Source organism: Streptomyces sp. 8L (assembly GCF_020176795.1).
GTDB lineage: Bacteria > Actinomycetota > Actinomycetes > Streptomycetales > Streptomycetaceae > Streptomyces.
Map to the genome: position 1 here is coordinate 1 of NZ_JAIUKE010000040.1, position 45,483 is coordinate 45,483.

Genomic DNA, 45,483 nt, shown 5'->3' on the forward strand with positions numbered 1-45,483 from the left:
GCTCCCCCGGAGCCATCGCGAGCCCCCGCGAGCCCTTCGCAGCCGCCTGGCGCGGTCCCCGCGGAGTGCCGAGCTGGAAATACGGCGGAAAAACTCGGTGGTCCCCGACTACTGACAGATCAAGAAACGCCGGGTACCGTCACCTCCAGTTCACCCAGGTGGACGAGACCTCTCTTCCACTCGATCGTGGAAGATCCATTCCTTTACTCGGATCGTCCGGCACGTTCCTGCCGGTGAAGGGACATGTTTGCCATGGCTACTGTCACGTTCGACAAGGCGACCCGCATATACCCGGGTGGCACCAAGCCCGCCGTTGACCAGCTCAACATCGACATCGCGGACGGCGAGTTCCTCGTCCTCGTCGGTCCCTCCGGCTGTGGCAAGTCGACCTCGCTCCGCATGCTCGCGGGCCTTGAGGACGTCAACGACGGCGCGATCCGCATCGGTGAGCGCGACGTCACGCACCTCCCGCCGAAGGACCGGGACATCGCCATGGTGTTCCAGAACTACGCGCTCTACCCGCACATGTCCGTCGCCGACAACATGGGCTTCGCCCTGAAGATCGCCGGCGTGAACAAGACCGAGATCCGGGCGAAGGTCGAGGAAGCCGCGAAGATCCTCGACCTCTCCGAGTACCTGGACCGCAAGCCGAAGGCGCTCTCCGGCGGTCAGCGGCAGCGTGTCGCGATGGGCCGCGCGATCGTCCGTGAGCCGCAGGTCTTCCTCATGGACGAGCCGCTGTCGAACCTCGACGCCAAGCTGCGCGTCTCCACCCGTACGCAGATCGCGTCGCTCCAGCGCCGTCTCGGCATCACCACGGTCTACGTCACGCACGACCAGGTCGAGGCCATGACCATGGGCGACCGCGTCGCGGTCCTCAAGGACGGTCTGCTCCAGCAGGTCGACTCGCCGCGCAACATGTACGACCGCCCGGCCAACCTCTTCGTCGCCGGCTTCATCGGCTCCCCCGCGATGAACCTCATCGAGGTCCCCATCACGGACGGCGGCGTGAAGTTCGGCAACAGCGTCGTCCCGGTGAACCGCGACGCGCTGAAGGCCGCGGCCGACAAGGGCGACAAGACCGTGACCGTGGGCGTCCGCCCCGAGCACTTCGACATCAGCACCGGCGCGGACTCCGACGCGAAGACGCTGAGCAAGGACACGGCCCCCGGCCTTGAAGTCACCGTCAACGTGGTCGAGGAGACCGGCGCCGACGCCTTCATCTTCGGCACGATCGAGGTCGGCGGCGAGCGCCGCGACCTGGTCATCCGCGGCAACAGCCGCGCGGTGCCGGAGAAGGGCGCGACCCTCAACGTCGTGCCGCGCGCGGGCGAGTCCCACGTCTTCTCCACCTCGACGGGCGAGCGCCTCAGCGACTGACGCGCAGCGCGGCGCGAGACCGGCCGCGCGACGGCGAGACCCTCGCGGAATCGCTCCGACCGCGTCCGACACGGGCGGGATCGCCTCCGGCAGGAGCGGGATCGCGTCCGACAGGAGCCGGATCGCCTCCGACAGCAGTGGCCGTGTGGCCCCGTACCTCTTCGCGGGTACGGGGCCACACGTGTGTCCGCGCCGTGGGAGGGGCACCGGCGGTGCCGGGGGGCTACGGGTTCCGCGTGACGTACGCCGGTACGGGCCGCCCGCGAACGGCCCCCGTCAACACGGGATTCGAAAAAACCCTTCGAACCATCCCTCACGCGGGTGACTAAATGTCGCCATATCACTACCGGCCGCTACGCTCGCCCTCGTGACCCACTCAGCGCGGCGTATCGGCCGAACTCTCGCATTCGTACTGCCCGTCGTCCTGGTGCTGTCCGGGACCCTCGCGGTGGCCCGTGTCCCCTGGGCGACGACGCCCGGGACGCAGGCCCTGACGGCCTCCTCGGAGACCGCGTCGGCTCCTGCCAAGTCCCGTACGCCCCAGGACATCCTCCGGGACAAGCTCCTCGTGGAGCTTCAGGAGAAGGACCCGGGCATCGCCCTCACGCACCTCCAGCGCGAGGTCGAGGCGCGCCCCTCGCTCGCCAAGCACTGCATGTCGATCGCGCGGGCCCTCGGCCGCGCCGCGGTCCAGCACTACGGCCCCACGCGCGCGCAGTCGTTCTCACGGCCCGTGTGCGACACGTCGTTCGCGTACGGCGTCTCGCAGCAGGCGGCCGGCAGCTGATCCGTACGGGCCCGGCAGAAACCCCTGCCCCCGGGTCCCCCGGCCTCCCGCATCCTCGGCGGTGTTCGCCGCGCCGTCCCGCATAGGGTGCACGCCATGCATACGTTTCCGACGCAGGCGGTCGTACTGGCGGGCGGCCAGGGGTCCCGGCTGCGCCCGTACACCGACGACCGCCCGAAGCCGATGGTCGAGATCCCCGGGACGGGGACCCCGATCATCGGCCATCAGCTGTCCTGGCTCGCCGCGGAGGGCGTGACGGACGCCGTCGTGTCCTGCGGCCATCTCGCCGAGGTCCTCCAGGAGTGGCTGGAGTCGGCGGCGGCGCAACTGCCGTTGCGGGTCACGACGGTGGTGGAGTCGGAGCCCCTGGGGCGTGGCGGCGGCCTCAAGCACGCTGCGGCGCATCTGCCCGACGCCCACAAGCCCTGGTACGCGACGAACGGCGACATCTGGACGCGGTTCTCGCTGCGCGAGATGGCGGCGTTCCACGGGGAGCGCGACGCGACGGCGACACTCGCCCTGGCCCGGCCCCGCATCCCCTGGGGAGCCGTGGAGACCGACGAGTTCGGGCACGTCCTCGACTTCATCGAGGCGCCGCCCTCGCCCTATCTGATCAACGCCGGTGTGTACGTGTTCTCCTCGGACTTCACCGCACTGCTGCCGGACCGCGGCGACCACGAACGCACCACCTTCCCCCGCCTGGCCCGTGAACGGCGCCTGGCGGGCTTCCCGTTGCCGCAGGGCGCGTACTGGCGCGCCATCGACACCGCGAAGGACCTGACCCAGGCGGCGAAGGAACTCGCGGCGGGAACCACACTGCCGCCCGCGTAGCGCACGGACCGCCCGCACCGCCCGGCTTGCGTGGTTCACACAAGCCGCATCGTCCGCGCAGAAGGGGCGTCGAGCCGGCCGCTGGTGCCGTCCCGACGCCCCTTCGGCGTCCCACTTCCGCCCGACGACGCAGCCCACGCCCCCCGACGCCGCCCGTCGGCCGAGCAGACGCCGCCGGTCGCCGCCCGTCAGCCGAGCAGGCCGCCGATGGGGTTTCCGCCGCCGGAGGACGAGCCGCCCGACGCGTCGCCGCCCTCGCCGCTGCCCGACGACTCCTGGCCGCCTGAGGACGAGGAACCGGCGCTCGCTGAACCGCTCGTGGACGGTGCGACGTTCTGGCCGCCCGTCGCGGGCGGCGCCTGCTGGTGCGTCGCACCCGACGTGGCCTGCGTACCGCCGCCGCTTCCGCTGTGTGTGGGTACGCCGCCCAGCGTGGCGCCCGTACCGGTGCCGCCGCCCGTCTCGGTGGTGGCGCCCGGGGTGCCGGGGGCGGAGTGGCCGGACGCGGCCGGGCCCCCGGAGTGGCCGGCGGACGGCTCCTGGCTGTGCGTGGCTCCCTTGCCGTGCCCGCTCGTGCCGGGGGTCCCCGAGGCACTGGCGCGGTTCGCGGAGTTCTGCGGCATCGGCTCGCCGGGGAGCTGGTTCACGGGATCGTGGTTGGGGCCGGGAACGGTGACCACGCCCGACGAGCGGACCGCGCCGCCGAGCACCGAACCCACCAGCAGGGTCAGGCCGATGACCACGCTCGCGACCACCGTGCCCCGCCGCAGCACGTAGCGGCGCAGGTCCAGCAGGCTGGAGCGCGGGCCGAGCCTGCGCCACGCGTCGCCTGCCAGCTTGCCGTCCACGGAGTAGACGGGCGCTCCCGCGATGATCAGCGGGGACCAGGCGGCCAGGTAGATGAAGTCGGGTGCGTCGTACGCGGGGACGGTCTTCCAGCTGACCGTGACCAGCAGGGCCGCCGACAGCAGCGCGCCGAGCGAGGCGGCGACACGCTGCCAGAGCCCGAGCGCGGTCAGCACCCCGGCGACGATCTGGAGGAACGCCACGCTCAGGCCGGAGCCGACCGGGTGGGAGAGCGCGAACTCGCGCAGCGGTTCCGCGAGTGCCCACGGGTGCAGCGAGGTCAGCCACTTGACCATGGAGCCGCGCTCGCCGCCGTCGAAGTAGACGGGGTCGCACAGCTTGCCCATGCCCGCGTACACGGAGATGAGGCCGAGGAAGACGCGCAGCGGGAGCAGCACCACACCGAGGTTCATCCGGCGGCCGGGGAAGTACGCGTGGCGCACCGCCGTCTCGCTCCCGGCGGTCCGCACACGCCGCCGGGAGCCGGTGTCGGTCAGCTCCTCGTCGGGCGTGAGGTCGTACGCGCCGGTCTCGTCGTCGTCCCCGGGCACGCCGTCCTGGCTGTACAGGTCGTCGGAGCCATGGAGCTCGTCGCGGTCGTCGCGCTCGTGGAGGCCGTCGCGGCCGTACCGGCGGCCGCCGTCCCGGTCGTACGGGCTGCCGTGACCGTCTCCCTGGCCACCGGGCGCGACGGGCGCCGCCGGGGCGTCGTACGCGCCGACGGCCTGCCGCATGGGAGGAAGCAGCGGCCCGTTGCCCCGGCCGCGGCCCCCGGCCACCGGGGTCTGCACGGTGTTGTCGCCGTCGACCTGGACGCGCGGGATGACCTGCGTGGCACCCGCGTCGTACGAGCGGGTGTCGTACGGCCGGGTGTCGTACGAGCGCGGGCCCTCGAACCCGCCGCCCACGACCGGGGCACCGCCGCGCGCGGTGGTCGCGCCGGAGTTGCGTACGGCCCGGAGCAGACCGCTCGCGGCGGGGTCGCCCGGCTCCGATCTGCCGCTCCACACGACGGGCGCCCTGCGACGCCCGGCGCCCGTGCCGCGCGGCGCGTTCGCGTCGCGGACCGCCGGGATGCGCGCGGTGTCGCCGACTCCCGCTCCGACCGGTGCGCCGCGCTGCGCGGCCGCACGGCGCGGAGCCGGGCGGCTGGGCGTCGCGAGCTTCACGCGGAAGCTCGCGTGATTCACGATGACCTGCGCGGGATCGCTGTCCACCTTGAGCATGCTCAGGGGCGGTTGATCGTCGAACCCGGACCGGGGCGTTCTGGTGTCCACACTCATCTAACCGAGTGACCTGTGTTTAGGACACTGCCTTGACATGCGGGAAATGTCCGAGACCCGTCAAGATCATTCCCTCGCCGCCGCGTTCAGCCGCCGCATCCAGCCCCGCGTTCGGCCCCGCATCCAGCCCCGCGTTCAGCCACCGCGTTCAGCCGCTGAGTTTCAGCGGCCCCGTCGACCTCCCCCGGCCGTACGGGCCTCCCGCGGCGTCAGCGGTCCCGGCCACAGGGTCCGCACAGCGATGGACGGAGCGGCTGATCGGTTGCCTGCCTCCTCCGGTTCTCACGTAATTCTCACATCGTGTGCGTGCGCTCGTGAGGGCGCTCTCAGAATCACGGCATAGAAATCACGTGAGACGGAGGGGCGTTCGGGCCGGTCCGGGGGACCCCGGAGCGATGCCGGACGGGGTCGGGCGGCGCCGGGGACGAGACCGGGCGCTGCCCGGGCAGGGCCGGGCCGCTGCCCGAGTGCCGCCCGGACACCGCCGGGCCGGCCGGGCGGCGCCGACGCCCGCCCGACGCCGAGGCGGACAGTGACACCGCCGCCGACGCCTTCCCAGGTCGAACCATGTGCCGAACCGTGCTTTGTGAAGGATGTGCGCACCATGCCTGCCAGCCGTACCGGAATGCGGGCCGCCGCCCGTACCGCCCGCCGCGCCCTCGGCCGGGTGAGAGCGCGGGCCGCGGGCCGGCCCGTTCCGGCGGCCCCGGCGCCCAAGGGCCAACGGCTCGTACCCTCGCCCGTGTTCGTGATGTCGTCGGTACGGTCGGGCTCGACGCTGCTGCGGGTGATCCTCAACAGCCACCCGCAGATCCGCGCGCCGCACGAGATGCACCTGCGGACCCTGGAGGTCCGGCAGACCAAGGACTACACCCAGAAGGCGATGCGGCAGCTCGGCCTCGACAGCGAGGAGCTCGAACACCTGCTGTGGGACCGGGTCCTCCACCGCGAGCTGGCCCACAGCGGCAAGGAACTGATCGTCGACAAGACGCCGGGCAACGCGCTGATCTGGCCCAGGCTGCACGAGGCCTGGCCGGACGCCCGTTACCTGTTCCTGCTGCGCCACCCGGCCTCGATGGTCAGCTCACTGATGAACGGACGGCCCGGCCGGCAGCCGGCACAGACCGTCGCCGAGGTGAAGCGGTACGTGGACGCGGTCGACGAGGCACGGGGCCGGCTGCCGGGACTCACCGTGCGCTACGAGGAGTTGACCGAACACCCGATCGACGTCACCCGCGAGATCTGCGCCTTTCTCGGGGTGGAGTGGAACGAGGGCATGCTGGAGTACGGAAAACAGGAGCACGGCCCGTTCCAGGCCTACATCGGCGACTGGAGCGACACCATCAAATCGGGCAAGATCCAACGAGCGCGTGAACTGCCCGGGCCCGACGAGGTGCCGGATTCCTTGAGGGAGGTCACGCGCCGCTGGGGATACGAATGTTGAGCAGTCCGAACGAACCGACCACCGACGGGCCCCGTACGACCAACGGAACCCGCACCACCGACGAGACCCGCACGACCCCCGGTCCGGCAGCCGCGAAGACGCCCGGCCAGGACCCCGATCCCGCGCCCGGTTCCGCGCCCGGCCCCGACCGCGATCCCGCGCCCGATACCGCCTCCGGCGAGGCGCCCTCTGAGGTGAAGGTCTCGGTGGTGGTCGCCGTCTACAACCCCGGGGCGGCGATCGACGAGCTGATCGCGTCCCTGCTGCGGCAGACGATGCCCGCGGGCGCGTGGGAGGCGGTCTTCGTCGACGACGGCTCGACGGACGGCTCGGGCGCGCGTCTCGACGCGCTGGCCGCGGAGCATCCCGGGTACATCAGGGTCGAGCACATCCCCAACTCCGGCTGGCCGTCCAGGCCCCGCAACATCGGCATCGGCCTCGCACGCGGCACGTACGTGCAATTCGCGGACCACGACGACTGGTTCGGCGACGAGGCCCTGCAACGCCTCTACGCGTACGCGGAGGAGAACGGCGCGGACGTGGTCGTCGGCAAGATGGCGGGGCGCGGCCGGAACGTGCCGCGCGAGCTGTTCCGCAAGAACCGCCCGGACGCGACGCTCGCCAAGGACCCGCTGATCGACAGCCTCACCCCGCACAAGATGTTCCGGCGGCGGTTCCTGCTCGACGAGGGCCTGCGCTTTCCCGAGGGCAAGCGGCGCCTTGAGGACCATGTGTTCGTCACGGCCGCGTACTTCGCGGCGAACCGCGTCTCCGTCCTGTCCGACTACGTCTGCTACATCCATGTGGCGCTGACGAACGCGTCGAACGCGGGGTTCCAGCGCTTCGACCCCGCGGGCTACTTCGGCAACCTGCGCGAGGCGCTCGACATCGTGGACGCGCACACGGAGCCCGGCGCCTTCAGGGACCGGCTGCACCGCAGGTGGCTGCGGGTGGAGATGCTCTCCAGGCTCACGTCGGCCCGCCATCTGGCCGCGCCCGACGAGTGGCGCAGGTCCTTCTTCCACGAGGTGCGGGCGGTCCTGACCGAGCGCTTCGCGCCGGGCGTCGCCGCCGGCCTGCCCGCGGCACAGCGCGCGCTGGCGGCACTGGTGGAGGCCGACCGCTTCGACGCCGTACGGGACCTCGCGCTCTGGGAGTCGGGGGTGCGCGCGAAGGCGACGGCCCGGATCACCGGTGCCCAGGAGATCACGGTGGAGGGCGAGTTGACGGCGCCGGGCGGCGCGCCGCTGACGTTCCGGACGGTGGAGGGCAAGGACGTCCTCACCCCGCCCGTGGGTGATCTCCCGCCGGCGGTGCTGGATGTCACCGCGCGGGTCCGGTCCGCCCGGATGGACCTCGTCGCGCGGCGGCACGGGGGCAGCGGCGAGGAGTTCTTCGTACCGGGCGAGATGACCGTCACCCGCGTCCCGGTGTCGGACGACACCTTCCGCCTGCACCACCGCACCGTCGCGAAACTGGCCCCGGACACTCTCAACTCCGGCCGCAACGCGGGCCAATGGGAGCTCAAGGCGCGCATCAACAGCTGCGGCTGGACGCAGGACACAGGGCTGCCGGTGTTCCTGAGCATCGCGAGCGACGGCGCCCCGCCCCTGCTCAAGAAGGGCACGGCCACCCCCTTCATGGCCCGCGTCAAGCGCCGCGCGCGCCGCCTGGCGGGCGGCGGCGGCAGGCGGTAGCGGCCCCCGCCCCGGCCCCCCCCGCCCCCCCCGGCCGGGCCCTCCGGCCGGCCGACGCACGGCCCTCCGGCCGGCCGGTGCACGGGGGCACCGCGGACAAAGCGCTCCCCGCGGTATGGACCAAGCCCTGTTCCTTGGCTACGCTCCGCTCAAGTCGCCGTCCGATCACGGCACTTGGGCACCAGCTGTTCCACCCCCACAGTCCGGGACACAGAAGGGCCATCCCCCATGAGACGCTCCACACTGATCCGTACGGGCCTCAGTACGCTCCTGCTCGCGGGCACCTGGGCCGCCGCCGGAGCCGTACCCGCGGCCCAGGCCGCGCCGGCACCCGCCGCCGGCGCGAAGGCCACCGCCAAGGCTCCGGCCTCCGCCGGCCTGATCTCCGCGATGCAGAAGGACCTCGGCCTGACGAAGAGCCAGGCCACGGCCCGGCTCGCCGCCGACAAGAAGGCCACGGCGGTCCAGAGCAAGGCGCGCGGCGCCGCGGGAACCTCGTACGCCGGCGCCTGGATCGCCAAGCCGGGCGGCACGCTCACCGTCGCGATCACCAGCGAGAAGAAGGCCGCCGCCGTGCGCGCGACGGGCGCGTCCGTGAAGCTCGTCCAGCACACCGCGCGGCAGCTCGACGCGGTCAAGGACCGCATCGACAAGCTCTCGGCGCCCGCCGGGGTCAGCAGCTGGCGGGTCGATCCCGCGACGAACCGCGTCGTGGTGGACGTCGTCGCGTCCCAGAAGAATGACAACGATGTCCAGTCGTTCGTCTCGCGGGCTCTGAAGACGGGCCCCGTCACCGTGGAGAACGTCGCCGCGAGGCCCGCCACGAAGGCCGCGGGCACGGTCGGCGGCGACCCCTGGTACACGGGCAACGTCCGCTGCTCGATCGGCTTCTCGGTCAACGGCGGGTTCGTCAGCGCGGGCCACTGCGGCCAGCCCGGCGCCTCGGTCTCCGGCTGGGACGGCTCGTACATCGGCAACATCCAGGGGTCGACGTTCCCGGGGAACGACTACTCCTGGGTGAACGTGGGCAGCGGCTGGTGGACGGTGCCGGTGGTCCTCGGCTGGGGCACCGTCTCCGACCAGCTGGTCCGCGGTTCGGCCGCGGCACCGGTCGGCGCCGCGATATGCCGTTCCGGCTCCACCTCGCACTGGCACTGCGGCAACGTCCAGGCCACGAATGTCACGGTCAACTACGCGCAGGGCGCGGTCTATTCGATGACCCAGACGAGCGTCTGCGTCGAAGCCGGGGACTCGGGCGGCTCGTACATCAGCGGCGACCAGGCCCAGGGCGTCACCTCGGGCGGCTCGGGCGACTGCACCAGCGGCGGCGAGTCCTTCTTCCAGCCGATCAACCCGATCCTGAGCCACTACGGCCTGACGCTCCAGACGTCGGCCTGAGGCAACGGTACGACACGGGGGCGGTGCGGCGGCACCGCCCCCGCGGTCCGGGAAACGGCCCCGCGGTCCGGGGACACCTGCCCCCCGTGGTCCCGGGACACCGCCCCGCAGCACCGTGAGACCTGCCCCGCCGCAGGGGCGGCATCAACTCCCGCGCCCCGGAGCAGCGCCGTCACCGGCCCCCGGATCGAAGCCCCCGCGACGGCCCTCGGTCGGGGACGTACGCGCCCGTCACACGGTCCGGGCGGCCCCGCCACGCCTCCGTGAGGCGCGCAACCGTGACCAGCGCCGCGAACAGTATCCCCAGCCAGGAGACCCAGCTGCCCTGTGCCGCGAGCGCCCCGGCACCGTGGGAGAGCGCGTGGTTGAACACCCGCGCCTCCCAGAACAGCCCGGCGAGCGGGGCGGCACCGGCGAGGGTGAGCACCGTGCCGAGGACCGCGTTCACCGGACTCCACCGGCCGATACGCGCGTTCACGGCCTGGAGGACGACGCCGAGCACGGCGAGGCACAGGAAGTACGGCACCCAGCCGTGCCACAGCGCCGGCGCGATCACGGGCACGGGCCGGCCCGCCGCGTCACCGACCGGCGAGATCCACCGCTCGGCCACCAGGAGCGCGATCACGAGCGCGGTCTTGGCGCCCGTGCCGATCACATCGCTCCAGCCGGGCACGGTCCTGCGCACCTCGATCAGCGGGAGCTGGTCCGGCGTCCACGCGTCGCCCGCGCCGGCGCCCTCGCGCACTCCGGCGACCGTCCTGTCCACGGCGGCGAACAGGGCGGTGACACCCACGGCGAGGTACATCGCCACGGTCAGTGTGGTGCCGAGCGGACGGAAGACGGTCACCCACACGTCCTCCCCGTGGGCCACGTCGACGAGGGCGAGCACCACGTACACGACCGGCAGCACGGTCAGGCACAGCCCGCGCAGCGCCCGGACGTAGTCGGGGAAGGACTCGGGTCCCACGAGCGCCAGGGAACGATGCGCGTAGCGCGCGGCCAGCCGCGCGGGTGCGCCCAGCTCGGCCAGCGCGGCGTACTCGGCCTCTTCCGGCGTCGCCCCGCGCTCCGCCCGCGCGTCGGCGTCGTCGCCGATCTCGGCGCGCAACTCCCGCTCGATGTCGGCCCGTTGCCTCTCCGAAACGCGTCGCGTCACGGCGGCGACGTAGCGGTCGGTCAGGGTCTGCGTGCCACTCACGGCTTCCGCCCTTCGATCGGTTCCGGATCGAGCCGCTCCAGGGCCGCGTCGATCTCCTGCCACTCGCGCCGCAGCAGCCGCGCCAGCCGGACGCCGTCCTCGCTGGTGCGGTAGATCTTGCGCGGCCTGGCCTGACCGGTGTCCCACTCGCTCGTCAGCAGCCCCTGGCCCTCCAGCCGCCGCAGCAGCGGATACAGGGTGTTGGCCGCCACGGGCACGCCCGCCCCCGCGAGCACGTCGAGCAGCCCGTAGCCGTGCCCGGGCTCCCGCAGCGCGAGCAGGCTCGCCAGCACCACGGAGCCGCGCCGCAGCTCCTGCCGGTGCGTGTCGAGCATCCCGGATTCGTCGTCCATGCGTCACACGATACTGTGCGCCGCACACTATCGTCCATGCTCCGTGGTGGCGTCGTCGCCATACGTCGTCATACGCCGCCGGGCCGCCCGGCCGGAGCCGGACGGCACGGGGTGTGCTGCGCAGCCGCGTGGTGTTGTGCGAGCTACGCGCCGCCGGTGTCGCCCCCGGTCGGCCGGGGATCGCGCGGCGCCTCCGGAGGCATCGGCCCCCCGTCGTGCTTCCCTCCGTCCGAAGCGGCCTCGGCCGGATACGGGAAAGGAACACCGCGCCAGCCCGCCGCGTCGGGGACGCGGGTCTCAAAGGTCTCTGCTCTCATCCGGACCGTCATACGAATGAACTCCCCTGCTCCTGAGTCTGGTTACGGTGCCGGCCGAGTTCGGCGCCGCAGTCGGCGGCCACAGCCGCGTCCCCGATACGGAGCGCCTCGCGTCGCTGCTCGAAGAGCGCTGCGCACACGTCACAACCGGGAAAGGGAGCCACGTCGCCGGACGTCGTCTCTGCCACGACCGCAACGCTAGGAATCCGTACGGACCGCTCGCCACGCATGTGCGCGTGCTTGCGCGCGGTCATCCGGTCGCCGCACACGCCGTGCGGGGACGTGCGGGTGTGGGCGCGAGGGCGCGAGGGCGCGCCAGGCGGGGTGCCCGGATCAGCCGTGGTCCAGCGCTTCGATCGCGGAGGTGATCAGCGCGCGGGCCCCGGCGCCATAGACGGCGATGTCTGCGAGTGCGGCGAACGTCCGCGCGTAGAGGCTGATTTCGCTGGGCTGTTGCAGGGTGACCTCGGCCGTCACCAGTTCGACCACGACCCGCTCGTCGTCGAAGATCCAGAAGCCCTCGACCGGCCACACGGTCCGCGTCACGTGCGCAGGGACTACGCCGAGGCTGACGCGCGGATTGGCCATCACACCGAGGAGATGCCCGAGTTGGGCCGCCATTGTCTCGGCGGGAGCAACGCGCGCTCGCAGCGCGGACTCCTCCAGGACAAGGGCAAACGTACGGTCACCGTGGTGCAGCACACTCTGCCGCTCGATACGGGCGGCGACGGCCGCGTCGGTGTCGTCGGGAAGGCCCTGGAATGCGACGATGGCCCCCATCAGTGCCCGCGCGTACGGCGCTGTCTGCACGAGTCCGGGCACCACGCCGGGTTCGTAGACCCGGAAGCGCCGCGTTCTCTCGTACAGCGGGACGGCCGCACGCTGCACCTGCCGAAGCCCCGCGGAACTCTGTCGCCGCCACTCGACATACATGCCCTCTATGCCGCGTGCGGTCGCCGTCAGATCAGGGATCTGGTCCTCGGCGCCGCACACAGATGCCCAGACCCTGATGTCCTGGTCCGACGGCGACGCGCGGCCGTGCTCCAGCCGGGAGCACTTCGACTCGTGCCAACCCGCCCGCCGTGCCAGCTCACGCGCCGTCAGGCCCGCGTCCAGCCTCAGCTCCCGCAGGCGACGGCCAAGGGCCTGTCGAGCCTGCTGAACGCTGGAAACCGAGGAGCACACGGGCCGACGAGCCTGTCAGACGATCTCGTACTCGGCGTGTGGAACCGCACGCTCCCACACCGACTCGAACGCCGTCGCGCAGAGTTTCACGACCTCCGCTTCGGTGGTGAACTCGTCGTGTTTCTGCGCGAATTCACCGTCTCCCGCAAAGTGCAAAAACTGCACGAGGCGGTTGTCGAACAGCCAGAAGTCGTTCCCGGGGAGCGCGAGATCCGATGCCCGTCTCCGAGGCAGCCAACGCACCTGCTCGCCCCCGGCGATGTTCCCGGGCGTGAAGTAGTGCTCGTATCGGATGTAGTCGGTCACGGGCTCGGAGACGATACGGGCGCGCCGCACTGCGACACCCCGCCCGGTCGTCTCCTTCATGAGTGCGACCCACGGCCGCATGTCCGGGTCCTGGACGGGATCGATGCGCTCGCCCCGCTGCCAGGCCGCGAACCCGGGGTCGGAGGTCATGTAGCCGTCCCGCATCTCCAGATGCAGTGCCGAGACCTTCGCCTCACGGAACAACCGCCCGAAGTCAGGCTCCGCCATGACGCACCTCCGGGAAGAACTGCATCATGCGCTTCGGGAACTCGATCACCGTCTCGTGCGCCGGGATGTTGAGCTGTTCCAGCCTGGCGGCGTCGATCACCTTCCAGCCTTGCAACAGATAGTTATCACTGGCGTCGTCGTAGTAGACGGTTGGCGAACCGCCGTTCTTGCTCTCCGGGTCCTTCCCCAGCCTGTGTAAAGCCACAGCCACTCCTCCATCGAGTTCATCGCGTGCACCGAACTCATCGAGGCCGATGCCCGCGTCGCTGTGATCAAGCTTGCTGGGAGAGGTCCCCCGCCCGCCACGAACATGCGTGAACTTGCACGCCGGAGCGTATGGTTCGCGCTCGGCGCGTATTGACGCGGGGTCAGGCCGCCCTGCGCCGCGCCGTCTCGTAGAGGACGATCCCCGTCGCCACGCCCGCGTTGAGGGACTCGGCGCCGCCCGGCATGGGGATGCGGACCCTGAGGTCGCAGGTCTCGCCGACCAGGCGCGAGAGGCCCTTGCCCTCGCTGCCCATCACGATCGCGAGGGGGCCGTCGAGCGCCGCCACGTCCGTGATGTCCACGTCGCCGTCCGCCGCGAGGCCGATGACCGTGAGGCCGGCCTTCTTGTACGCCTCCAGCGTGCGCGTCAGGTTCGTGCAGCGCGCTACGGGGGTCCGTGCCGCCGTGCCGGCGGAGGACTTCCACGCGCCCGCGTTCATGCCGGCCGCGCGGCGCTCGGGGACGACCACGCCGTGGCCACCGAACGCCGAGACGGAGCGCACGATCGCGCCCAGGTTCCGCGGGTCCGTGACGCCGTCGAGCGCGACGATCAGGGGCTCCTCGCCGTCGTCGAGGGCCGCCGCGACGAGGTCGTCGGGGTGCGCGTACTCGTACGCGGGGATCTGGAGGACCAGGCCCTGGTGGTTCAGCCCGCCGGTGAGCCGGTCCAGCTCGGGCTTGGGCGCCTCCATCAGGTGGATGCCGCCGCGGTCGGCCGCCAGCTTCAGGGCGTCGCGCACCCGGTCGTCGTTGTCGATGAACTGCTGCACGTACAGCTGCGTGGCGGGCACACCGTCCCGCAGCGCCTCGAAGACCGGGTTGCGGCCGACGACCATGTCGGTCGTGCCCTTGCCGCCGCGGCGCGCCCGCTGGGGGCGGCCCGCCTGCTGCCTGGCCTTCGCGTTGGCGATGCGGTTCTTCACATGGCCCTTGCGTGCGGACGCGGGCGGCGTCGGGCCCTTGCCTTCGAGGCCGCGGCGCCGATTGCCGCCGCTGCCGACCTGCGCGCCCTTCTTGCCTGACGCGCGTCGGTTCCTGGGCTGGCTGTTCCCGGCCATGGTGGTGTGCCTACCTGATTCGTGGAGTTGATGGGTTCCCGTGCGCGCACGGTTCACGTACGCGCACCGACGTGGTGCCCGTGCACCGACGTGGTGCCCGTACCAGAGTACGGAACCTCGCGGCGTCACGCCGAACCCCGTACGAAACCCCTGGCGGGCGCCGCCTCAGCGCGTGCCGAGGGTCCAGCGTGGGCCGGACGGGCTGTCCTCGATGACCAGCCCCGACTGCTGGAGCTGGTCCCTGATCGCGTCCGCCGTCGCCCAGTCCTTGCGGGCCCGCGCCGCCTCGCGCTGATCGAGCACCAGGCGTACGAGCGTGTCGACGGCGCCGTGCAGGTCCGCCCCCTGCTCCCGCTCGCCGGCCCACCGCTCGTCCAGCGGGTCAAGCCCGAGGACGCCGAGCATGGCCCGTACCTCGGCGAGCCGGGCGACGGCGGCCTCCTTGTCGTCGGCGGCCAGCGCGGAGTTGCCCTGCCTGACCGTGGTGTGGACGATGGCGAGCGCCCCGGGCACGCCCAGGTCCTCGTCCATCGCCGCCGCGAACGCGGGCGGCACCTCGGCCGCCGGTTCGACCGCTCCCCCGGCCTTCTCGACCACGCGCTGGATGAACCCCTCGATGCGCGCGAACGCCGACTCCGCCTCGCGGAGGGCCTCCTCGCTGTACTCGATCATCGAACGGTAGTGGGGCGAGCCCAGGTAGTAGCGCAGCACGATCGGGCGCCAGCGCCTGACCATCTCCGAGACAAGGACGCTGTTGCCGAGCGACTTCGACATCTTCTCGCCGCTCATCGTGACCCAGGCGTTGTGCAGCCAGTACTGGGCGAAGCCGTCGCCGTACGCCTTGGACTGCGCGATCTCGTTCTCGTGGTGCGGGAAGATCAGGTCGAGGCCGCCGCCGTGGATGTCGAAGACGGGCCCCAGGTACTTGTGGGCCATCGCCGAGCACTCCAGGTGCCAGCCGGGCCTGCCGGGGCCCCAGGGCGTCTCCCAGCTGGGCTCGCCCGGCTTGACGGCCTTCCACAGCGCGAAGTCGCGGGGGTCACGCTTCCCGGTCTCGCCCTCGCCCGAGGGCTGGCGCAGGTCGTCCAGGTCCTGGTTGGACAGCCCCAGATAGCCGGGGAAGGACCGCACGTCGAAGTACACGTTGCCGTCCGCGGCGTACGCGTGGCCGTTGTCGATCAGCGCGCGCATCATCTCGGCCATCTCCGGGATGTGCCCGGTCGCCCGCGGCTCGTAGGTGGGCGGAAGGCAGCCCAGAGCGTCGTAGCCCGCGTTGAACGCGCGCTCGTTCTCGTAGCCGATCGCCCACCAGGGGCGGCCCTGCTCCGCCGACTTCTTGATGATCTTGTCGTCGATGTCCGTGACATTGCGTACGAACGTCACGTCGAAGCCGCGGTACTCGAACCAGCGGCGCAGGATGTCGAAGTTGAGGCCCGACCTGATGTGCCCGATGTGCGGGGCGGCCTGCACGGTGGCGCCGCACAGGTAGATCGAGACGCAGCCCGGAATGAGCGGGGAGAAGTCACGGATCTGCCGGGCGCCGGTGTCGTACAGCCGAATAGTCACGGGTTCAGAGTAGTGCGCGCACGACCGTGCCCGTGCGCGATGATGCCACGGACTTGAGGTCCGTGACCGTCCCCGACGCCGTCCCGGCGGCCGGCGGCGTATCGCGGCGGTACCGGGATGCGTCAGGGGCGGGCGGCAGCCGCGCGGAGCGTGCCGCCGCCCTTCACGACGCTCGTACGTTCCCCGGCTCGCCCCCGCACGGCCGCGCCGTCCCGCCGCCGGACTCACGGCCCGCAGCACGGCCCGACCTCACGCCGCGCGGACGACCAGTGCCGTCGCGATCGCGGCGAGGCCCTCGCCCCGGCCGGTGAAGCCGAGCGCGTCCGAGGTGGCCGCCGAGACCGACACCGGCGCGCCCGCTGCCTCGCTGAGGACCTTCTGCGCCTCGTCCCTGCGCTTGCCGATCTTCGGGCGGGGGCCGACGACCTGCACCGCGACGTTGCCGATGGTGAAGCCCGCCTCGCGCACGATGCGCGCCGCCTCGGTCAGCAGGGCGAGGCCCGACGCGCCCGACCACTCGGGACGGCCGGTGCCGAAGTGCGCGCCGAGGTCGCCGAGGCCGGCCGCGGAGAAGAGGGCGTTGCACGCCGCGTGCGCCACGACGTCCGCGTCGGAGTGGCCTGCCAGGCCCGGCCCCTCGCCCTCCCAGAGCAGACCCGCGCACCACAGCGCGCGGCCCTCCTCGAAGGCGTGGATGTCGGTGCCGACACCGACCCGCGGCAGCACCGCCGCCGCAGCCGACCCCGCGGCTGTGCCGGTCCCCGCCGCCGCACGCTCAGAACTCATCCTTCGCCCGCCTCCTCGCCAGTACGGCCTCCGCGAGCACCAGGTCCAGCGGTCGCGTCACCTTGAACGCCTCCTCGTGGCCCGGCACCACCACCACGGGTGAACCGAGCCGCTCCACCATTCCCGCGCAGTCCGTGGCGCCGTCGCCGACGCTGCCCATGGTGTCGTGCGCGAGTTGCAGGATGCCCCGCTCGAAGCCCTGGGGCGTCTGGACCGCGCGCAACGTGGCGCGGTCGGGCGTGGCGATCACGGGTTCCGGCCGCCCGCCGGGCACCGGCTCGACCTGCTTGACCGTGTCGGCGAGCGGCAGCGCGGGCACCACCGCGGGGGCGCCCGCCCGTACGGTCTCGACGACCGCGTCCACGGTGTCCACGGGCACGAGCGGCCGGGCCGCGTCGTGGACGAGGACCGTCGTGACACCGTCCGGGAGGGCCTTCAGCCCGAGCGCGACCGACTCCTGGCGGGTCTCACCGCCCGGCACCACGATGTAGTCGGTGCGGTCGGGGAGCGCGTGCGTGTCGAGGAGGTTCTTGACCTCGGGCGCGCCGTCGGAGGGGGCGACCACGACGACCAGTTCGACGGCGCGGGACGCGGCCATGGCACGGACGGCGTGGATGAGCATGGGGGCACCGCCCAGCGCCCGGAGCGCTTTGGGGGCGCCAGGACCGAGCCGCACGCCACGGCCCGCGGCGGGGATCACGGCCGCTGTGCGGTGCGGACTGGCTTCGTCTGGCATCGGGTGAACTCCGGCAGGTTTGTATCCGCGCCCGACCTGGGTATGGCCTGAACGTGCCGGGCGCGGCGCCTTGACCGGACCCTTCCGTGACCATGGTCAGGAACTGTCGCGCCAGCTTTGTGCAGAGGGGCAGCACGCTGGGAAACGGGGGATGTACACCGGGCGGGGAGCAGGATTCGGGTGTACGGACATGCCGCGGCGCCCGACGACACGACGGGGGCGGCGCGCTCCGCATCGACGTATCCAGGGCGCGCACGCGTTGGTGCTGGCCCCTGGCATCCGCTCACCCGTCCACCCGTCTCGCAGGCCGATGACGGCCGACAGACGGACAGTGGGGGTGTGGTGGATGCGTACGGTCGATGAGTGAGGACGTGTCGCCGCCCGCCGGTCAACGGGCACCACGGCACAACTGCTTCATTGCTTCACTGCTCGGCTGCGACTTCCGTCCCGCTTCGCCGTCGTCACGCGCTGGGCGCGCGCACACCGGCCGGCGGGCGACACCGCATGGTGGTTCAGGACGCGAGGACCTCGTCGAGCAGGGCCTCGGCCTTGTCTTCGTTGGTGTTTTCCGCGAGGGCCAGCTCACTGACCAGAATCTGCCGCGCCTTGGCGAGCATGCGCTTCTCACCGGCGGAGAGACCGCGCTCCCGCTCGCGACGCCACAGGTCACGCACGACTTCGGCCACCTTGATGACATCGCCGGAGGCGAGCTTCTCAAGATTCGCCTTGTAGCGGCGGGACCAGTTCGTCGGCTCCTCCGCGTACGGTGCCCTGAGCACCTCGAAGACCCGGTCCAGCCCGTCCTGACCAACCACATCGCGCACTCCGACGAACTCCGCATTGTCCGCCGGCACACGCACCGTCAAGTCGCCCTGGGCGACCTTGAGCACCAAGTAGGTCTTGTCCACGCCTTTGATCTGGCGAGTTTCGATAGCCTCGATCAGCGCGGCCCCGTGATGGGGATAGACCACGGTGTCGCCAACCTTGAACGTCATGTGACAGGTACCCCTTCCGTGGCTATCCAGAGTAACACGAGAATGCCTTCATCTGAATGGCGTTTTCGCAGGTCAGGCCGCATCTCGGGGCTTGACAACAGCCATGGGAACGTGCTGCACCCGGCTCCCGGAGGCGGGTATGCGCAGGTCATGGGCACTGCGCGGGCGCGCGGAAACACGCGCGACACCTGTTGCACGACACCGTCCAAAGCGGCCGAACGTCCCCATTTGTCGGTTTCGTGACGGCAAAATTTCCACATCGTGTTCGGTTTTCGATGATCCATCCGAGTGGGAAACCGGGCGGATACGGACTGGAACAGAGATCACATCCGGCCACTCCGGGACCCCTGTGCAAGGAGTGACGCGAGTGACTCGGCAAGGGCCGGGCACGCAGCGGTCCGTTCTCCCCCGGGAAGGCCGCACGTCTTCCGCCGGGAAGGCCGCACGTCTTCCCCCGGGAAGGCCGCCGTCTTCCCCCGGGAAGGCCACGCGGTGAGATCGCGGGAGACCGTTCGTAGATCGCCGGAGATCACCGGAACCCCGACGCGGAATTCGGGCAGGTCGAAGCCGATCCATTCGCACCGAAGCGATTCCAGGCGAATGGACGGGGAATGCCCGCGAACCGGGAAATGGATCATCCGGATTATGTGAACGGCCACCGAAGACGAGTGATCCGGAACGGGAACGAGCCGCCCGCCCGCCCCGGGGGGCGGGTCGGGTGCGGGGCCGCGACAACGGGTCGGTAACCTGAGGCGGCCGAGACAGCTTTAGCCCGTGCTTACGCATGAGTGCGGGCCCGCCGCCCCGGCACGGCGCACGTACCGCACCACAGCCGGAAACCGCACGTCCCATCCTTCGTACGTCCAAGGAGATGCCGCCGCCGTGAGCAGCAGCCTTCGACGCGGCGCCCTCGCCGCGACTGCCCTTGTGTTCCCACTCGCCACGCTGGCCGCGTGCGGCTCGGGCAACACCTCGCAGACCGACGAGGTAAAGCCGGACACCGCTGCCACCTCCACGGGTGACATCAAGGTCCAGAACATCACCGTCGTCACGCAGCAGAAGCCGGGCGCCGACGGTTCCGCCGCCGTCACGGGCAAGGTCTTCAACAACGGCCGTACCGCGCAGACCCTCCAGTCCATCAAGCTGCCCGGCACCGGTGCCGTCGTGAAGCTGAAGCCCGCCAAGGGCTCGGGTGCGCTGACCGTGCCCGCCCTGGGCGCCGTACAGCTCGGCGGCAAGGGCAACGCCTCCGCGGCGGTCAGCGGCCTGCCGGCCGGCAAGAACGGCAACGCGGAACAGGTCGTCTTCACGCTCAGCAAGACGGGCGACATCGGCGTGCGCGCGCTCGTCGTGCCGGCCACGAGCTACTACGGCCAGGTCGGCCCGACGGCGCCTGCGTCGCCGAGCGCGCCCGCGTCGCCGTCCGGTTCGGCCTCGGGCTCCCCGTCGGGCAAGCCCTCGGGCTCCACCTCCGGCAGCCCGTCCGGAACCGCGTCCGGTTCCAGCTCGGCCGGCACGGGCGGTACGGGCACGGGCGGCGGCGCGATCACCGGCTGAGCCGACCGACGTACACATGAGGGAGGCGCCCCGTCCGGCCGGTACCGGACCGGGGCGCCTCCCTCAGTCGTACGTGTGCACGCGCACCCGGCGGGACCGCCGGCACGCGCGGTGTGCGTCCCCGGGCCTACGGCTCGAACTTGTAGCCGAGGCCGCGGACCGTGACCAGGTAGCGCGGCGCACCCGGGTCCGGCTCGATCTTCGCGCGCAGGCGCTTCACGTGGACGTCGAGCGTCTTGGTGTCACCGACGTAGTCCGCGCCCCACACCCGGTCGATGAGCTGCATTCGGGTCAGCACGCGGCCCGCGTTGCGCAGCAGCATCTCCAGCAGGTCGAACTCCTTGAGCGGCAGGTCGACCTTGCCGCCGGAGACCGTCACCACGTGCCGGTCGACGTCCATCCGTACCGGACCCGCCTCCAGGGCGGCCGGGGTGACCTCCTCCGGTTCGCCGCGGCGGCGGAGCACCGCGCGGATGCGGGCGACGAGCTCGCGGGAGGAGAAGGGCTTGGTCACATAGTCGTCGGCCCCTATCTCCAGGCCGACGACCTTGTCGATCTCGCTGTCCTTCGCGGTGACCATGATCACCGGAACGTTGGACCTGCCGCGCAGCTGGCGGCAGACTTCGGTGCCCGGCAGGCCGGGCAGCATCAGGTCGAGGAGGACGAGGTCGGCGCCGTTGCGCTCGAACTCGCCGAGCCCCGCGGGCCCGGTGGTCGCGATGGCGACCTCGAAGCCCTCCTTGCGGAGCATGTAGGAAAGAGCGTCGCTGAAGGATTCCTCATCCTCGACGACGAGCACTCGGGTCACGGAAGGACCTCCGGGGCAGGAATCACGGTCGGAGTATCCAGCACCAGGCTGCGGGCCGTCCCGCGCGGTTCCGGGCGGCTGGGGTCTGTACGTTCGCGGCGGGCGCCGATGTCGTGCCGGTCGCCGCGCACCGTGCCGCGGACGCGGCGGGCGGTGTCGTCACGCATGTCTGCGTCACTGGTGTGGGGAGGGGAGTGGGGGTCGGGGACGGTTCGGGTCTCGGTTGCGGGGAGGGTCCCACCGGCGTCGGCCTCGGTGCCGGTTTCGGCGTCCGTGCCGGTGTCGGCGTCCGTGTCGTAGAACGAACGGTCGTCGTCATCCGCATTGTCGTCGGTGACGCCGGTCCCGGTCGTCACGCCGGTCGCGGCGGTTCCGGCGGCGGAGCCCGCCGTGCGTTCGCGGGTGGCGCCCGCCTCGGGCAGGCGCAGGGTGAACGTGGAGCCCTGGCCCTCGGAACTCCACACGGTGACGTCCCCGCCGTGCGAGGCCGCCACGTGCTTGACGATGGCGAGGCCGAGCCCCGTACCGCCGGTGGCGCGGGAGCGCGCCGGGTCCACGCGGTAGAAGCGCTCGAAGACGCGCTCGCGGTCCTTCTCCGAGATGCCTATGCCCTGGTCGGTGACGGCGATCTCGACGACGTTGCCGCCGGCCACGGCGCTGCGGGCGACGGCGATGCCGACACGGGTGCGGGCCGGGGAGTAGTTGACGGCGTTCTCCACGAGGTTGCCGAGCGCCGCGGCGAGCTGGCCGCGGTTCCCCCAGACGAAGAGCTCGACGTCGCCGCCCGCCGCCATCGTGATCTGCTTCGTGGACGCGGGGTGCCGGGACCGGTCGATGGCCTCGGCGACCAGTTCGTCCACGCGTACGGGCTCGGCGTCCTCCAGCGGGTCGTCGTTCTGCACCCGGGACAGGTCGATGAGCTCCTGTACGAGATTGGTGAGCCGGGTCGCCTCCACCTGCATACGGCCGGCGAAGCGGTTGACCGCCTCGGGGTCGTCGGAGGCGTCCATGACGGCCTCCGACAGCAGCGAGAGCGCGCCGACCGGGGTCTTGAGCTCATGGCTGACGTTCGCCACGAAGTCGCGCCGTACCGCTTCTATGCGGCGGGCCTCCGTCAGGTCCTCCACCAGGAGGAGCACCAGGCGGGAGCCGAGGGGCGCGACGCGGGCGGAGACCGCGAGGGCCTCGCCGCGGCCGGTGCCCCGGCGCGGGAGGTCGAGTTCGATCTGTCGTATCTCGCCGTCCCTGCGGGTGTCCCGTGCCATGTGCAGCATCGGTTCGACCGCCAGCTTGCCGCCCCTGACCAGGCCCAGCGCGTACGCGGCCGAGCTGGCCTTGACGACGGCGTCGCTCTCGTCGAGGACGACGGCCGAGGAGCGGAGCACGGAAAGGACCGTGTCGACTCCGGGCGGCAGGACGGCGTCCGTGTGCAGGGAGGTACGGGTGGGACGATGCTGGTCGCGCTCGCTCCAGCGGAAGGCCAGCATGGCGATCACGCCGGTGCACACGCCGGCGATCGCTGCCAATGCGGCGACCGCCGCGTTCACGTCCATGCGTTCAGATTAAGCGGGCCGACGGACACTCTCACAGCCGTCCGAGGGTCTCCTTCGACACTCGTCGCCCAGAGTTCACCGAGGGGAAAGTATCGGTTCACTTGTGCGGGAAGCGCCGGACGCGTGCCCCGGACACCGTGAGAGCGTGGGGGCGAGCGCCTTCTGCCCGCCACCCGGACAGGACGTCAAGCGCGGGAGCGCTGGAGAGGGACACACCCATGCGGGACGCGTACCACGAGGAACTGGACTCGATAAGCGACGACCTCGTCGCCATGGCCCGGCAGGTCGGGTCCGCCATCGGACGTGCCACGACCTCCATGCTCGACGCCGACCTGAAGCTCGCGGAGAGCGTGATCGCCGCCGACGCGAAGGTCGACCAGACCCAGCACGAACTGGAGGCGCGCGCCATAGCGCTGCTCGCGCAGCAGCAGCCGGTGGCGACGGACCTGCGCATCGTCGTCACCTCGCTGCGCATGAGCGCCGACCTGGAGCGGGCGGGAGACCTCGCCCAGCATGTGGCCAAGCTGACCCGGCTGCGCTACCCCGAGTCGCCGGTGCCGCAGGACCTGGCGGCGACGCTCCTGGAGATGGGACAGCTGGCGCAGCGGCTGATGGCGAAGGCCGCCGAGGTGATCATCACGAAGGACATCGACCTCGCGATGCAGCTGGAGCGCGACGACGACGAGATGGACCTGCTGCACCGCACGCTCTTCCAGCACCTGATGGACGACCGCTGGAAGCACGGCATCGAGACGGCCGTGGACGTGACGCTGCTCGGCCGCTACTACGAGCGGTTCGCCGACCACGCGGTGTCGGTGGCGAAGCGCGTGGTCTACCTGGTCACGGGCGAGCACGCGGACGAGATCCAGCTGGAAGGCGCCTGAACGGCGGCCCGAGCGGCCCCCCCGGCCACCGGGGGTGCGCGGGGTGAGGGGTGACCGTCCGGGTGCGGCCCGCGCGCAGGGCGCACGCGTGCGCCGGTGATGCGCCGGTTGCGCGCCGTTGAGAAACGGCCCGTCGCGGTCGTCCAATGGAGAGCGGACTGTGCACACCCCACGCCGTCGGAGTCCGGAACCCCGGGGTCCCGGCGCAACCTACGGAGAGACCATGGCCGAATCGTCCGCGTCCCCCGCTCCCCGCATCTCCCGTACGCCCACGGCGACCGACGCACCGCGCGCCTCGGCCCGCCCCCACCTGCCCGTCCTCGGTGCCTGCGGCTGCGGCTCGGGCTGCGGCTGCGGCTGCCAGTCGGGCGCGCCGTGCCAGTGCGGCGGGGGCTGCTGAGGCGCGTACGCCATGCCGCTTCCGCGGGGGCGGGGGGGGGCCGGCCCGCCCCCCCCGGGCGGGCGGGCCCCCCCCCCCGCCGGGGGGGGGGGGGGGGCGGGCGGGGGGGGGCGGGGCGGGGGGGCCCCCCCCCCGCCCCGCGGGCGTGCGCGGCCACCCGACTCGACGGGACGGTCCGGTGGCCGGTACGGCTGGTCCGGTACGGGCGGCGCGCCCGGGCAGCGCCTTCTCCTCGTGGGCTCCTGCGCGCCGGCAAGTGGACGCGGGGCCGCAGGTCAGCCCGCGAGCGCGCTCGCCCCGAAGGACGCGAGGGCGGCGACGAGCGCTCCCCAGAACGCGATCGACACGCACTGCCACACGATGACGGACCGGCGGACCGCCCCGAAGCCGATCAGGGCGGCCGACGAGATCTGCGTCGGGTGGCCGAGCAGCGAGACCCCCGGCACACCGAACCGGTCGAACAGCTGCCTGACGCGCGCCCGCTTCGGTGAGGGCGTGGAGCCGCCCCCGCGGGCGGCACGCCTGCGGACAGCACTGGCGGCGAACACGACGGCGACCATCGAGGCCGCGTTTCCCGCGATGGCGGCGACCGCCGCGACCACCGGGTTCACCCCGATCAGGACGCCGATCACGCTCCCGAGGTACGACTCCACGAAGGGGACCGCCGCTATCAGCACGATCGCCACCCACTGGAGCCAGTCGGGAAACGCGGAGACGAAGTGCTGAAAGTTCTCGATCATGGTCTCTCCCACGAGCCGCTGGAACGCTCACTAGTACGCCGTACCGGTACGGTGTGCCAGCATAGCGTACCGGTACGGCGTACCGGCACGATGTACCGGTACGGCGTACTACTATGGGAGGCATGTCTAGACGGGACGAGATCATCGAAGCGGCCCTGGGGCTGGCGAAGGCCGAGGGCATCGGCGCCCTCAGCGTGCGGGCCGTCGCGAGCGCGGCGGGCATCGGGCCGACGACGCTGCGCCACCACTTCCCCTCCCAGGCCGACCTGCACCAGACCGTGGCGGTCGAGCTCGTCAGCGGCTCCCTGGACGACCTGGCCATCGCGGACGACACCCGCGAGCCGGTCCAGCGGCTGTACGACTGCCTCCTGCAGTTCCTTCCTCCGCCCGATCAGCGGGAGGCCGCGCTGGGCGCCTGGTTCGAGCTGTACCGGCTGGCCCTGGGCCCGGAGCCCCGCACCGCGGTTCGCGAACTGCTGGAGAGCGGGCGCCAGTCGTCCGCGCGGGTGCTCCGGCGGTGGCTCGGCACGCTGGCCGGCCAGGGCCATGTGGCGCCCGAGGAGGTCGAGGGGCACGCCGTTCGCGCCCTCGTACTGATCGACGGGCTCCATCTGAACCTTCTGATCGGCCCGGCGCCCTTCGACCTGGACGCGGCGAGGGACTCCCTCCGCTGGTTCGCCGAACGCGTGATCACGTAGGCCCCCGGTCCCGGCCCCGGGCTCGTGGCTCCGGACTCCGCGCTCCCGACGCCCGGGCGGCGCCGGGCGGTCGGCGGATCAGGGCTGGATGTTCTCCAGGTCCTCCAGCAGGCCCGGGTGCTTCGGCTCCCAGCCGAGGGCCTGGCGGGTGTGGGCGCTGGACGAGGGCTGGTCGGCCGCGAAGATCTGCCCGAGCGGGCCGTACGTCTCCTGCGGCACCGACTCGACCGGCAGGCCCAGCCGCCGGCCGATGACCGCGGCGATGTCCCGCACCGCGTCCCCCTCGTCGGCCACGGCGTGCCAGGCGGTGCCGGCCGGCGCCTGCTCCAGGGCGAGCCGGAAGAGGACGGCCGCGTCGAGCGCGTGCACGGCCGGCCAGCGCTGTGTGCCGTCGCCCGGGTAGCCGGACACGCCGCTCTTGCGCGCGATGCCGGTCAGAAGGCCGGCGAACCCGCCCGTGCCCTCGTTGTGCACCGTGCGCGGAAGGCGTACGGCCGAACTCCGCACGCCGCGCGAGGCCAGGTCCAGTACCCCCATGACGGTGCGGCCACGCCCACCGACCGGCCCCTCCGTCGGGATCGGGTCGGCCTCGGTGGAGGCGCGGCCCACCGCGAGGGGCGTACCCGAGGAGGTGACGAGGGGCCGGTCGCTGCCGACGAGCTCCTCACCGAGGGCCCCGAGGGCGGCGCCCTCCTCGGCGACCGCCTTCGCGACGGCCTCGGCGCTGCTGAAGTCGTTGGCGAACGCCAGATGGACCACACCGTCGGCCCGGGCGGCGCCGTCCCGCAGGACGTCGAGGTCGGCGAGGGCTCCTCGGACCGGCTCGGCCCCGGCCGCCCGCACGGCCGAGGCCGACGCGTCGGAGCGGGCGAGGGCGAGGACGGTGTGGCCGGCGCCGAGCAGTTCGGCGACCACGGCGGAACCGATCAGACCGGTGCCGCCTGTGACGAAGACACGCATGGGTTTCTCCCGATTTTCCCGCATGTGATGGGACCTTGTCTCGTCACCCTACAACACGGCGGGACAGAGTCCCATCACTTGACACGGGAAGCGGGTTCCGCCGTCCGCCCGGAGGGCACAACGGGCACAACGGGGAATTTCACCTGGGTGAGGTCTTCGGAGACGGCCCACAGCCGCTGCTGGACGGCCACCTCGTACGACTCCGGGCTGGAGGTGACCAGCCGGGGGTGGCCCATGATCTCGTTGCGCCCGCCGGGACCGTAGTACTGGCCGCCGAGCACGGCGGGATCGGTGGCGGCGCGCAGGGTCGGCAGCGCGCCCATCGCCGGCACCTGGGTGATCAGCGGCGCGAGCCAGGTGATCGGGAGGCGCAGGGCCGCGGGGGTGTTGCGGGCGAGTTCGGTGCTCGAGATGCCGGGGTGCGCGGCGACCGCGACGGTGGTGCCGTGCGCGGCGAGCCTGCGCTGGAGTTCGTACGTGAACATCAGGTTGGCCAGCTTGGACTGCCCGTAGGCGGCGACCCGGCTGTACGACCGCTCCCACTGAAGGTCGTCGAAGTGGATCGCGGCCCGGATGCGGTGGCCGGTGCTGCTGACCGTCACCACGCGCGAGCCGGGCACCGGCAGCATCAGGTCGAGCAGCAGCCCGGTGAGGGCGAAGTGGCCGAGGTGGTTGGTGCCGAACTGCGTCTCGAAGCCGTCCCGGGTGGTCTGCTTCGGGGTGTACATCACACCGGCGTTGTTGATCAGCAGGTCGATCCTGTCGAGCCGGGACCGCAGCTCCGCCGCCGCGGTCCTGACGGAGTCGAGCGAGGTCAGGTCCAGCGCCAGCACGGTCACGTCGCCTGCCATGCGGGCCGCGGCCCGTTCGCCCTTCCCGACGTCGCGCACGGCGAGCACCACGGACGCCCCGCGCTCGGCGAGCGCCTTGGCCGTCTCGTACCCCAGTCCCGTGTTGGCCCCGGTCACCACGGCCACCCGCCCGCGCTGGTCCGGAATGTTCGCCGTCGTCCACTTCTCACTCATGTCTGGCCCCAACCACTTAACGTACCGAAGGTATCTTGTGCTGCTGACATTAAAGTACTCCCGGTACGTTGTCAACGTACCGGTGGTACCTAAGTTAGGCTGGCGAGCGTGACTTTCCAGCGGGCGCGAACCGAGGAGCAGCGGGAGATCCGCCGACGGGCGATCCTCGACATGGCTTCCGCGATGCTCGACGAGATGCCCGTGGCCGCGGTCACCCTGAACGAGCTCAGCCGCCGGGTGGGCCTGGCGAAGCCGAACGTGCTGCGCTACTTCGAGTCCCGCGAGGCGGTGCTGCTGGAACTGCTCGACCACTTCCTGCGGGAGTGGCTCGCGGAACTGACGGGCGAGTTGGCCGCCGGCGTCGACGAGGATCTGCCCATGGCCGAGCGCGCGACAGCGGTCGCCGAGATCCTCAGCCGCTCACTCTCCGGCCGGGTGGTGCTGTGCGACCTCTTCGGTGCGCAGGGCAGCGTGCTGGAACACAACGTCTCCGTCGAGGTCGTGGCGCGCTACAAGCGCGCCTCCCTGGATCGGCTGACGGCCATGACCGCCCTGATCCAGAAGTACCTGCCGGAGCTGGGCGAGAACGCGACCCTGTTCAGCCTGCACACCATGGTCATGGCCGGCGCGCTGGCGGCGTACAGCACGCCCCCGCCCAGCCTGCTGGCGGCCTACCGGGCCGAACCCGACCTGGCCCGCTTCCACTTGGAGCTGAACGACTCCTTGAAGCTGGCCCTGAACGCGGCCCTCCTGGGCGCGCTGCCCCGCGACTGACCGGCCCCGCACCACCCCGGCCGCCCGGACTCCGCGTCAACGCCCTCCGCCGGCCCGGCCGGGGACACCGCGAAGCACCCCGTGAACGCGACAAGCCCCCCGCCGCGGCCGCGCCGCGGGCGGGGGGCTCTACGCGTGGGCGTTACTTCTTGCCCTGGTTCTTCACGGCCTCGATGGCTGCCGCCGCCGCTGCCGGGTCCAGGTAGGTGCCGCCCGGCTTGACCGGGTGGAAGTCGCTGTCCAGGTCGTAGACCAGCGGGATGCCCGTCGGGATGTTCAGCGAGGCGATGTCCTCGTCGGAGATGCCGTCGAGGTGCTTGACCAGGGCGCGCAGGCTGTTGCCGTGCGCGACGACGAGGACCGTGCGGCCGGCGAGCAGGTCCGGGACGATCGTGTCGTACCAGTACGGCAGCATGCGGACGACGACGTCCTTGAGGCACTCGGTGCGCGGGCGCAGCTCGCTCGGGATCGCCGCGTAGCGCGGGTCGTCGCTCTGCGAGAACTCGGCGCCATCCTCGAGGACCGGCGGCGGGGTGTCGTACGAGCGGCGCCACAGCATGAACTGCTCCTCGCCGAACTCGGCGAGCGTCTGCGCCTTGTCCTTGCCCTGGAGCGCGCCGTAGTGGCGCTCGTTGAGCCGCCACGACCGCCTGACCGGCAGCCACAGGCGGTCCATCGCCTCAAGGGCGAACTGCGACGTGCGGATCGCGCGCTTCAGTACGGAGGTGTGCAGGACGTCGGGGGTCAGGCCGGCGTCCTTGATCAGCTCGCCGCCACGGACCGCCTCCTTCTCGCCCTTGGCGTTGAGGTTGACGTCCACCCAGCCGGTGAACAGGTTCTTCTCGTTCCACTCGCTCTCGCCGTGGCGGAGGAGGATCAGCTTGTACGGTGCGTCGGCCATGCGCCCGAGCCTAATAGAGCCCCCTGGGTGACGCCGGGCGGGCTCCGGGCGGGTGGCCGGGCAGGTGGCGGGGTGCGCGTGGGCGCCGCCGTCGCGGAAATGGCTGGCGGACGCCGAGGCCCGCTCCGTAACATGCGAACCGCGCATCGGCTACTTACATGGCGCGGTATGCGCGCTGTACGCCACCGCCGCTCCACACGCACACCCGGGGGAACCGCCCATGCCGCTCAGCCTGTCCCCCGCCGGTGCCGGACGGGCGGTCCGGGAGAGCGTCGCGGGGTTGCCGCGCGCCTTCTGGTGGCTGTGGACGAGCACGCTGGTCAACCGCCTCGGCGCGTTCGTCGCCACGTTCATGGCCCTCTACCTCACCGTGGAACGCGGGTACTCCGCCTCGTACGCGGGGCTCGTCGCCTCCCTCTACGGTCTGGGCGGCGTCGTCGCGTCGCTCGCCGGCGGTGTCCTCGCGGACCGTCTCGGCAGGCGGCCGACGATGCTGGTCGCGCAGGTCGCGCCGGCCTTCGCCGTCGCGCTGCTCGGCCTGATGCAGAACCCGGTGGCGATCGCTGCGGTCGCGTTCTGCGTCGGCGTGGCGTCCAGCGCCTCGCGCCCCGCGGTGCAGGCGATGATGGCCGACATCGTCAGGCCCGAGGACCGGGTGCGGGCCTTCTCGCTCAACTACTGGGCCATCAACCTCGGCTTCGCCGTGTCGTCGGCGCTCGCCGGGTTCGTCGCCCAGTACAGCTACCGCGCCGGGTTCTTCGGCGAGGCCGCGATGACGCTGGCCTGTGCGGTCGTCGTGTTCGTGAAGCTGCCCGAGTCGAAGCCGGACGCGGGGCGCCCCGGTGGCGGGGACGCGGGGACCGTCGGCGCCGCGCCCCCGGTCAGCCTGTTGACGGTGGTAAGGGACGGGCGCTTCATGAGCGTGGTCGGCCTGTCGTTCGTGGTGGCGCTGATCTTCCAGCAGTCCTCGGTCGGCCTGCCCGTCGCCATGGGCGAAGCGGGCTTCAGCAGCGCGCAGTTCGGCATCGCCGCCGCGGCGAACGGCCTGCTGGTCGTGGCGCTCCAGATCCCGGTGACGCGCTTCATCCAGCACCGCGACCCGCGCCGGCTGCTGGTCGTGTCGTCCCTGCTCGCGGGGTACGGCTTCGGCCTGACGATGTTCGCCGGCAGCCTCGGGACGTACGTCCTGACGGTGTGCGTGTGGACGCTCGCCGAGATCGTCAACGCGCCGACGCAGACCGGTCTCGTCGTCCGCCTCTCCCCCGTGCACGGCCGGGGCCGCTACCAGGGCATGTACGCGATGTCGTGGTCGGTCTCGGCCCTCGTGGCCCCGGTGCTGTCCGGCACGGTCCTCGACGGTCTCGGCGCGCGGTGGCTGTGGGGCGGCTGCGCGGTCCTCGGCACGGCGGCCGCGCTGGGTTACGGCCTGCTGACGCGCGGGCTGTCGTGGGAGGGCGGGGCGCCCGCCCCCGCGGTCGTGAGCCCTTCCGCCTCCGGCTCCTCCGCCACCGGCTCTACCGCCACCGGGCCTTCCGCCACCGGCCTTTCCGCCACCGGCCCTTCCGTCACGGCTGCGGCGGGGCCGCCGGAGACCGCGCCGGGACAGCCGGGGTGCGAGCGGGACACGTCCGTCGTCCGGGGGCCCGCCTCGAAAGTGCCGCGTCAGTAGACGAGCGCCTGGACGCCGTCCTCCATGATCTCGCTGACGAAGACCTGCGCCCCCGCGATCCGTACGCCCTCCAGGACGTCGTCCTCCGCGATGTCGCGGCGGGCCGCGCACTGCGTGCACAGCGTGATCCGGCCGGTGGCCCGTACCGACTCGATCAGGTCGGGCAGCGGGGCCGAGTGCGGGAGCACGAACTCCGCGGCGCGGCCGGGAAGCGCGAACCAGGCGGACTCGCCGGTGAGCCACAGCGACACCTCGACGCCGCTGGCCGCGGCCACCGCCGCCACCGTGAACGCCTGCGAGCACCGCTCGGGCGCGTCCGCCCCGGCCGTCACCTTGATCACGAGCTTCTTCGCGGACCGCGTAGCCGATTGCATGGGCCGAACTCTAATCACCGGGCGTGCCACGCCCCGCACCGATCGCCTGTCCCTGCTGTGCGGGCCGGTCACGGGCTGATCGCCGACCGCTCACGGGTCGGTTCCGGACCGGCCCCGGGCCTGCGGAGGACCTCGGGAGGAGCGGGCGGCCCCCACCCATTAGGCTGGGGGTCGGCCCTGGCGCCGCCACCGTCGTTCCGTTCATCCGAGGAGCACCCCGTGCTTGAGGACTTCTTCACCTCTCTGCTGGTCCTGGTCTGCGTGGGCGTGCTCGCCTTCGTCGGGCTCACCGTCAAGAAGCTCTACCAGGGCCAGCGCTGACGCGAACGGCCCGCCGGGGCCGCCTCTCCGCCCGGGCCGCCGGCCCGCCGAGGCCGCCGGCGCCAGGCCGTCCGAACGGTACGCCCGCCCCCCGAGGAACGCTGAGTCGCTCATGATCGAGATCCCGTCCGACCTCCACCCGGACCTCGTCCCCCTCGCCTTTCTGCTCGGCCACTGGGAAGGCGCCGGAGTCTTCGACTTCCCCGGTGACGAGAAGGCCAACTTCGGCCAGGAGGCGATCTTCACGCACGACGGCCGCGACTTCATCGAGTACGTCTCGCACACGTGGGCGCTCGACAGCGAGGGCGCCAAGGGCCGGCCCATCGAGACCGAGTCGGGCTTCTGGCGCGTCGACAAGGACCGCAAGGTCGAGGTCGTGATGGTCCGCGACCAGGGCGTTGTCGAGATCTGGTACGGCGAGCTCGCCGACCAGAAGCCGCAGATCGACCTCGCGACCGACGCCGTCGCGCGCACCGCCGCCTCGGGCCCGTACAGCGGCGGCAAGCGCCTGTACGGGTACGTGAAGAGCGACCTGATGTGGGTCGGCGAGAAGTCCACGCCCGAGGTGCCGCTGCGGCCCTACATGTCGGCGCACCTGAAGAAGGTCTCGTCCGCCGCCACGGTCACCCCCGAGCAGGTCGAGGGCTGGGCCAAGGACCTCGGCGACCTCCCGGACGACGGCATCGCCTTCTTCAAGTAGATCGCCCTCTTCAAGCACATCGCCGTCTTCGGGCGTCACGTCCGTGCGCGCGGTGCCTACACTGGGCCCGTGGTGAGCACCGACTGGAAGAGCGACCTCCGCCAACGCGGCTACCGGCTGACCCCGCAGCGGCAGCTCGTGCTCGAAGCCGTCGACGCGCTGGAGCACGCGACCCCTGAGGACATCCTCTGCGAGGTACGCAGGACCGCGTCCGGCGTGAACATCTCGACCGTGTACCGGACGCTGGAGCTGCTGGAGGAGCTGGGGCTCGTCTCACACGCCCACATCGGGCACGGCGCGCCCAAGTACCACCTCGCGGGCCGCGACCACCACATCCACCTGGTGTGCAGGGACTGCAAGAGCGTGATCGAGACGGACGTCGACGTGGCGGCCGAGTTCACGGCTACGCTCCAGGAGCGTTTCGGCTTCACGACCGACATGAAGCACTTCGCGATCTTCGGCCGGTGCGAGGACTGCACCCGGGCCCGCGCCGTCCGCGACGCCGAGGGCAGCGCCTGAGGTCGCGGGTCCGGCGGAGGGCGAGTCCGAGAGTTGCGGGTCCGGCGGACGGCGAGTCCGAGGGTCGCGGGTCCGCGGACGGCGGTTCCGAGGATTGCGGGTCCGGCGGATACGGGACTGGGGCGCGCACAGCCAGTCGGCCCCCGCCGGCCCATGGGTCCCCGTCGTCCCGCCGACCCCGTACGCCTCAGAGTCGCGTGCCGGGGAGTCGTAGGCTGAAGCGTATGGAGCCTTCGACGTCCGCCGCAGCCGCCGCCTCCGGCAGCCAGTCCTCGCCGTCCCCCGACGCCTCCCCGGGGGCCGGGCCCGCCGTTCCCGCGAGCCCCCTACTCGCCACCCCCGGCGCGGTGCCGGGTGAGGGCGCGGACGAGTCGGTCGCCGCGCACTACGGCGACCTGTTCCGGGAGCAGCGTGCCCTCGCGGACGGCACCGGGATCGTGGACCTGTCGCACCGCGGCGTCGTCACCGTCACCGGCGACGACCGGCTGGCCTGGCTGCACCTGCTGCTCACCCAGCACGTGAGCGAGCTGCCCGCGCACCACGCGGCCGAGGCGCTCGTGCTGTCCGCGCACGGCCATGTCGAGCACGCCCTGTACCTCGTGGACGACTCCACGACGACCTGGATTCACGTGGAGCCCGGCACCCAGGACGCGTTGATCGCCTACTTGAACTCCATGGTCTTCTTCTACCGGGTCGAGGTCGCCGACCGCACCGGCGACACCGCCGTCGTGCACCTGCCGGCCGGCTCCATCGCGGAGACGCCCGAGGGCGTCGCCGTACGGGAGACCGCGTACGGGCGCGACCTGTTCCTGCCGCGCGCCGACCTGGAGGCGTACGCCGGCGCCCACGGCCCGCTCGCCGGCTTCCTCGCCTACGAGGCCCTGCGGGTCGAGGGCCACCGGCCGCGGCTCGGCTTCGAGACCGACCACAGGACCATTCCGCACGAGGTCGGCTGGATCGAGACGGCCGTGCATCTGGAGAAGGGCTGCTACCGGGGCCAGGAGACCGTCGCCCGGGTGCAGAACCTCGGAAAGCCCCCGAGGCGGCTCGTCTTCCTGCACCTCGACGGAAGCGAGGTGCACCTGCCGGGACACGGCACGCCGGTACGGCTCACGCCCGGCGCGGACGGCGCCGAGGGGCGTCAGGTCGGCTTCGTCACGACGTCGGCACGCCACCACGAACTCGGCCCCATCGCGCTCGCCCTGGTGAAGCGGAACACTCCGGTGGACGCGCCGCTGCTGGCGGGGGACACGGCCGCGGCCCAGGAGACCGTGGTCGAACCCTGACCCGCAGGCCGTACGGGCGACGGGCCGACCCTGCCGGTCGTACGGGCGGACCCTGCCGGTCGTATGGGCGGACGGACCCTGCCGGTCGTACGGGCGACAGGCCGGCCCGCCGTCGTACGGCCCGGGCCGCCCGCCCCGCAGGTCGTACGGGCGGGCCGTCAGATCTCCAGCAGCACCGTGAAGGGTCCGTCGTTCGTCAGGGAGACCCGCATGTGCGCGCCGAAGCTCCCCGTGTGCACGGTCGCGCCGAGCGCCCGCAGCCGTGCCACCACCTCGTCGACCAGCGGTTCGGCCACGGGTCCTGGCGCGGCGGCGTTCCAGGTGGGGCGGCGGCCCTTGCGGGCGTCCCCGTAGAGGGTGAACTGCGAGACCACCAGGAGCGGCGCGTTCGTCTCGGAGCAGGACCGCTCGCCGTCGAGCATGCGGATCGACCAGAGCTTCGCGGCGAGCCGCGCCGCCTTCTCCGGCGTGTCGTCGTGGGTCACCCCCACCAGCACGCACAGGCCCTCGCCCGCCACCTCCCCGACGGTCTCCGTGACCGCCTCCGCCCCGGAGCCGGTCACCACCGTCACGTTCGCACCGTCGACCCGCTGCACCACCGCTCGCATACGGACCAACCTATCGGGGGCCGAACGGGTGCAGATCGCCCCCCTGGGCAGACGCGGGAGTGGCACCATGCACAGGGGGCGGTCGCGCTCGGCGCCGGTGGGGCGACGGTGGGTGACCGGTCGAGGGAGGGGGGGTCCCGCTTCGGGGTCCCCCCGGCTGAGTGAGGGGCAGTACGCGCGATGAGCAGCACATCTGGAGCCGACAGGCCCGGGCATCCGGTCGAGCGGGCCGGGCGCCCGCCCGGCCCCGTGCCCAGCGCCCGTACGACGACGGGCACGGGCCGCGGGAGCGGCGAGGCGGTGGACCCGGACGGCGGCACCAGGACCGGCACCGGCACGGCGGCCGGTCCCGGCACGGGGGCCGTGCTGCCGGGGCAGCGGCCGTACGACTTCACCCGGCTGCGCCTGCCGGAGCTGCGCGCCCTGCGCCGCGACTCGCAGCGCGACGAGGCCGACCTGAGCTATCTGCGCCGGCTGCTCCAGGGACGCATCGACATCCTGCGGGACGAGCTGTCCCGCCGTACGGAGCGTGCGGAACGTACGGAGCGGTCTGAACGAACAGGGCCGGAGGCGAGTCCCGGGGCGGGGCCGGACGCGCCCGTGGCAGGCCCCGGCCCCGGAGGGCCCGCCACGTCGATGGTCGTCAGGCTCGCCGAGATCCTCTCCGACGCGCCCTCCAGCCACCGCACCTCCGCCCGGCACGTCACGCTGTCGACGCCCCGCGGCGCGGAGTGCCGCAGGCTGGCCGCGGAGACGCTCGCGGAGGTGGAGCTGTCCGACCTGGCGGCCCGTACGGACGAGGAACTGCACGCCGCGATGCGCAGGTTCGTCCGCAACGAGCAGCAGATCTCCCGGCGCCGCCACCTGTTGCAGCGCACGGTGGACGGGTGCAGCGCGGAGATCGCCCGCAGGTACCGTGAGGGGGAAGCGCAGGTGGACGACCTGCTCACCTGAGTGGTACAGGCGTGCGGAGCACGCGGCCGGCGCGGGCCCACAAGGCCCGGCCCTCGCGCTGCCCCGGGCGCCTCGATGTCGAAAGGCCGACGAGATGACACACGACCCCGGAGCCTCGGCACCGCCCATACCGTCCGCACCGTCTGGGCCTTCCGCACCGCACGGGGCGGCGGCGGCCCGCGCGACCGTGCCTCCGGTGCTCGCCGAGGTCGTACGGTCCGGGTTCGTGGAGGGCCACCACCGCGGCTCGCTGGTGCTGCTCGCGGCCGACGGCGGCGTGGAGTTCGCGCTCGGCGAGCCGGACGCGCCGGTCTTCCCGCGCTCCAGCAACAAGCCGATGCAGGCCGCCGCGGTGCTGCGGGCCGGTCTCGACCTGAGCGGCGAGCGGCTGGCGCTGGCCGCCGCCAGCCACTCCGGCGAGGGCTTCCACCTGGATCTCGTACGGTCGATGCTCGCCGAGTACGGTCTGACCGAGGCCGATCTGGGCACACCGCCCGACCTCCCGCTGGACCAGACCGAGGCGCGGGCGTACCTGGCGGCGGGCCACGCGCCCAGCAGGATCGCGATGAACTGCTCGGGCAAGCACACGGCGATGCTCGCGGCCTGCCTGCACAACGGCTGGCCGACCGAGACCTACCTCGACCCCGGGCACCCGCTCCAGAAGCTCGTGCGCACGGTGATCGAGGAGGCGGCGGGCGAGCCCGTCTCCGCTATCGGGACGGACGGCTGCGGCGCCCCTCTGATGGCGATCAGCCTCACGGGCCTCGCACGCGCCTTCCGCCACTTCGTGCTGGCCGAGCCGGGCACGCCGGAGCGCCGGGTGGCCGACGCGATGCGCGCGCATCCGCAATACGTGGCGGGTACGCGGCGCGCCGACACCTGGCTGATGGAGGGCGTCGCGGGGACGCTGTCGAAGACGGGCGCGGAGGCCGTGCAGGCGGTGGCGCTGGAGGACGGCAGGGCGCTGGCCCTGAAGATCGACGACGGCAACGGGCGGGCGGTCGGCCCGGTCATGGCGCGGGCGCTGGACCGGCTCGGCGTGCGGGCGGACGTGGTGGAGCGCATCGCCGAGTCGCCGCTGCTGGGCGGCGGCGCGGAGGTCGGCGGGGTCCTGGCGGCGTTCTGACGAGCGCCCCGGCCCCACCTCCCGGCCCGCGCATCCCGCATCCCGGCCGGCAACGGACGGCCCCCGCCTCCGGCCTCCCGGCCTCCCGCGTCCCGGCCGACGGGAAAGGGTGTGCGGGGCGCGGGGGTGTGCGCCTAGCGTGGCGGTATGAGCGCCGAGGTACGTACCGTCACCGATTCCGAGTTCGCCGACTGGCTGCGCGCCGTGAACACGGGATTCCTGAACTCCACGCCCATTCCCTCGGAGGAAGTGGCGTCCCGGCTGGCCGGGACCGACCTCGGGCGGACCCGGGGCGCGTTCGACCAGGGGCGGTGCGTCGCGACGTACCGTTCCTTCGCCCAGGAGCTGACGGTGCCGGGCGGCGCGGTCGTACCGGCCGACGCGATCTCCTCCGTCACCGTCACCCCGAGCCACCGCGGCCAGGGGCTCCTGAAGCGGATGATCACCGCGGACCTCGCCGCCGCGAAGGAGCGGGGCGACGTCGTGGCGAACCTCGTCGCCGCCGAATACCGGATCTACGGGCGGTTCGGCTTCGGCCGGGCGACCCGCACGGCGGACTGGATCGTCGACGTGCCGCGCTCCGGCCTCGACGCGCGGCGCTGGTCGCCGCCCGAGGAGGGTGCGCGGATCGACCTGGTCGACGCGGCGGAGGTGCGCAAGCACGGCCCCGAGTTCCACGACCGGTGGCGAGTGCTCCAGCCGGGCGCCATCGACCGCGACGAGCGCTGGTGGCGCGTCAACACCGGGCTCGAACCGGTCGGCGAGCCCGACAAGGAGGCGTTCTACGCGATGTACAGGTCGGCGGCGGGCGAGGTCGAGGGGCTCGCCTCGTACACCGTCGACGGGAAGTGGAACGCCGGGAAGCAGCCGGTCAACAGCGTCGCGGTACGGCGCCTGAGCGCGACGTCGCCCGAGGTGGAGCGGGCCCTGTGGCTGTTCCTGTGCTCGCTCGACTGGGTCGTGGAGGTCTCCACGGGCCGGCGGGCGCCCGACGACCTGCTGCCCTACTACCTGCCCGACCCGCGCGCCGCGCGCCGGAACGGGGTGGCGGACTACCTCTGGCTGCGCGTCCTCGACACCGCGCGGGCGCTCGGGGCGCGGACGTACGGGGTACCGGGGACGCTGGTGCTCGACGTACGGGACGACGCGGGCATGGCGTCCGGCCGCTATCTCCTGGAGGCCACGGCCGACGGCGCGACGTGCGCCCCGACGACGCGGGACGCGGATCTCACGCTCGGCGCGGGTGCGCTGGCTTCGCTGTACCTGGGCGACGAGACCCCCACCCGGCTCGCCCTGCTCGGCGCGGTGGCGGAGGAGCGTCCTGGTGCCCTGGCCCGCGCGGAGGCGCTGTTCCACACACCGCGCCGGCCGTGGTGCCCCGACATGTTCTGACGTGGGGACAGGTCCTCCCACTGGTGCGGCCCGGTCGGCGGTTCGGCCACGGCTGCCGCCCGGCCCACGGCTGCCGCCCGGCCCGCCTGCGGCCCGGCTCCGAAGCGGTCGCCCGGCCGGACTCGACCGCGCGCCGCACCGTTCACGTCGCCGCACGCCGTCACGGTCTCCGCTCGTCGCGCAGGCGCGCCAGATGGACGGTGATGTCGGCGACGATCCCGACCGTCCCCGGCAGGGCCTGCGCGATCCGGCCGAATACCCGCTCGCGCTCCGTGGCCGGCAGTACGAGGTAGGCCGAGACGGTCGAGAGGTGGCCGACGTACTCACGGGCCGTCATCGTCAAACGCCTTGTGATCAGTGACTGCTGGACATCGGTGAACCACTCGGACCGCTGGAGTTCCGTGCCCGGCCACTGCATGTCGCTCTCCGGAGGTGTCCCGTCAGGGGACGGCACGTCGTCGCTCTCCAGGAAGGGCGCTCGTGCCACGCGCACGGCTTCCTCCACAGCCGGGTCGGCGGGCCGGACCGGGCCGCCGAACGAGGCGAACACGCCACCCGGTTCCAGCAGTGCCGCCACGCGCGGCCACCGGCCCTCCGGGGCCGTCCAGTGCAGCGCGGCCGCCGCGTAGACCAGGCCGTACCTCTCGCCGAGCCGTATGTCCTCGAACGCGGCTCGCTCGGTCCTGACACCCGCCGGCACATGCTTCCGCAGTTCGGCGAGCATGGCCCCGTCGGGCTCGGTCGCGGTGACCGCGATCCCCCGCTCCGCGAACAGCCGCGTCGCCTTGCCCGTCCCCGCTCCGATCTCAAGGGCGGTCGGTACCGAACGGCCCGCATACGCCATGACCCGGTCGTAGAGCTCCACGCCGTACCCCGGCCGGAACCGTTCGTACGCCTCCGCCATCGTCCCGAAGCTCAGTGCGCGTCCCGGCATGGCGAGCATCCTGGCACGGACCGCGCCGTCGGTGCCGCACGATTTCTGTACGGTCCTCCCCCGCGACCTCGCCGGGTCACACGTCCCGGGCCGGTTCGAGAGGCCCGTAGAGGGCGTGCGGATGGCCGGCGTGCCGGGCCCAGTAGCGGTCGCCGTAGGACCAGTGCCACCACTTCCCTGATACTTGGATGTGTTCAAGCGTCAGGGGAGGCTCGGGTTGAACGAGTGGCAAGTGGTGTGGGTACCGGACCCGGAGTGGTGGGGATCGGCGCCAGTGGCGAGGGCGTTCGGGTTCGAGGACCTGCCGTTGGCGGTCGAGCAGATTGGTTTGATGCCAGGGGATCCTGTCTTCATCGCTCCTGATTTCACCATCGATTCCGGCCTGTTGGATTTTGTTCTGTCGGCGGATTTCCGCTTTCTCGAGCGGGAGACGAAGCGGAACTACGCGACGGACATTCGCATTCTGTTGACATACCTGTCTTCGCGCGGCGTCTATTGGCGGCGAGCCTCCCCGCAGGACCTGTTGAACTACCGCAGCTGGCGCTGCGATGCACCGCAGAACCCCAGGCGCATCGGCGGCTCGAAGTGGAACCGTGAGGCTGCGGCGTTCACGCGGTTGTTCAAGTGGGCGAAGGTAGTTCCGCTGCCGGTGGACGCGTCGCGCCTGGAAGATCGTGCAGCCGACGCGGTCAGCGCACGGGTCTCGTGGCTGACGCCCCGAACATGGGGTTTGTGGTCCGACATCGGGCTTCGTGGTCACGGTCGTGACGGTGCACCGGCCTGGGGCTGGGAGGCCCGGACCGAAGCACGCAATACCTCGTTCGTCCGGTTCACGCTGAGCTCGGGGCTGCGGCGGCAGGAGGCCGGGTCGCTGCTGACCTTCGAACTGCCCGCCCAGCGGCTGCAGCACGGGCGCTACCTGCACGCTCAGCTCGCCGGGGCGGTAACCCGGTCGAAGAACGGCCGGACGTACTACGCGTCCGTGGAGTCCGTCGGGCAGGTCGAGACCTACGTCCAGTCGGAACGCGCCTGGGCAGTGCAGCGGGCCCAGCATCTGGGCCGTTACGAACAGCTTGACCAGATGCGCCTGGTCACGAAGGTGACCGGTGGCCGGGCAAGGAAGGTGTTCTGGGTCGACCGCAACGGCGTCGAAGGACAGCAGCTGCTGACCCGGCTGGGCTGGCAGGAACGGCAGTGGCTGTTCCTGGAGGGCCCGCAGGGTCCGGAACCTGCGTGGCTGTGGTTGACCGAGCAGGGCATGCCGATGCTGCCAGACCGCTGGAACCAGGTGTTCACCTCGACCAACTCGCGGTGCGAGGAGGTTCTGCTGACGCCGGCCGAGCGGGAGGTGGGCCGTGATCTGCGGGCTGTCGAGGTGCGAGGCAAGACTCCGTACGCGACGCCGCACTCCACCCGGCACTCTTTCGCGCTCTACATGTTGATCCTGCTGAACCAGCTGATGGAGGCCCGCTTCGGGTTGACGAAGGAGGACCGCCGGGACTTCGCGCTGCTGTTCGGCGATCCGTGGTGGATGGTCAAGACTCTGCTGGGCCATGCGGATGTCGAGACAACGAAGCGTCATTACCTGGCTCCCGTCGCGCATTTGCAGCTGGAGTCGATCCTGGCCTCGGCTGATGCCGACGAGTCCCAGGAAGTCGAGGACGTGGATGGGGTGTTCGCCCGCCTGGCAAGGGAGACGGCCGGGATCCAGGACATCGACGGGCTCGTCGACCAGGTGAAGGTGGGTTCCTGATGAGCCCTCGTGGGCGCCGGGCCGTCCTGCCGCCAGCTGATTTCGTAGTCGAGCCGCCGATCGCCGCGGACGGCCTGGTCGTCACGATGGTCAACAAGGCTGGCCACGAGAAGAGGTTCGACTTCGCGGACCTGTCGGTTCCGGCTCCGATGCAGCGGTCCTTGGCTGTGGTGTTCGCCGCCCAGCAGCCGAGGTGGAACAGCCATATCACCGCCACGTCTGCCTGGCGGAGGCTGGCGGTGTTCGCCGAGTTCGTCTCGGGACTCGACTCGGTGCCCGAGGACCTGCCCGATCTGGATGCGGCGGTTCTCAAACGCTGGCGGCTGCGGCACGTCAAAACCAACACCGGACGCACCACGCTGCGGGTCGTGCACCGCCTGCTCCGCACGGATCCTCGGTTGAGTACGGGAGCGGTCGCCGAAGAACTCGCCCGCCGCGTCCCGGCACCGAAGCCGGTCAGGAAGTCCTACAACGAGTCGGAGCGCGAGCGCGTCCTGCTGGCCGCCGGGCGGCAGTTCCGCTCCGCCTGGCTGCGGATCGCCGAGAACACGGCCCTGCTCGAGAAGTGGCAGGCGGGTACTTTGGACGAGAGGAGCCGTGAGGGGAAGCTCGGCAAGATTCTGGAGCATCTGGCTCGCGTCGGAGACGTTCCGCGCACACAGCTGCCCAGCGGCAAGATGGCGGTGACCAACTGGCGCCTGCTGGGCGGCCGAGACGGTGAACACACCTGGGGACGACTCTTTCTTTCCCAAGCCGAACTGACGGCTCTGGCAGTGCTGATGACCGACCGCTTCGGCTGGAACCTCTCCGTCTTCGACCGCCTGCCTGCCCCGACCCGGGCCCCGTCGGTTGCGGAGACGGCCAACATCACCTACCAAGTGCAGATCGAGAAACGGCGGGCCGGAAACAGCCGCTGGTTCTCCACGGAGAACATCACCGATTCCGGGGCCGACTCCCCAGGACGCCTGATCACGCAGGCCCTGGCGGCCACCCTCCAGGGCAGGCTGCTGGCCGCCCGACTCGCCCCCGGCACCGACCTGTTGATGACCGCCCGCAGTTCCCTTCTGGCAGGCAGCAGCTCCACAGACCTGGACCGGCCTCAGCCTCTTGGCCCGCTGATCTTCGGGGTCTCGGGAGCCGACGCGAAGGAATGGGCCGATACGCATCACCTGAGCGGGTCGCCGTTTCGCCGACTGCGTCGCACGACGGTGACCCGCGAAGGCAAGCCCCTCCAGCACACCCAGGACACTCACGAGAGCGTCTACGTCATTCCCGACGAAACTGTCCAGGAAGCCTCCCAAGAGGTCTTCGAGGACGGCGCGCTCGAGGCCCTCGACCAGGCGAAAGAGACGGTCTTCCGCGGTCGTCTCGCCTCGGCACCCGAGCCCGGCCACGGACAGACCGCCACAGCGGACTGCGCGGACGAGACCACCACCGCCTGGCCGGCTGAAGGCGGCGGCTGCGGCGCCGACTTCCTGCTCTGCCTGGCCTGCCCGAACGCACACGTTCATCCCGGTCACTACCCCCGCCTCGCTCTCCTGCACGAGCAGGTCGACAGCCTGCAGTCCGTGCTGCCTGAGCAGCTCTGGTACTCGCGCTGGGGGGAGCACGCCCAGCGGCTGAACAACCTGGCAAGCCGGGTCGGACCGACAGCCTGGACCACCGCGCGGAGACGGGTCAGCGACACCGACCGCACCGTCGTCGACCTCCTGCTGAAAGGACAGCTGGCCCCGTGACGCTCGCTCCCGCGCTCGGCAACGACTCCTACCTGCTGGCGCCGCCGTCGCCGACCAGTCCCGTCGTCCTCAAGAAGTGGATCAGCCGGGGCAACACCAACCCCAACGGCCTTCACCAGGACCCGGTCTGGCCCCTGGGACCGCTGATCGACAACCCCAGTGCCAGCTTGGTCAAGGTCCACTGGCGGAACTGCCCGGCCGAGCTGACGAGCCAGGTCAAGCAGGTCAGCTGGCTCCTCCTGAACGGGGAGTTGCGGCCCAGCTACCTGACGAACCGCGGGATCCGGGCCCGGGCTCGCGGATCCGCTGACGAGATGCGGGAGACCTGCGGCGAGTGGATGCGGCTCGCCCGCTGGCTGCACACCCGCGGCATCAACAAGCTGCAGTCCTGCACCGACGCCCACTGGAGTGCCTACACGGCCCAGCGGTTCACCACGCTCAGCCGGCACTCCGCCGAGGAAGTTCTGAGCCGACTCACCGATATGTGGGCTTTCGATCAACTCTGCACTCAGCCCGTCGGGGTCCCTCAGCCTCCCTGGGACCGGGAAGGCGTCGACAACTACCTGCCCGCCTCCGACCCACGGGACAGCGGAGAGAACTCGACCGAACCGCTCGATCCCTCGGTGCTCGGGCCACTGCTGGTCTGGGCGATCCGCATGATCGATGACTTCGCAGACGACATCCTCGCCGCCTGGCAGGAGAGGAACCGGCTGAATCAGCTGGCCCTCGCCCAACCATCCACGCCGGAGGGCCTGGCCGCGCTCGACGCCTACCTCTTGCCCCGGCTCGCAGCGAGTAAGAGCCTGCCCACCACGCAAAATCGCGGCCGGACCGTTCTGGCCAGCAAGTTCATCGCGGCCACCGTCGGCTGCAGCGTCAACCAGGTCAGCGGGTTCCGCGAACGTCATCACCTCGACGAACTTCAGCCCGGCCCCTGCCCGCTCCAGAGCCCGGTCACCGGAGAGATCAACGGAAAGCCCTGGCGCGAGCACATCGACTTCAACGAGGTAACGACCTTGATGAAGCACCTCGCCACCGCCGCCATGATCATCTGCCTCTACTTGACCGGCATGCGGCCTCAGGAAGTACAGGGCATGAGGTCCGGGTGCTGCCCCGATCCCGAGAACGGCAGCCGCCATCTCATCCGCAGCCACCACTACAAAACCGTTACCGACGACGACGGCAACCACGTCTCCGGCGGTGAGGAACGTGAAGTCCCCTGGGTCGCCATCACCCCTGTCGTTCACGCGATCCGCGTCCTCGAACGCATCGTCCCCGCGGAGGCATTGCTCTTCGACGCCACCCACCACGACTTCGCCCGAAGCCGCAAGATGCGAGGCGCCCTGAAGAACGGCGCGATGAACCAGCGCATCGAAGAGTTCATCACCTGGGTCAACCAGGAGGCCGAGCGACACAGCCTGCGCGACCAGCACGTCCCCAAGGATCCCCACGGCGCCATCGGTCTCGCGCGCTTCCGCCGCACCCTTGCCTGGCACATCGCCCGCCGGCCCGGCGGGCTGATCGCACTGGCGATTCAGTACGGCCACATGCGCACCGTCCTGGACGCCCGCACCTCCAGCGGCTACGGCAGCCGAAGCCGACGCGGCATCCACAGCGCCCTCGACATCGAAACGGCACTGGCAGCAGCGGACACCGCCGCCCAACTGCGGGACCGGCTGGCCGCCGGCGAGAAGATCTCCGGCCCCGCCGCCCGGCGGGCCATCACCGCCGCCGCCGAGGCCCCACGATTCGAGGGACGCATCGTCACGGCGAAGTTCGCCAAGCAAGCCGCCGACTACCTTGCCCGCGACGGCCTCGTCCTCTTCGACAACCCCGACGCTTGCCTGATCTGCGTCTTCAAGCGGGACAACGCTCTTTGCGAGCCCGGCCCCGACGCGACCGCCCCCAACCAGTACGACTGCCGGCCCGGCTGCGGCAACGCCATCCGTCTCGACAGCCACGCGGACCAACTGATCGAGGGAGCCACCCTCACCGAACAACTCGCCGCCGTCACACCGGAACCCCTCGCCGCACGGCTCCGGGCTGCGGCCCAGCGCGACCAGACCACCGCCGACGGACATCACGCCGCCGCCCAACCCGCCGAGGCCCTCTCATGACCGACCAGCCCACCGACGAGCGCACACGCATCCTCGAAGCCATCGACCGACTCCTGGCCGGACAGCCCACCACCTCCAACGGCAGCCTCACCACCGCCGCCCTCGCCGCCGAGGCTGGCGTCCACCGCATGGCCCTCTATAAGCGGCACGCCGACCTGAACAACGAGTTCAACGAACGCATCCGCACCGAAAAGAAGCAAGTCCCCGAATCGGAACTGCGGCTGAGGAAGAAGGTCACCAAGCTGCAAGAGACAGTTACTTCGCAGCAGAACGAGATCGAAGACCTCCGTCGGCAAGTGACGGAGCTCGCCCTCGCGAATGCCGTCCTCACACATCAGGCCCACAAAGGAGTCCAGGAGAGTCACGCGGAAGAGGTCCCAGGCAACGTGATCACGCTTCACCCGACAGAGGAGTAATAACCCCCGGCACGCGACCTCACGCTGGCCACCCTGAAGCTGAACACAAGAACTTGACTGGGAACACCACTCGGTGGGGTAGTTGACGAGCCCGGCCGAGCCCAGCGCCGCGCCCAGCAGGTCCCGGTGGGCGAGGGCCTGGGCGGGGACGGGGGCGTGCGTGTAGCAGGCGCCCCCGCTCTCCTCCGGGTTCGCGTTGACCCGGGTGCCCAGGTCGAGTTCGGTGCCGTCCTCCGTCACGAGGGTCAGGTCGACGGCCGCGCCCGCGCTGTGCGGGGCGATCTCGGGCGGGGACACATACCGGCTGGCGGCGGCCCGGACGTTCTCGGCGGTCCAGTCGGGGTGCGCGGCGCGCAACTCGTCGGCGTACGAGGTGAAGTACCTGCGCTGCAAGGCCGGCGGGCGGTAGCCCTCAAGGAACAACAGCCGTATTCCGGAGGGGAGTTGCCCCTGCGCGGCGACGAGGCGCTCGGCGACGCCCTCGCGCAGGTACATGTAGGTGTCCTGCCGCGCCGCCTCGCGGCCGTCGACGCGCAGGGCGCCGCCCCGGTAGGCGCGTACGTCGACGAGCGGTTCGCCGCACTCCTCGACGGGTACGGAGGTCACCCGGGGGTCGG

General features: G+C 71.7%; 42 protein-coding genes and 1 pseudogene. 20 read left to right on the forward strand and 23 right to left on the reverse strand.

The genetic code is table 11. The features are described 5' to 3' along the window. Positions 1–252: 252 nt before the first annotated feature. The 3 genes from LCE31_RS05100 (at position 253) to LCE31_RS05110 (ending at position 2,998) form a co-directional block, all read left to right on the forward strand. Positions 253–1,380, forward strand: coding sequence for an ABC transporter ATP-binding protein (locus tag LCE31_RS05100; RefSeq protein ID WP_225012758.1), 1,128 nt, complete (start codon positions 253–255; stop codon positions 1,378–1,380). A gap of 367 nt (positions 1,381–1,747) precedes the next feature. Then, a complete protein-coding gene (locus tag LCE31_RS05105) occupies positions 1,748–2,167 on the forward strand; it encodes a hypothetical protein (protein WP_225012759.1) in 420 nt (139 codons plus the stop codon). 96 nt (positions 2,168–2,263) lie between these two features. Next, positions 2,264–2,998: a nucleotidyltransferase family protein gene (locus tag LCE31_RS05110; protein WP_225012760.1), complete on the forward strand. Its 735-nt coding sequence runs from the start codon at positions 2,264–2,266 to the stop codon at positions 2,996–2,998. A gap of 188 nt (positions 2,999–3,186) precedes the next feature. Here the strand turns inward: LCE31_RS05110 and LCE31_RS05115 are convergent, their stop codons facing one another. Beyond that, positions 3,187–5,127, reverse strand: coding sequence for a DoxX family membrane protein (locus tag LCE31_RS05115; RefSeq protein WP_225012761.1), 1,941 nt, complete (start codon positions 5,125–5,127; stop codon positions 3,187–3,189). A gap of 604 nt (positions 5,128–5,731) precedes the next feature. Between LCE31_RS05115 and LCE31_RS05120 the strand changes: the two genes are divergently transcribed. The 3 genes from LCE31_RS05120 (at position 5,732) to LCE31_RS05130 (ending at position 9,666) form a co-directional block, all read left to right on the forward strand. After that, on the forward strand, positions 5,732–6,571 hold the full coding sequence (locus LCE31_RS05120; RefSeq protein ID WP_225012762.1) for a sulfotransferase family protein: 840 nt from the start codon (positions 5,732–5,734) through the stop codon (positions 6,569–6,571). Then, a complete protein-coding gene (locus LCE31_RS05125) occupies positions 6,565–8,268 on the forward strand; it encodes a glycosyltransferase family 2 protein (RefSeq protein WP_225012763.1) in 1,704 nt (567 codons plus the stop codon). The genes LCE31_RS05120 and LCE31_RS05125 overlap by 7 nt, the downstream gene beginning before the upstream one ends. A 228-nt stretch (positions 8,269–8,496) precedes the next feature. Beyond that, entirely contained in the window at positions 8,497–9,666 is a 1,170-nt protein-coding gene (locus tag LCE31_RS05130) for a S1 family peptidase (RefSeq protein ID WP_225012764.1), read from the forward strand. Between the two features lie 172 nt (positions 9,667–9,838). Here the strand turns inward: LCE31_RS05130 and LCE31_RS05135 are convergent, their stop codons facing one another. From LCE31_RS05135 to LCE31_RS05185, 11 genes are all read right to left on the reverse strand, one after another. Then, a complete protein-coding gene (locus LCE31_RS05135) occupies positions 9,839–10,864 on the reverse strand; it encodes a permease prefix domain 1-containing protein (RefSeq protein WP_225012765.1) in 1,026 nt (341 codons plus the stop codon). Then, positions 10,861–11,217 (reverse strand): PadR family transcriptional regulator, encoded by a 357-nt coding sequence (locus LCE31_RS05140; RefSeq protein ID WP_225012766.1) that lies wholly within the window; start codon positions 11,215–11,217, stop codon positions 10,861–10,863. Before LCE31_RS05140 ends, LCE31_RS05135 begins: the two co-directional genes overlap by 4 nt. A gap of 325 nt (positions 11,218–11,542) precedes the next feature. Continuing rightward, positions 11,543–11,722 carry a hypothetical protein gene (locus LCE31_RS05145; RefSeq protein WP_225012767.1) on the reverse strand — a complete coding sequence of 60 codons (180 nt, stop codon included), beginning with the start codon at positions 11,720–11,722 and terminating at the stop codon, positions 11,543–11,545. Positions 11,723–11,867: 145 nt separating this feature from the next. After that, the gene (locus LCE31_RS05150; RefSeq protein WP_225012768.1) at positions 11,868–12,719 is read right to left on the reverse strand and encodes a helix-turn-helix domain-containing protein; all 852 of its coding nucleotides are present in this window, start codon (positions 12,717–12,719) and stop codon (positions 11,868–11,870) included. A gap of 15 nt (positions 12,720–12,734) precedes the next feature. After that, positions 12,735–13,253: a DUF6879 family protein gene (locus tag LCE31_RS05155; RefSeq protein WP_225012769.1), complete on the reverse strand. Its 519-nt coding sequence runs from the start codon at positions 13,251–13,253 to the stop codon at positions 12,735–12,737. Next, entirely contained in the window at positions 13,240–13,458 is a 219-nt protein-coding gene (locus LCE31_RS05160; protein WP_225012770.1) for a hypothetical protein, read from the reverse strand. Before LCE31_RS05160 ends, LCE31_RS05155 begins: the two co-directional genes overlap by 14 nt. Before the next feature lie 163 nt (positions 13,459–13,621). Further along, positions 13,622–14,578: a 23S rRNA (guanosine(2251)-2'-O)-methyltransferase RlmB gene (gene rlmB, locus LCE31_RS05165; protein WP_225012771.1), complete on the reverse strand. Its 957-nt coding sequence runs from the start codon at positions 14,576–14,578 to the stop codon at positions 13,622–13,624. Positions 14,579–14,743: 165 nt separating this feature from the next. After that, complete coding sequence (gene cysS, locus LCE31_RS05170; protein WP_225012772.1) at positions 14,744–16,144, reverse strand: cysteine--tRNA ligase; 1,401 nt, start codon at positions 16,142–16,144, stop codon at positions 14,744–14,746. Between the two features lie 249 nt (positions 16,145–16,393). Next, positions 16,394–16,930: a 2-C-methyl-D-erythritol 2,4-cyclodiphosphate synthase gene (gene ispF / locus LCE31_RS05175; RefSeq protein ID WP_225012773.1), complete on the reverse strand. Its 537-nt coding sequence runs from the start codon at positions 16,928–16,930 to the stop codon at positions 16,394–16,396. Then, positions 16,920–17,666, reverse strand: coding sequence for a 2-C-methyl-D-erythritol 4-phosphate cytidylyltransferase (ispD, locus tag LCE31_RS05180; RefSeq protein WP_225012774.1), 747 nt, complete (start codon positions 17,664–17,666; stop codon positions 16,920–16,922). Before ispD ends, ispF begins: the two co-directional genes overlap by 11 nt. 512 nt (positions 17,667–18,178) lie before the next feature. Beyond that, positions 18,179–18,661 (reverse strand): CarD family transcriptional regulator, encoded by a 483-nt coding sequence (locus LCE31_RS05185; RefSeq protein WP_003953493.1) that lies wholly within the window; start codon positions 18,659–18,661, stop codon positions 18,179–18,181. A gap of 882 nt (positions 18,662–19,543) precedes the next feature. Between LCE31_RS05185 and LCE31_RS05190 the strand changes: the two genes are divergently transcribed. Then, complete coding sequence (locus LCE31_RS05190) at positions 19,544–20,218, forward strand: DUF461 domain-containing protein (RefSeq protein WP_225012775.1); 675 nt, start codon at positions 19,544–19,546, stop codon at positions 20,216–20,218. 127 nt (positions 20,219–20,345) lie between these two features. Here the strand turns inward: LCE31_RS05190 and LCE31_RS05195 are convergent, their stop codons facing one another. After that, positions 20,346–21,026, reverse strand: a complete 681-nt coding sequence (locus LCE31_RS05195; protein WP_225012776.1) for a response regulator transcription factor — start codon at positions 21,024–21,026, stop codon at positions 20,346–20,348. Continuing rightward, the gene (locus tag LCE31_RS05200; protein WP_225012777.1) at positions 21,023–22,579 is read right to left on the reverse strand and encodes a sensor histidine kinase; all 1,557 of its coding nucleotides are present in this window, start codon (positions 22,577–22,579) and stop codon (positions 21,023–21,025) included. Before LCE31_RS05200 ends, LCE31_RS05195 begins: the two co-directional genes overlap by 4 nt. A gap of 218 nt (positions 22,580–22,797) precedes the next feature. On the opposite strand from LCE31_RS05200, the gene phoU reads away from it, so the two are divergent. Next, positions 22,798–23,463 (forward strand): phosphate signaling complex protein PhoU, encoded by a 666-nt coding sequence (phoU, locus tag LCE31_RS05205; RefSeq protein WP_225012778.1) that lies wholly within the window; start codon positions 22,798–22,800, stop codon positions 23,461–23,463. 210 nt (positions 23,464–23,673) lie between these two features. Here phoU and LCE31_RS05210 read toward each other — a convergent pair whose 3' ends face one another. Beyond that, positions 23,674–23,877, reverse strand: coding sequence for a hypothetical protein (locus tag LCE31_RS05210; protein WP_225012799.1), 204 nt, complete (start codon positions 23,875–23,877; stop codon positions 23,674–23,676). A 261-nt stretch (positions 23,878–24,138) separates the two neighbouring features. Then, positions 24,139–24,603, reverse strand: a complete 465-nt coding sequence (locus LCE31_RS05215) for a hypothetical protein (protein WP_225012779.1) — start codon at positions 24,601–24,603, stop codon at positions 24,139–24,141. 122 nt (positions 24,604–24,725) lie between these two features. On the opposite strand from LCE31_RS05215, the gene LCE31_RS05220 reads away from it, so the two are divergent. Next, positions 24,726–25,301: a TetR/AcrR family transcriptional regulator gene (locus LCE31_RS05220; protein WP_225012780.1), complete on the forward strand. Its 576-nt coding sequence runs from the start codon at positions 24,726–24,728 to the stop codon at positions 25,299–25,301. 78 nt (positions 25,302–25,379) lie between these two features. Here LCE31_RS05220 and LCE31_RS05225 read toward each other — a convergent pair whose 3' ends face one another. Both LCE31_RS05225 and LCE31_RS05230 read right to left on the reverse strand, forming a co-directional pair. Next, positions 25,380–26,261, reverse strand: coding sequence for an SDR family oxidoreductase (locus LCE31_RS05225; RefSeq protein WP_225012781.1), 882 nt, complete (start codon positions 26,259–26,261; stop codon positions 25,380–25,382). Between the two features lie 74 nt (positions 26,262–26,335). Continuing rightward, positions 26,336–27,286 (reverse strand): SDR family NAD(P)-dependent oxidoreductase, encoded by a 951-nt coding sequence (locus LCE31_RS05230; RefSeq protein ID WP_225012782.1) that lies wholly within the window; start codon positions 27,284–27,286, stop codon positions 26,336–26,338. A 108-nt stretch (positions 27,287–27,394) separates the two neighbouring features. On the opposite strand from LCE31_RS05230, the gene LCE31_RS05235 reads away from it, so the two are divergent. Next, complete coding sequence (locus LCE31_RS05235; protein WP_225012783.1) at positions 27,395–28,060, forward strand: TetR/AcrR family transcriptional regulator; 666 nt, start codon at positions 27,395–27,397, stop codon at positions 28,058–28,060. 142 nt (positions 28,061–28,202) lie between these two features. Here the strand turns inward: LCE31_RS05235 and LCE31_RS05240 are convergent, their stop codons facing one another. Beyond that, positions 28,203–28,961, reverse strand: a complete 759-nt coding sequence (locus LCE31_RS05240; RefSeq protein WP_225012784.1) for a phosphoglyceromutase — start codon at positions 28,959–28,961, stop codon at positions 28,203–28,205. Between the two features lie 220 nt (positions 28,962–29,181). Here LCE31_RS05240 and LCE31_RS05245 point away from each other — a divergent pair, with 220 nt between their 5' ends. After that, positions 29,182–30,630 (forward strand): MDR family MFS transporter, encoded by a 1,449-nt coding sequence (locus LCE31_RS05245; protein WP_225012785.1) that lies wholly within the window; start codon positions 29,182–29,184, stop codon positions 30,628–30,630. On the opposite strand, the gene LCE31_RS05250 is transcribed toward LCE31_RS05245, so the two are convergent. Continuing rightward, a complete protein-coding gene (locus LCE31_RS05250) occupies positions 30,624–31,004 on the reverse strand; it encodes a DsrE family protein (protein ID WP_225012786.1) in 381 nt (126 codons plus the stop codon). The two genes, LCE31_RS05245 and LCE31_RS05250, sit on opposite strands and share 7 nt — an antisense overlap. A gap of 433 nt (positions 31,005–31,437) precedes the next feature. Here LCE31_RS05250 and LCE31_RS05255 point away from each other — a divergent pair, with 433 nt between their 5' ends. From LCE31_RS05255 to ygfZ, 3 genes are all read left to right on the forward strand, one after another. After that, on the forward strand, positions 31,438–32,025 hold the full coding sequence (locus LCE31_RS05255; protein WP_225012787.1) for an FABP family protein: 588 nt from the start codon (positions 31,438–31,440) through the stop codon (positions 32,023–32,025). 69 nt (positions 32,026–32,094) lie between these two features. Further along, positions 32,095–32,544 carry a Fur family transcriptional regulator gene (locus LCE31_RS05260; protein ID WP_225012788.1) on the forward strand — a complete coding sequence of 150 codons (450 nt, stop codon included), beginning with the start codon at positions 32,095–32,097 and terminating at the stop codon, positions 32,542–32,544. A 224-nt stretch (positions 32,545–32,768) separates the two neighbouring features. Then, entirely contained in the window at positions 32,769–33,830 is a 1,062-nt protein-coding gene (ygfZ, locus tag LCE31_RS05265; protein WP_225012789.1) for a CAF17-like 4Fe-4S cluster assembly/insertion protein YgfZ, read from the forward strand. A 158-nt stretch (positions 33,831–33,988) separates the two neighbouring features. Here ygfZ and dtd read toward each other — a convergent pair whose 3' ends face one another. Beyond that, entirely contained in the window at positions 33,989–34,438 is a 450-nt protein-coding gene (gene dtd, locus LCE31_RS05270) for a D-aminoacyl-tRNA deacylase (RefSeq protein WP_225012790.1), read from the reverse strand. 180 nt (positions 34,439–34,618) lie between these two features. Here dtd and LCE31_RS05275 point away from each other — a divergent pair, with 180 nt between their 5' ends. The 3 genes from LCE31_RS05275 (at position 34,619) to LCE31_RS05285 (ending at position 37,910) form a co-directional block, all read left to right on the forward strand. Further along, complete coding sequence (locus tag LCE31_RS05275; RefSeq protein WP_225012791.1) at positions 34,619–35,392, forward strand: RsiG family protein; 774 nt, start codon at positions 34,619–34,621, stop codon at positions 35,390–35,392. A 94-nt stretch (positions 35,393–35,486) separates the two neighbouring features. Continuing rightward, the gene (locus LCE31_RS05280; protein ID WP_225012792.1) at positions 35,487–36,518 is read left to right on the forward strand and encodes an asparaginase; all 1,032 of its coding nucleotides are present in this window, start codon (positions 35,487–35,489) and stop codon (positions 36,516–36,518) included. Positions 36,519–36,665: 147 nt separating this feature from the next. Then, a complete protein-coding gene (locus tag LCE31_RS05285) occupies positions 36,666–37,910 on the forward strand; it encodes a GNAT family N-acetyltransferase (protein WP_225012793.1) in 1,245 nt (414 codons plus the stop codon). A gap of 160 nt (positions 37,911–38,070) precedes the next feature. Here LCE31_RS05285 and LCE31_RS05290 read toward each other — a convergent pair whose 3' ends face one another. Then, complete coding sequence (locus tag LCE31_RS05290; protein WP_225012794.1) at positions 38,071–38,844, reverse strand: class I SAM-dependent methyltransferase; 774 nt, start codon at positions 38,842–38,844, stop codon at positions 38,071–38,073. 217 nt (positions 38,845–39,061) lie between these two features. On the opposite strand from LCE31_RS05290, the gene LCE31_RS05295 reads away from it, so the two are divergent. Genes LCE31_RS05295 through LCE31_RS05305 form a run of 3 tightly spaced genes read left to right on the forward strand, consistent with a single transcriptional unit; the run spans position 39,062 to position 44,450 of the window. Continuing rightward, positions 39,062–40,597, forward strand: a complete 1,536-nt coding sequence (locus tag LCE31_RS05295) for an integrase (RefSeq protein ID WP_225012795.1) — start codon at positions 39,062–39,064, stop codon at positions 40,595–40,597. Then, positions 40,597–42,333 carry a hypothetical protein gene (locus LCE31_RS05300; RefSeq protein ID WP_225012796.1) on the forward strand — a complete coding sequence of 579 codons (1,737 nt, stop codon included), beginning with the start codon at positions 40,597–40,599 and terminating at the stop codon, positions 42,331–42,333. The genes LCE31_RS05295 and LCE31_RS05300 overlap by 1 nt, the downstream gene beginning before the upstream one ends. Continuing rightward, complete coding sequence (locus LCE31_RS05305; RefSeq protein ID WP_225012797.1) at positions 42,330–44,450, forward strand: integrase; 2,121 nt, start codon at positions 42,330–42,332, stop codon at positions 44,448–44,450. The genes LCE31_RS05300 and LCE31_RS05305 overlap by 4 nt, the downstream gene beginning before the upstream one ends. A 482-nt stretch (positions 44,451–44,932) precedes the next feature. On the opposite strand, the pseudogene LCE31_RS05315 reads toward LCE31_RS05305, so the two are convergent. Beyond that, positions 44,933–45,483 (reverse strand): annotated as a pseudogene (locus LCE31_RS05315) (M15 family metallopeptidase); the annotation flags it as partial.

Excerpts from the sequence above, each read along its gene's own strand:
- LCE31_RS05100 (WP_225012758.1), top strand. The coding sequence starts at position 253 with ATGGCTACTGTCACGTTCGACAAGGCGACCCGCATATACCCGGGTGGC.
- LCE31_RS05110 (WP_225012760.1), top strand. The coding sequence starts at position 2,264 with ATGCATACGTTTCCGACGCAGGCGGTCGTACTGGCGGGCGGCCAGGGG.
- LCE31_RS05115 (WP_225012761.1), bottom strand. The coding sequence starts at position 5,127 with ATGAGTGTGGACACCAGAACGCCCCGGTCCGGGTTCGACGATCAACCG.
- LCE31_RS05120 (WP_225012762.1), top strand. The coding sequence starts at position 5,732 with ATGCCTGCCAGCCGTACCGGAATGCGGGCCGCCGCCCGTACCGCCCGC.
- LCE31_RS05125 (WP_225012763.1), top strand. The coding sequence starts at position 6,565 with ATGTTGAGCAGTCCGAACGAACCGACCACCGACGGGCCCCGTACGACC.
- LCE31_RS05130 (WP_225012764.1), top strand. The coding sequence starts at position 8,497 with ATGAGACGCTCCACACTGATCCGTACGGGCCTCAGTACGCTCCTGCTC.
- LCE31_RS05140 (WP_225012766.1), bottom strand. The coding sequence starts at position 11,217 with ATGGACGACGAATCCGGGATGCTCGACACGCACCGGCAGGAGCTGCGG.
- LCE31_RS05155 (WP_225012769.1), bottom strand. The coding sequence starts at position 13,253 with ATGGCGGAGCCTGACTTCGGGCGGTTGTTCCGTGAGGCGAAGGTCTCG.
- rlmB (WP_225012771.1), bottom strand. The coding sequence starts at position 14,578 with ATGGCCGGGAACAGCCAGCCCAGGAACCGACGCGCGTCAGGCAAGAAG.
- ispF (WP_225012773.1), bottom strand. The coding sequence starts at position 16,930 with ATGAGTTCTGAGCGTGCGGCGGCGGGGACCGGCACAGCCGCGGGGTCG.
- ispD (WP_225012774.1), bottom strand. The coding sequence starts at position 17,666 with ATGCCAGACGAAGCCAGTCCGCACCGCACAGCGGCCGTGATCCCCGCC.
- LCE31_RS05185 (WP_003953493.1), bottom strand. The coding sequence starts at position 18,661 with ATGACGTTCAAGGTTGGCGACACCGTGGTCTATCCCCATCACGGGGCC.
- LCE31_RS05200 (WP_225012777.1), bottom strand. The coding sequence starts at position 22,579 with ATGGACGTGAACGCGGCGGTCGCCGCATTGGCAGCGATCGCCGGCGTG.
- phoU (WP_225012778.1), top strand. The coding sequence starts at position 22,798 with ATGCGGGACGCGTACCACGAGGAACTGGACTCGATAAGCGACGACCTC.
- LCE31_RS05210 (WP_225012799.1), bottom strand. The coding sequence starts at position 23,877 with ATGGCGTACGCGCCTCAGCAGCCCCCGCCGCACTGGCACGGCGCGCCC.
- LCE31_RS05215 (WP_225012779.1), bottom strand. The coding sequence starts at position 24,603 with ATGATCGAGAACTTTCAGCACTTCGTCTCCGCGTTTCCCGACTGGCTC.
- LCE31_RS05220 (WP_225012780.1), top strand. The coding sequence starts at position 24,726 with ATGTCTAGACGGGACGAGATCATCGAAGCGGCCCTGGGGCTGGCGAAG.
- LCE31_RS05225 (WP_225012781.1), bottom strand. The coding sequence starts at position 26,261 with ATGCGTGTCTTCGTCACAGGCGGCACCGGTCTGATCGGTTCCGCCGTG.
- LCE31_RS05230 (WP_225012782.1), bottom strand. The coding sequence starts at position 27,286 with ATGAGTGAGAAGTGGACGACGGCGAACATTCCGGACCAGCGCGGGCGG.
- LCE31_RS05240 (WP_225012784.1), bottom strand. The coding sequence starts at position 28,961 with ATGGCCGACGCACCGTACAAGCTGATCCTCCTCCGCCACGGCGAGAGC.
- LCE31_RS05245 (WP_225012785.1), top strand. The coding sequence starts at position 29,182 with ATGCCGCTCAGCCTGTCCCCCGCCGGTGCCGGACGGGCGGTCCGGGAG.
- LCE31_RS05250 (WP_225012786.1), bottom strand. The coding sequence starts at position 31,004 with ATGCAATCGGCTACGCGGTCCGCGAAGAAGCTCGTGATCAAGGTGACG.
- LCE31_RS05255 (WP_225012787.1), top strand. The coding sequence starts at position 31,438 with ATGATCGAGATCCCGTCCGACCTCCACCCGGACCTCGTCCCCCTCGCC.
- ygfZ (WP_225012789.1), top strand. The coding sequence starts at position 32,769 with ATGGAGCCTTCGACGTCCGCCGCAGCCGCCGCCTCCGGCAGCCAGTCC.
- dtd (WP_225012790.1), bottom strand. The coding sequence starts at position 34,438 with ATGCGAGCGGTGGTGCAGCGGGTCGACGGTGCGAACGTGACGGTGGTG.
- LCE31_RS05275 (WP_225012791.1), top strand. The coding sequence starts at position 34,619 with ATGAGCAGCACATCTGGAGCCGACAGGCCCGGGCATCCGGTCGAGCGG.
- LCE31_RS05280 (WP_225012792.1), top strand. The coding sequence starts at position 35,487 with ATGACACACGACCCCGGAGCCTCGGCACCGCCCATACCGTCCGCACCG.
- LCE31_RS05285 (WP_225012793.1), top strand. The coding sequence starts at position 36,666 with ATGAGCGCCGAGGTACGTACCGTCACCGATTCCGAGTTCGCCGACTGG.
- LCE31_RS05290 (WP_225012794.1), bottom strand. The coding sequence starts at position 38,844 with ATGCCGGGACGCGCACTGAGCTTCGGGACGATGGCGGAGGCGTACGAA.
- LCE31_RS05300 (WP_225012796.1), top strand. The coding sequence starts at position 40,597 with ATGAGCCCTCGTGGGCGCCGGGCCGTCCTGCCGCCAGCTGATTTCGTA.